The organism is Azospirillum sp. B506 (genome assembly GCF_000333595.1).
Taxonomy (GTDB): Bacteria; Pseudomonadota; Alphaproteobacteria; order Azospirillales; family Azospirillaceae; genus Azospirillum.
In genome coordinates this window covers 1-57,671 of the sequence record NZ_BADK01000748.1, presented here as the reverse complement: position 1 = coordinate 57,671, position 57,671 = coordinate 1, and the positions used below count along the sequence as shown (strand labels likewise).

Here is a 57,671-nt window from a genome sequence, read left to right as displayed (position 1 = left end):
GGCGGTCTCCAGCACGCGGCGGATGTTGGCGCGGACCAGCGCGGCGCAGTGGGCCGGATCGCCGTGGATGACGGCGCGGCCGTCCTTCCAGGCGCCATAGAGCGTCAACGACCGGTCGACATGCGCCTCGATGTCCTCGGTGCCGGCCATCCCCGGCCGGGTCAGCTCGGGCACGTCGGCGGTCAGCACTGTCACAGCATGGCCGCGGCGGATCAGCTCGGCCGAGAATTCCCACAGCTTGCGGCCATAGCCGCCGAACTCCTGGGGCGGGAACAGGTTGGTGACCACCAGGATGCGGAGCGGACGCCCGGTCGACGGGGCGGACGCCTGCCGGAACAGGCTGCGGTAGCGCTCCAGCCCCGGACTGCCGCCGGTGGCGGCAAGGGCGTCGGCGGAGACGGCGTCGGCGTCGGCGTCCAAATCCGGGGCCGGGTCCGCGCGTCCGGCAAGACGGGCGGCACGCCGGGCCTCGCCGAGATAGACGAAAGCCTCCGCCGCGCGTCCCGACGCCGCGCACAGGCGGGCCAGCCCGGCGAGCGCGTCCGGCTGCTGGCGGTCCAGCCCGACGGCACTCAGCAGGAAGCGCTCCGCCAGGGCGGTCTCGCCGCAGCGGGCGGCCAGCCGGGCGACGCCGGTCAGCTGGTCGACTGTCCGCAGCATCGGCTCCAGCGCCGCGAGACGGGCCTGCCGCAGCTCCGGCGTCAATGCGGCAGCCAGAGCCGGATCGGACAGCGAGCGCACGGCATAGCGCAGGACATCGGCGCACTGGAACAGGATGCCGCCGGCTTCGGTGGGCGCGAAGCCCCAGCCGGCCAGATGGGCGGCCGCCGCGTCCTGGTCACGCGCCGAGGCGGTGGGGCAGAGGACGAAGGCGCCGGGCAGCCGGGCCATCCGGCGGTCGGCGTCGGCCCTGTCGGGCCAGGGCAGCAGCGTCACCGCATCGTCCCGCACCCGGTCGGGGGATGGCGGCAGCGGCAGGGGAACCGGAATGGCCGCATCGCCCGCCCCGGCGCCCGCCCCGGCGCCCGGCGCAGCGAAAGCCACCCGCGTCAGGTCGCGGGCCATCAGGCGCAGGTCGGCGGCGAAACCGTCCGCGCCGGCCGCATGGACGGTCAGCCGCGACGCGGTCAGCTGCAGCCGCTGCAGCGCCTCGTAGGCGGCGAGCCGCTGGCGGAAGCCCCTCCCCTGCACCGGCAGGGCCGACAGCCCGCGCCGCTCCCCGCGCACCTCCAGCGCCGGATCGACGCGGTCGTCGAACACCGCGGCGAACAGCTGGGCGCGCTTGACCTGCGGGCTGTGGAACTCCAGCAGATGCGCCTGCCCCGCCCGGCGGATCGCCATCGCCTGATCGGGATGGTCGAGGTAATGGCGGGCCATCTCCACCAGCTCCCCGGGCGAACGGTAGGTCGCGAGATGGCGGCCGGGGGTGAAGCAGCGCTCCAGCCCGGCGTCGGGCGACAGGGCGTCGGTCAGCAGGAAGCCGCCGGCCCCCAGCGCCTCGAAGACGCGCAGGTTGAGGTCGCCGTTCAGCGAGACGTTCAGCGTGACCTGCGAGCCGGCATAGATGTCGGCCGCCATCTCCGGCGGCGCCCGCATCCCGGTCAGCGGCAGCCCGGCCTCGACCAGCCGGTCCAGCATATGGCGCCGCCAGGGGTGGAAGGCGCCGATCTGGCCGACGAAGGTGAGGGGACAGTCGGGGGCGGCGGGAATGTCGCGCCGGCGCAGCGCATAATCCACCGCCGGGATCCAATAGACGCGGTCGAACCCCGCCTCCAGGAAAGCATGGGCATGCTGGCGGGTGTGGTCGAGCACCACCGCGTCGAAGCTTTCCATCGCGCCATAGGCCAGCAGCGTGCGCAGCGGGCCGGCGAAATGGTGGGTGTCGCCGACCAGCAGAAGCTTGGTGCCCGGCAGCCGGTCCAGCCCGCGGGCGAAGTTGCGGCGGGTGGCGTCGGCCTTGACGACGATCAGCTCCGGACGCTGGTGCGCCGGCAGGCGGGCGACGACGGACGGCAGATCGAACTCGCCGGGCGGGGTGTTGAGCGAGGCGAAGCCGTCGCCCGTCTCCACCGTCGGGCAGTCGGGGCCGCAGAACACCTCGCGCTCCGAGAACAGCGGCCGGCGGTAATGGTCGGGCGTGGCCAGGCAGCAGAACAGCGTGCGGGGAGCATCGGCCGCCGGCTGCGGGAGGATGGAAGAAGCGTGCGTGTGCGGTGGCATGCGGACATCTCGGGCACGAGTTGGGGACTGGCGGGCCCGATGCCCGCCGCGCCATGGACCGGGCTCAGGGAACCGGCGGCTCCACCCAGCCGGGGACGGTGCCCGCGCCGACCAGCGGACGGCGGAAGCCGCCGGCGGCGATCTCCGCCCGGATCCGCTCGGGGGTCATCGACACCACCCGCTCATACTCGGCGGTGTTGTGGGCGTACCAGGGGTTTTCCGTGACCGAATTGGCCGACCGCGCATGGCTGAGATGGAGCAGCGGCCCCAGCGTGCGTTCCACCCGCTCGCCCAGCAGCTCCAGGCGGCGGTAGATCTCGAAATCCTCCCAGCCCCAGGAGACGAATCTCTCGTTGAAGCCGCCGAGCCGGTCGAACACCCGGCTGGCGAAGAAGACCGAGCCGCCATAGGAGTTCTTGTAGAGCATCTCGTTGCGCGGATCGAACAGGTCGATCTGGGCCACCGCCAGCGTCCGCTCCACGCCGGTGACGAAATCGGCGGCGACGTCGAAGAACAGGCCGTTGAACGGGCAGGCGAGCGCCGCGCCGTCCTGCACGGCCTGGCGGGCCAGCACATACTGGGTCGGCTCCACCAGCACGTCGGTGTCCTGGACGACCAGGATCGGCGTGGCCGCCGCCGCCGCCATGACGTTGATCTGCTTGGCCTTGTGCGTGTAGGGGCTGTCGTTGCCGGTCAGGTGGATGTAGCCGTAGTCGGCGGGGGACAGCCCCAGCTCCGCCATGATGCCGGGCACATCCTGACGCTCCGGATTGTCCTCGCAGATCAGGATGTTGGTGTCCAGGTAGCGCCGCAGGTAGGTGACCAGGATGCGCAGGTTGCGCCTGCGGTCCGCGGATTCGATCCGGCAGGGCACCAGGAAGGTGACGTCGCGCAGATCCAGCCTTTCGCCGCGGCGCAGCGGCTCTCGCAGGGCCTGGTGGCGCGAGGCGAGTGCCACGGCATGGTCGAGCTTGGCCGCCAGCCCCTCGTCCTGCGGCAGCAGCGACGCCGCGGCTTCATAGCAATCGACCGCGGTCCCCCAGCGGCCGGTCCACTGCATCATCTCGCCCATCCGGGCATGGGGCTGCGGACGGTCGGGCCATCTGGCCAGAGCCTTGCGGTAGGTGGCCGCCGCCGCCGCCAGCTTGCCCTGCATCTGCTGGGCGTAGCCGAGATTCGACATCGCCTCCGGCTGGTCGGGCACCACCGCGAGGATGCTGTCATAGACGGCCTCGGCTTCGGCCAGCCGTCCGGCATGATGGTGCTCGACGGCGATGCGGAAGGCTTCTTCGAGGGTCGGCATGAAAGCTCCGTCGGGGGCGCGATCCAAGGGCCGGGCCGGTCTTGGGCACGGACAGGACGGCCGCTTACTTACCGCACCGGCATTCGCGATGCACGGGATCCGTTGCCGGCCGCTGGTGTTACAGGCCGTAGGCCCGCAGGATTTCGTCCCGCTTCGCGCTGTAGGGGCTGTTGCCGTGCTTCCCGGCGAGCGCGCCGGTCAGGACGAGCGGCAGCGCATCGGAGGCACGCGGCGGCAGGACGCTGTCCGGCCAGGCGGCATGCGCCATCTCGCTGCCCAGCAGCTGCGCCGCGCGCTCGACGCAGGCGAACAGGGCGACCTGGTCGATCATCCAGATGTAGCAGCGCTCGAAGTTGGTCCGCAGGAAGTCCGCCATCATCAGCAGCGTCAGATAGCCGCTGCGGCTGTGGCGGAAATAGACGAAGGAGGCGTTGTAGCGGCTGCACAGCGGCTCGCCGCGATAGTCGGTGTGGGCGACGTCGGCGGCCCCGGCCAGTTGGACGATGTCCTCCGGCTTCTCGCGGAACAGCACGTCGGCATCGCAGACGATCACGTCGGCCCTGTGCCGCAGCATCGCCTCCGCCGCGATGAGGAAACGGGAGGAGGCGTAATAGGGCTTGTCGATGGCTTCCCCCCGCAGCGCCCAGCTCTCGTGCGAGAAGGTGACCGGCATGGCGCCGACGATGCCGCGCAGCCGCTCGATCAGCCGGGCGACCTCCGCGTCGGCGTTGACGATGTGGTAATGGACGGCCACCGCCGACCCCAGCGCGTGGAGGTTCAGGATCTGCGCTGCGGCGTAGCGCTTGAAATAGGCACCGTCCACCGACACCAGCACCACCTGCCGGCCGGTCGGCCCGAAAGGCGGTGCGGCGTCCGCCCTGGCCAGGGTCTGGGCCGCCCGGCGGAAGGACAGCGATGACAGGTCGATGACGCAAAGCCCGTCGCTTGCATATTTGCCCTGCCGGAACAGGGCCTCGCCGAGCCAGAGATGGAAGATGGCGTTCGGGCAGCCGGCGGCGGCGCGGCCATGGGCCTCCGCCAGATCGGGACGGCCGGCCTCGTTGAGCAGGAAGGACAGGTTGGCGTGGATCTGCGGCCGCAGCGGGGACGGCGCCGCCCGCTCCAGCGCCCGGCCGAGCAGGGCGATGCCCTGTCGGGGGATGGCTGGATCGCGGTCGAGGACCCCCATGCCGGCATAGGCCAGCCGGTGCGCCAGGGCGAGATACAGGGCCTCGTCATCGGGCCGGCATTCGATCAGCGCGTCGGCGAGCCGCCCCTTCTCCGCCCCGTCGCCGATCCGGGAAACCAGCAGCGCCAGGATGTCGTAGAGACGCTGGCGGTCGCCGGCGGCCTCGATGGCGCAAAGCTCGCGGTCGAGGGCGGCGGGGTCGATTGCGCAGGCCACGGCGATGGCGCCGATCACCTGCCGGAACTTCTGCTGATCCATGCGCAAACCCGCCTGCGTTGAGTGTAGGGTTCAAGACTTCGGTCCAAGGGAGGCTCTTTGCCCTGGTCCCCCGGACGATGCAAGCGCGCTGCCCGTCACAGGGCGTCCAGATCGCGCAGAAGACCGATCAGCCGGTGGGCGGCGGAGCGCCAGCTGAACTGCTCCAGCAGATGCCCGCGGGCGGAACGTCGGGTGCCGTCGGGATCGTCGATGACCGCGCGCAGCAGCCGGGCGGCCTCCTCCTCGTCGGGGGTCCACCAGTCCCGGCCGCGGTAGCCGTCCAGGGCGGGGGTGACGCGGCTGGGAATCATATGGGCCACCCGGCCGTTCAGATAGGCGCGATAGGCGCTGTGGTCGGGAGCCAGCAGGGTCAGCCCCATGGCGCCGGCCTGCGCCATCGGCAGGTCCCAGCCCTCGCCATGCGACATGCTCCAATAGTGGGTGGCGGCGGCGTGGAGCGACATCATGTCCGTCTCCGACAGCATGCCCCCGACCAGGAACAGCGGTGCCGCCTGTTCCATTGTCCGGCCGGTCTCCGCCGTCAGCCGGACCAGGAGATTGCGGATGCTGCCGGACACCCCCTCCCCCTTGCCGGCCTTCAGCAGCAGGGCGGCGGCGTCCTCCGCCCGTGTCGTGCGCAGCCACACCCGCAGCAGCCCCTCCAGGTTCTTGCGGCTGTTGAGGTCGGAGACGTTGAGGATGCGCACCGGATAATCGGCCAGCCGGCGCCCCGTCGAGTCCAGGATGGCGGCGGGCGTCACGCGGCCGGGATCCAGCGGCTCCACCCCCTCCGGGCAGATGTGGACGCGGTCGGCCGGGTGGCCGGCCTTCAGCCAGGCCTGGCGGGAGGAGGCGGTGGCGACGACGACATGGTCGTGACGCCGGCTGTGCGCCGCCCACAGGGGCGGAATGTCGAGCGCCTCGAACACGGTGTAGTTGATCGTCTTCAGGCCCGGAACCGCCTCCACCAGCAGGGGCGTGGTGAAGCTCAGCACCGCCTTGGCCCGCACCGGCCGGTCGAGCGTGCCCAGGAGCGGATCGATCTGGCCGTCGGGCAGATTGTCGACGTCGCCATGGTTCAGGTCGACCAGCCGGATGCGCACCCCGGCATCGACCAGATGGCGGACGAACTGGCGGACCTTTTGGGCATAGCCGCTGTTGTCGCGGAAGGCGCCGCGGACCACCAGCCCCGGCGGCAGCGACGGGTCGGCGGCATCGCGGGCGATCGCCTGGCTGGTGGCGACGCGTTCCAGCGACCGCCGCAGCCGGGAGGCGAACTCGTTGTCCGCCTCCAGGGCGGCGGCGCGGCGCAGCAAGCGCCCGGCCTCGTCCAGCCGCCCGCAGGCAAGCGCCTCGCTTGCCAGACGCATCACCGTCACGCCGCAGTTCGGGTCCAGCTCCAGCTTGCGGCGGAAATGCGCGACCGCCTCGTCGAGCCGCCCCAGATCCTGCAGGGCGCGCCCCTGGTTGAAGAGGGCGGGCGCAAGGGTGGGAGCCAGCAGGAGCGACCGCGCCATCAGCGCCGCCCCCTCCGCCTCGCGGCCGGCACGGCGCATCTGCAGCCCCAGAAGATGCAGCGAATGCGGCTCGGCCGGCAGCACGGCCAGAATGTCCCGGTAGAGCGCCGCCGCGCGCTCCGGCTGGCCGCCGTTGTGCAGGGCGACGGCCTCGGTCAGGATGTCGTGGATGGAGGGCATCGCCTGTCTGGAAAAACCGGTGTTGGGGCGCCGTTGCCGTCGCCGGCATGATGGGGGGAACAGGCGAGAGGCGGCGGGGAGCTGGTGTCGATCGCCGCCGTTGATCGCCGCCGTTGATCGCCAGCGTCAATCGAGGGACTGTTCCGGCGTCCTGCCCGGATCCCGCACCGGGCTGCGCATCGGGTTCTTGGGATCGAACAGGCCGAGGCGCTGCAGGGTCTGGGCGAAGCCTTCGGTCAGCATGGTGATGCGGTCGCTGATCTCCGCGATCTCGCGGGCGGAGATGACGGGAGCGTCGGTGGAGATGCGGCCATGGGCGCGGTAGTTCAGACGGATGGCGACATCGTCGGTCTCGCCCTGGATCCAGGAGCCGTGAAGGATCTTGTTGCGCTCCCGCCCCAGTTCCAGCGCCTCGTCGCAGCGGGCGATCAGGGCCTTGGCCTCGTCCGCGGGCAGGCGACGGCCGGCGACGGCCTTCAGGGCGTCGAAGCGCGCCTTGACCTGCATGTTGGAGGCGATCGGCAGGAAATCGGTATGATCCGTGCCGAGAAGGCGCGAGATGCACAGCGAGACCATGTCCTCCAACTGCGCCCAGGACACGGCGATCATGCCGATCGCACAGTACATCTTCACGCTGAGGGGGCCCAGCCGGACCGTCCGCGTCGTCATAGGCCACCCCTGGCATCCTAAGCCCCGCCGCCGGGGCACAGGACCGAAAATAAGCGTTCCAGGCGGTATGGGAAAGCCGTCATTGCGCGGCTTGCAGTTGACAGGCCCCCGCGATCCATAGGATGCACTGGCCGCTGCCCCGGGGCACGCGCGCAAGGGGCCGCCCCGTCCCATCGCCGCCGGCGCGCATCATCGGTCACGCAAAGGTATTCCGCCCATGGACTCCCAGACCCCTTCCGCCCCCTCGCTGCACGGCTGCCTCACCGCCGCCATCGACGTCCTGCGGCGCACCATGGACAGCCTGGATCCGGCGCGGGTCGAGGCGGCGGTCGATGCGGTCGCCGCCGCGCTGGGCGCCAACCGGGCGCTGCTGGTCTGCGGCAACGGCGGTTCGGCGTCGGATGCCCAGCACATCACCGGCGAACTGGTCGGCCGTTTCCTGAAGGAGCGCCGCGGGCTGAAGGCGATCTGCCTCAGCTCCAACGCGGCCGTCCTGACCGCCTGGAGCAACGACTATTCCTACGACAGCGTCTTCGCCCGCCAGACCGAAGCCTATGGCGAGCCGGGCGGCGTGCTGCTGGGCATCTCCACCAGCGGCAACTCCCGCAACGTGATCGCCGCCTTCGAGGTGGCCAAGCGGCTGGGCATGACCACCATCGCCATGACCGGCGAGGGCGGCGGCCGGATGGCGGGCCTGAGCGACATCCTGCTGGACGTGCCGTCGCGCTCCACCCCGCTGATCCAGCAGGTCCACATCTGCCTGTACCATTACCTGTGCGAACAGGTCGAAGCCCGGCTCGCCTGAGCATATCCCCCGCCCGCCCCCAGAACACGTCCCCTGCCGAGCACGTCCATGACCGCCCCTGTTCCGGAAGCGTCGAAGCGCCAGGCGTTGGAGGCTTTCAGCGCCGGGCGCCTGGAGGAGGCGGCGACGCTCTATCGCCACATGCTGGCGCAGGACCGCACGGCCGCCGACCTGTGGAACAACCTGGGCGTCATCCTGGCCGACCTCGGACAGCCGGAGGCGTCGGTGGCCGCCCTGAAGACCGCCGCAGCCCTGCACCCGGGCTACGACAAGCCCCTGGTCGGGCTGGGCAGCAACGCCTATGGCGCCAACCGGCTGGACGAGGCGGTGCGCCACTGGGGCCGGGCCATCTCCCTCAACCCGCAGCAGGCCGCCGGGATGTGGTTCAACCTGGGCGTCGCCCGCCAGCTGCGCGGCGAGGCCGAGGCCGCCACCCCCTGCTTCGACCAGGCGGAGCGTCTGTCTCCCACCGATCCGCTGATCGCCAGCCAGCGGCTGCTGTGCCTGAACTACCTGGATCTGTCCGGCGAGCGTCTGCTGGCCGAACACCGGCGCTTCGACGAGCGGTTCGGCCGGAAGGACGGCCGGCCGGCGGCGGCGGCTCCGCACGCCAACCGCCCCGATCCGGAGAAGCGGCTGCGCATCGGCTATCTGTCGGTCGAGTTCCGCGAGCATCTGGGCGCCTATTTCCTGACGCCCCTGTTCGAGGCGGCCGACCGCAGCCGCTTCGAGATCGTCTGCTATTCGATCCTGCCGGACAGCCATGCCGATGCCTACACCGCCCGTTTCAAGGCCCAGGCCAACGGCTGGCGCACCGTCGGCCAGCTGGACGACGAGGCGTTGGAGGCGCAGATCCGTGCCGACGGCATCGACATCCTGGTCGACCTCGCCGGCCATTCGGGGCTGAACCGGTTGCCGATGCTGGCCCGGCGTCCGGCGCCGGTGCAGGTGACGTGGCTCGGCTATCCCAACGGCACCGGCATGGCATCGGTCGACTACCGCATCGTCGATGCGATCAGCGACCCGGTCGGGCCGACCGATGCGCATGCGGTGGAAACGCTGGTCCGGCTGCCCGCCCCCTTCCTGTGCTTCCGGCCGCCCTCCGCCGCCCCGCCGGTGGTGCCGCTGCCGGCGGGCGCCACCGGGGCCGTCACCTTCGGATCCTTCAACAAGCTGTCCAAGATCACCGACGGCACCGTCGCGCTGTGGGCCGAGGTGCTGCGCCGGGTGCCGGACGCGCGCCTGCTGCTGAAGGACCGGCCGCTGTCCGACCCCGGCACCGCCGCCGCGATGCGGGCGCGCTTCGCCGCCGCCGGCATCGACCCGGCGCGGCTCGACCTCGTCGGCTTCATCAAGGATGCGGCAGGGCATCTCGCCGCTTACAACCGCATCGACATCGCGCTCGACCCGCACCCCTACAACGGCACCATCACGACCTGCGACACGCTGTGGATGGGAGCGCCGCTGGTGACGCTGGCGGGCAGCCGCCATGCCGCCCGCGTCGGCGCCAGCCTGATGGCCGCCATCGGCCTGCCGGAGCTGGTCGCCGCCACCCCCGACCGCTACGCCGCCATCGCCGCCGGCCTGGCCGACGACCTGACCCGGCTGATGCGGCTGCGCCTTGGCATGCGCGCGCGGCTGCGGGCATCGGCGCTGTGCGACGAGGCGCGCTTCATGCGCAATCTGGAGACCGCCTACCGGTTGATGTGGCGGCGCTGGTGCGACGCTGCCGCAACCGGGCGCCCGGCTTGACAAGCCCGCCCTCCGGCTTCTACCGATAGCGCCGTCTTCCCCCGCCACCACACCGGACCGCCGCGATGAGCGAAGCGCCGTCTTCTTCCTCCGCCCCCGACACCGCGTCCGCGGTGCACAGCGGGTCGGCCGACCGGTTCGGCTACGAATGGGGCCGCTACGCCGAGCTGAAGGACATCTACGAGGAGCAGTTCCGCCGCTGGACGCCCTTCCTGAAACCCGAGGACTGGCGCGGCCTGACCTTCGTCGACGTCGGCTGCGGCATGGGGCGGAACAGCCACTGGCCGATGAGCTACGGTGCGGCCGGCGGGCTGGCCATCGACATCGACGAGCGCAGCCTGGCGTCCGCCCGCGCGACGCTGGCGCCGCATCCGGCGATGGAGGTGCGCCGCCAGAGCGCCTATGAGCTGAGCGAGGTCGAGCGCTTCGACCTCGCCTTCTCCATCGGCGTCATCCACCATCTGGCCCATCCGGAAACGGCGCTCGCCAACATGGTGCGCGCGGTGAAGCCCGGCGGGCGGGTGATGGTCTGGGTCTATGGCCGCGAGAACAACGGCTGGATCGTCCGCTTCGCCGATCCGCTGCGCAAGGCGCTGTTCAGCCGCCTGCCGATCGGGCTGGTGCATGCGCTGTCCCTGCCGCCGACCGCGCTCCTGTGGCTGGCCCTGCGGCTGGGGCTGGACCGGCTGGAATATTTCCGCCTGATCCGCCGCTTCGACTTCGCGCATCTGCGCTCCATCGTCTTCGACCAGATGCTGCCGAAGATCGCCAACTACTGGCGCCGCAACGAGGTGGAGGCGCTGATGACGGGCGCCGGCCTGGAAGACGTGCAGCTCGCCTGGGTCAACGAGATTTCCTGGGCGGCCATCGGCCGGAGGCCGAACGAATGATAAGGTTCCGGAGGCCGAAGGGATAAGGGGCCGGAGGCCGGGGGAAGGGTCCGGAAGCCACAGGGACAGGATCAAAGAAGCGAGAAAGGCAGCCCTTTATTGCTGACGGCCAGGGTCTTGGGTTAAGAAGCCGCGGTTCCGTGCGACAGTGATCGATCCGCACCGCGGGTCATCTGCGCGATTGAGCGTTGGGGCCAGGCGTTGGGGCCCAAGCCTTGGGGGTTGCCATTTCCGAGTTCTCGCCGGCCTTCATCCAGGCCTACAACACCGGTGCGGCGCTGTTCCAGGCCAACCGCTTCGACGAGGCGGCCACCGTCTACCGCCGCCTGATCGACGAAAACCCGGACATCGCGACACCGCATGCCGCCAGCCTGCATGGCGCCCTGGGCCTGTGCCTGCGCGCCGCCGGTCGGCCGGACGAGGCGATGGAGCCGCTGCGCCGGGCGCTGCGGCTGAAACCCGACCATCTGGACGCGCTGAACGCGCTGGGCGGCATCCTGCTCGACCACCGCCACATCGAGCATGCGTTGATCGCGTTCCGCGAACTGGCGAAGCTGAAGCCCGACTATCCGGGAGCGCTGCTGACCCTGGGCAACCTGTTCATGTTCAGCGGCGACGGCGGGCGGGCGCGCGCCGTTTACCGGCTGGCCCTGGCCGTCGAGCCGGATGTGGCCGTCAACCACAACAATTTGGGCGCGGTCAGCCTCAGCCTCGGCCATCTGCAGGACGCGGCGCTGAACTACCGCCGCGCGCTCGCCATCGATGTCGGCAAGCCGGAATACCGCAAGAATCTCGGCACCTGCCTGCTGATGGCCGGAGACTACGCCAACGGCACCGTCGCCTATGAGGGCCGGCTGGAGCAGGGGGTCTGGCGCAAGCGCAACATGCCGGGCGTCCTGTGGCGGGACCAGCCGCTGGCAGGCAAGACCCTGCTGGTGCATTTCGAGCAGGGGCTGGGCGATTCCTTCCAGTATATCCGTTATGCCGGGGTGCTGAAGGGCATGGGCGCGCGGGTGCTCTACGAATGCCAGCCGGCGCTGAAGCGCGTGCTGTCGACCGCTCCGGATCTGGACGGGTTGTTCGCCCTCGGCGAGCCGCTGCCGCCTTACGACTACCACATCTCGCTGATGAGCCTGATGCACCGGCTGGGCACCACCCCCGACACCGTCCCCGGCGGCGTTCCCTATCTGCGGGCGGAACCGCAGTTGCAGGCCGGCTGGGCGGAGCGGCTGGACCGGCTGGAGGGCGGCAAGCGCCCGGACTTGCGCATCGGCATCAACTGGCACGGCAACGAGACCGGCAAGTCGATCCCGCTGGAGTGTTTCGAGGCGATGGGAGCGCTGCCCGGCGTCCGGCTCTACAGCCTGCAGAAGGTGTCGGGCCTGGACCATCTGGAGCGCTTGCGCGACCGGGTGGCGCTGACCGAGCTGGGGGCGGATTTCGACGCCGGGCCGGACGCCTTCCTCGACACCGCCGCGGTGATGGCCAACCTGGACCTGATCGTCACCTGCGACACCTCGGTCTGCCATCTGGCCGGCGCCATGGGGCGGCCGACCTGGGTGGTGCTGAAATGGTTCGCCGACTGGCGCTGGATGCGCGACCGGCTCGACAGCCCCTGGTACCCGACGATGCGCCTGTTCCGCCAGGCCAGGCCCGACGACTGGGCCGAGGCGATGGCCAGGGTGACGGCGGAGGTGGCGGCTGAAATCCAAATCCGGAACGGCGCTCTCGCCGGGGAGGCGCGGCGATGACGCTGAACGAGGCATTCCGGCTGGCGCTGGACCATTTCCGGGCCGGCCGCGCGGCCGAGGCGGAGCAGGTGTGCCGGGCGATCCTGAACGCCGTTCCCGGCCAGGGCGAGGTCACCCAGCTGCTGGGCACGGTGGTGATGATGCAGAACCGCCCGCAGGAGGCGGAGACCATCCTGCGCCAGTCGATCGCCGCCAAACCCGACCTGCCCGACAGCCACGGCAATCTCGGCACCGTGCTGCAGTCCCTGGGCCGCATGGGCGAGTCCCTGGCCGCGCACGACCGCTGCGTCCAGCTGACACCCGGCACGCCGGAAGGCTATGTCAACCGCGGTTCGACACGGCTGGCGCTCGGCGACCGCAACGGGGCGGCGACCGATTTCGCCCGCGCGCTGACGCTGCGGCCGATCGACGCGCTCGCCGCCACCAATCTCGGCGTGGCTCTGCGCGAGGGGCAGCGGATGGCCGAGGGACTCCGCGCCCTGGCACGGGCGCTGGTCGTCGAACCCGGCAGTGGCGAGGCGATGCTCGCCTATGCCCATGCCCTGCGCGAACTCGGCCGCCTGGACGAGGCTGAGACCGCCTATGCCAGGGCGGTGAGGCTGACGCCGGCCAAGACCGACGCGCTGTGCTACCACCTCTATCTCAAGCAGACCCTGTGCGCCTGGGACGAGTACGACCGGCTGTGCGCCCGGGTGACGGCGACCATCGACTGCGACGGCGGTGTCGTCATTCCGCTGGCCACCCTGTCGATCGACACCACGCCGGCCCAGCAGGACCGCTCCGCCCGGCTGTTCTACGACCGGCTGGTCAAGCGTCCCGCCGCCCCGCCGATGCCGGCCCGGCCCGACAGCCGGCCCGACAGCCGCTTGCGCATCGCCTATGTCTCGGCCGATTTCCACGAGCACGCCACCGCCTATCTGGCGGCCGAGCTGTTCGAGCTGCATGACCGCGCCCGCTTCGAGGTGCTGGCCTACTCCTACGGACCCGACGACGGCAGCGCCATGCGCCAGCGGCTGGTGAAGGCCTTCGACCGCTTCCGCGACATCCGCAGCGTGCCGCTGGACGCGGTCGCCCGCTGCATGGCCGACGACGGCGTCGACATCATGATCGACCTGAAGGGCTATACCAAGCAGACCAGGCTGGACCTGCTGTCGCGCCGGCTGGCGCCGGTCGAGGTCAGTTATTTGGGCTATCCCGGCACCATCGGCTGCCCCTACATGGACTATGTGATCGGCGACCGCTTCGTCACCCCGCCGGAGCATCAGCCCTTCTACGCCGAGCGGCTGGCGATCCTGCCCGACGCCTATCAGATCAACGACCGCCGCCGCCCGCTGCCCGATCAGGATCCCGGCCGCGTGCCCTCGCGCAGCCAGTGCGGCCTGCCGGAGGACGGCGTCGTCTTCGCCGCCTTCAACACCGCCTACAAGATCAGCCCCACCATGTTCGCCCTGTGGATGCGCATCCTGAAGCGCGTGCCGGGATCGGTGCTGTGGCTGTTCGAGGCCAATCCGCGCGCCGCCGCCAACCTGAAGGCGACGGCAGCCACCCAGGGCGTCGACCCGGCCCGGCTGGTCTTCGCCCCGCCCCGCCCGCTGGCCGACCACATCGCCCGTTACCGCGTCGCCGATCTGGCGCTCGACACCCTGCCCTACACCGGCCACACCACCACCAGCGATGCGCTGTGGGCGGGCTGCCCGGTGGTGACCTGCCTGGGCGGGACCTTCGCCTCCAGGGTGGCGGCGAGCCTGCTGAATGCAGCCGGTCTGCCCGACACCGTCACCCGCTCGCTGGACGGGTACGAGGATCTGGCGGTGGCGCTCGCCGGCGATCCGGACCGGCGCGCGGGCTTGCGCAAGCGGCTGGAGGACGGACGCATGACGGCGCCGCTGTTCGACAGCAACCGCTTCACCCGGAACCTGGAGCGCGCCTATCAGGTCATGTGGTCGCTGCACAAGGCCGGCAAGCCGCCGCAGGGATTCATCCTGCCCGCCGGCTGAGAACGGACGAGCGGGAAGAGCCTCTTCCCGTTCCGCCCTACCGGCAATTTTCAGCGCGGATGCAGACAGAATCTGTTTCAAGGTTGTAATATACCACAAAAGACCTAACCCGCTTGATGTTATTTTGTTAGCATACCCCTTCAGAGATGTCTGTTTGTTGGTATGGCTGAGAAAATGGCGGTCGTTTCTTCGAGATCTAAGCTTTCTTCGGGTGCTTCGATCCTTCCCCTTTCTTGGGGGTTGCCTCCCCATGCGCCCTCATCAGCCCTGGGTCGTCATGCCGCCGCCGCGACTGTCGTGCCGGAGGGTGCCCGATGAACGCGATCAGCCCGGTCAAGGCCGACCCTGGCAAGACCGCCACCTATCAGGGGCGGTTGGAGTTCGTGACGACCAACAAGATCTATGGCTGGCTGCACAACCAGAGCAACCCGATGGAGGAATGCCTGGTCGACCTCCATGTCGATGGGCGTTTCCTTGGCACCTATGCCTGCAACGAGCACCACAAGGCGCTGAGCGGACTGCCGGGACGCAACGGCTTCCTCGCCTTCAACATCCCCCTGCCCGCCGGCCTGCTGTCGATCGACGGCTGCTGTGTCGACCTCAAGATCCACGGCACCCGGATGTCGATCCCGGGCGCGCCCGTCGTCACCGGCCTTCACCGGGCGGTGATCGACACGGCCCTGTCCGGGATGACGCCGGAGCGCCAGGCCCTGTGCGTCAGCGCGCTCTGCGAGACGACGAACCAGACCAAGCGCGGGCGCGACCGGATCGAGAGCGCGCGGCTGCTCCGGCCAGCAGACGGGTTCGAGGGAAGCGAACTGACGGTCGGCGCCTTCCTTGCGCACCAGCTTTACCGCTTGCAGGAGCAGCATAATTTCCATCTGCGCAGTGCCGCCGACCTGACCCGCTTCCTGGTGCAGCACGCTGAGCGCTTCACGCTGGCCGACCATGCCTGGTGCCCTCTGCCGGCCGATGTGAAGGCTTATCTGGCCTCGGGCGAAGAGGACGCCGCCGGCTTCTTCCGCTCGCGCCTGCTGTCGGCCTACCAGACGGGCGACACTGTCGATGGCGGGGGCGCCGGCGGGAGCGGGGGCGATGCGCTGTGCAACCTTGTCCATTGGATGTTCGGCAAGGCGCGCCTGCCCAAGGAGGCCCTGTCCTCCCGCCATGTGGAGGATCTGAATGCGCCGTCCCGGATCGACCGCCACGGCCTGATCTCGCGCTTCTATGCCGGGATGCACGGCCGCGACCCCGAACTGGCCGCCGCGTTCGACCCGCGCGACGAGCGGGGACTGTTCCCCCTGCTGCTGGCGATCTCGCTGTGGCTGATCCGCTGGAACCTCGACGATCTGTTCCTGCCGCCGGAGGTGAGCGCGCTCCTCGATGCGCCGATCCAGCATGACGGAGAGGTCATGACCGGGCTCGGCTATTTCTGCAGCCGCCTGGGCGTGCCGGGCTCGCAAACGCTCAGCCTGGCGTCGCTGCGCCAGCGGCAATCCGCACCGGTGGCCCGCCACCTGCCGCGCGCGCCGCAGGCGAAGGGCGTCAACCTGTTCGGCTACTTCGACGGCGGCACCGGGATCAGCCGCAATGCCCTGTTCTCCCGCGATATCCTGCAGGATGCCGGCTTCGGCGTGACGATGCCGGTCATGGCCGTGCCCGGCCGTCATGCCGGCGAGGAGCTCTACCCGGTCAACCTGATCCATTTCGGCCTGCTCGGCGCCCCGGGCGACATGATCAATCATGGGCTGGCGCGCTTTGCCGGTGCGTACAACATCGGCTTTTTCCTGTGGGAAACCAGCGCGTTGCCCCGCTCGGCCCATCTGGCGCTGGAGATGATGGACGAGGTGTGGACGATGTCGGCCTTCTGCGCCGACGCATTGGCCCAGCATTTCACCGGTCCCATCCACATCGTGCCCAACTGTGTCGACGAGCGCGTGTTGAAAGCCCGGGCCGTCGATCGGCCGAAGACCGAGCCCTTCACCTTCTATTTCTGCTTCGACGCCCGCAGCTGGTACACGCGCAAGAACCCGTTGGCGGTGGCCCGCGCCTTCCAGAAAGCCTTCCCCACCGAAAAGGGGGTTCGGCTTGTGCTGCGCATCCGCTACCGCCAGACCAGCCGGAGCGTCGCCGACCTGGCCCACAAGCTGGACCTCGACCGTCTGGTCGGCCGCGATCCCCGCATCGTCGTGCGCGACCGCGAGCTGTCCTACGCCGACTCGCTGGCCGAGATGCGCTCTTGCGACGCCTATGTTTCGCTCCACCGGGCCGAGGGCTTCGGCTACACCATGGTGGAGGCGATGATGATGGGCAAGCCGGTGATCGCGTCGCGCTATTCGGCCAACCTCGACTATATGAGCGACGAGACCGGCTTTCTGGTCGGCGGCCGGGAGCGTTATCTGGACAGCGACGAGTATCTCGGCGTCACCCCCGGTGCCCGCTGGTTCGAGCCCGATGTCGGCCTGGCAGCCGAAGCGATGCGGCAGGTCTGGGAAGACCGGGAGGAGGCCGCACGGCGGGCAGAGGCTGGCTCCGCCCTGGTCCGCAAGCGCTTCTCCCGTCCGGCGCTGCAGGAGCTCTATGCCGCACGCCTTCACGCCGTGCTGGCAGGCGGTATCTCAGCCATGGCAGAGGTGTGACCGATCAAAGACCGCATGTGGCACGCTTGCCCCACAGGTATTGCTTTGCTTCAATCATATCCCTCGACTTGGCCTAAAAATTTCCTGGACTTTGCCGATATTCCTCCACGTCTCCCACACTCCACAGCACGCCCTCCATCATTCGCCAGTATTAAGGTGGTGCCGATTTTCACCTAAGATTGATCAATCAATACTGAGAGTGCCCTTTGATGTGACATCGTTTCTTAGGAACACAATAAAGTTGATTTTGTTTGCGTGCTTTGGGTATGGATCAATCGGGGATTGCTCTGACATTTCGGCTATTGCTTTCGCCCAGAGTGGAGGCATCGCAACAGGGTAGGCAAAGCGGCATCTCACCCTTTTAGATAGTCAATGCATGCGGAGCGTCGCAATCCAGGGTGATAAATCCGCAGAGATGGGGCCAAGCCGAAGGGGATATGGTGGGGAAGACGGGGATGGATGGCGGTCTGAACCTGGGGGGAAACACAGCGGCGCCGACACATGGGCGGGATGCCGCAGTCCCCTCCAGTCTTGAAGATGCGTTCAACGGCTATCGTCTTTTCCTCGGCCGCCATCCGGCCAACGTCGAGGAAATCACGGTTGCCATCAACTGCACGCTTGGCGAATTCCTCAGCCACTACCTGATGCGCGGCGAGTTTCTCACCGGCATCGTCGCCAGCCTCACCGGCACTGCCGCGCTGCCACACATCACCCTGGCGCCGGCGCCGGACGAGGGCTTGAGACACTGGGCGCTGGAGCGCCTGCCCCTGTCGGGCACCGCGCGTGAGCATCTTGCCACCAGCTGCTCCTGGCGCTTCTGGCTGCTGACCATCCTGCGCGACGAGGGTTTCCGCGCCGGCCTGCCGACCGCGGTGGCCGAGTGGCTGGCGGGCTCCGGTCTGCAGGGCAAGCTGGCAGCGCTTGATCTCGCTCCCACCCGCCGCCTGATCGGGGAAGCCTCGCACAACGGGGCCGGCACCATCATGGGGTGGTGCGCCAATGCCAGCGATGTTTCCGAGCGCGTCGTGCTGGAATTGCATCTGGGCGAACGCTTCATCGGGGCGGTGCGCTGCGAGCGCTTCGTCCCCGGTTTGGGCGAGCGCATCGGCGGCAGCGGCGATCATGGCTTTGCCTTCGACATCCCCGCCGCCCATGCCGATCTGACCGCCCGCGGTGCGATGCTGCGCATCCGCGACGCCCATTCCAAGCTGCCCTTCGGCGCGGACCTCTACCTCAAGACCAACCTGCCGGCCGCACTCGACGATCTCGGCCGCATGCTCGGTGCGATCCAGTCGATGAAGGAGATGCTCGCCAGCCTGGAACAGCAGTTTCCTCAGCTTCTTCGCTCTGTCAGCCCGCCGCTGTCCGCCTATGGTGCCTTGAAGGCGCAGCGGCTTCTTCCCTGCCATCGTCCGAAGGATCTGCAGATTCAGAAGGACCTGCAGACTCCGAAGGAGCGGCAGGCCGCCGCCGGTCCTGCTGCGGGGGTGGCATCAGAGCCGGCGATAAACGTGATCCTGCTGGAAACGGCGCTCGAAGCGGCAGCGCTGCGCCGCCTGCTGGCTTCGCTGGACAGCCAGGGCCATGGTCGCTGGACACTGAGCGTGCTGGGCGACGACGACAGGCTCGGCGACGATGTCCGCACACTGATCCGTCCGCTGGCGAGCGACGGCCGTGCGACCTTCGTCACAGCGGCAGCCCTGCCGCGACTGCTGGCCAGCCCCTCCGGTTTGGGCGCCGCTGCGGCCCATCTTGTGGTCGGCCGTCCTGGTACCCTGCGGCCGGACGCGCTGACCGCCTTCCTGGCGGGGCTGGAGCTGGCATCGGCCAATCCGGGATCTGTCTCCTACAGCGACCATGACGTCCTGCTCGGCACCCGCAACGGGATGCCGGTGCAGGTCACGCCGGTCTTCAAGCCCGGTTTCGACCCGGTGATGCTGATGGCCTGCGATTATGCCGGCCCGATCGTCATGGTGACTCCGGACGCCCTGCTGAAGGCCCTTGCCATCGCCGACGGCGTTCCGCCGTCGGCGATGCATGACCTGATGCTGCGCCTGAGCGATTGCGTGGCCGCAGACGCGATCCGTCACATCCCATCTATGCTCTATAGTCTGGAGCAACCGGTCGATCTGCGCAGCCCCGATGGCCTGCCCCGCCTGCTGACGGGCGACCCCTCGGCGCTGGAGGCTTGGGCGGCACGCCGTGGGCTGACGGCGGAGATCCGGCGGACCCTGGTGGTCAGCCAGGACGAGGAGGCCCGGCAGACGCTGGCCGAGCCTTGCGACATCACGCTTCGTCCAGCAACCTATCCCTCCGTCAGCGTCATCGTGCCGACCAGGAACTCGCCGGTCCTGCTGCGCAACTGTCTGGACTCGCTCCTGCGCACGCGCCAGGCCTATCCAGGCCCGATGCAGATCCTGGTGATCGACCATCAGAACGAGGATCCCGAAAGCGTCTCCCTGATCGCCGCCATGAAGGCCCAGCGCAACGTCGACGTCATGCCCTACCGCGGGACCTTCAATTGGGCGGTGATGAACAACCTCGCCGCGGAACAGGCCAGAGGTGAAGTCCTGGCCTTCCTGAACGACGACACCATGGCCACCGACCTCGGATGGCTGGCCCGCGCAGTGGCGACGCTCGGATTGCCCGAGGCGGGGGTGGTGGGGGGACGACTGCTCTACGGCGACGGCAGCATCCAGCATGCCGGTGTCGTCACCAGCCACGAGCAGGGAGCGATTCACGAAGGGATCGGCATGCCCGGCGACGAGGGGGGCTATCTGGGCCGCAACCTTGTTCTGCGCTCCGCCGCCGCCGTGACCGGCGCCTGCCTGATCACCCCGAGGACCGTGTTTGAAGCGGTCGGTGGTTTCGATGCCGGATGGCCGATGAACTGGAACGACATCACCTATTGCCTGGCGGTCCGCAAGGCCGGGTGGCGGGTGATCTACGATCCCCGGGTCAGCCTGTATCACCATGAATCGAAGACACGTGGCTATCTGCTCGGCCAAGCCGCCCGTGACCTTCACCAGGACGATCTGCGCCGGCTGCGGAGCGGATGGGGAGGGCTGCTTGCGGATCCCTTCCACAATCCTGCTTTCAACCGCCAGGGCATGCCCTTCACGAGGATCGCGCTGTGAGCAGGCCGCATGCCCCGTCGCCGGGCATGGATGCCGCCCAGCCCCCAGCCTCCGGGGACCAAGTCCCGACGGATGTCCCGGCAAACGACCGCTGGCTGGACGCCGTGAAGGAGACCATCTGGCTGACCCGTGAGGATTTGCGCCTTCTGTTCAAGGAGGACCGGGCGAGCTTCGATTGCTGGCTGCTCCTTCACGGCACACGGGAGTATCGCGCGCTCCGCGAGGTTGGGATCGAGCAGCCCCTGTTGACCGAGCCTGCTCCGGAGGCTTTTCCGGCGGTGCGCCCGGTGCTGACCCGCTTTCTGAAGCAGATCTGGACAATGCGCGCCGACCTGCAGGCGAACTTCGATCTTCGAACGGTGCCCGGGCAGCAGGAATTCGTCTGGTGGTGCTTCACCCATGGCATGGCCGAACTGGAACTCGGGCGCTTCGTCACCGACGAACAGAAGCGTTACCTGAACGAACCGGTCGACACCCTGTCGGCCGGCGGGCTGCAGCCCGTCACCCGGCTGATGCAACGCCTGTGGGAACAAAGACCGGAGCTTCAGGCCGCTTTTCCTCTCGACAGCAAGCGGGGACGTGCGGCCCTGATCATCTGGTATTTCACCACAGGGTTGGCCGAACTGCGGCTCGATGCCCTGCTGGACGACGGGCAGATACGGATCCTGAAATCCCCCGTCAGCGACAGGGCTCCCGCCGTAAGCATAGCTTCGGCGATGATCTGGTCGAACGCCCCGGCATTGCAAAGGCGCTTTCCCGACCCTGGCGATCCCGTCTTTGCGCAGTGGGCCGAAAGCGATGGACGCCGGGCGCATCCGCTGCTGGAACGGCTTGCCGCAGCCTCCGTACAGTCGGATGTGGCGGCGCCGGCGATCCGGCATGGGGCCGTTGAGATGGCGAAGGGGGTCAATCTCATCGGCTATGCCCGCGGGCAGCTAGGCATCGGCGAGGATGTCCGCCAGGCTGCTTTCGCCCTCCAGGCCGCGGGGGTGCCGTTCAGCATTTATAACATAGAGCCGGGGCGGGAGGTTTCCCAGGACGATCACAGCGTCCAGTCCCTGATCGGCGACCGGCTGCCCTATGCGGTCAATTTGCTCTGCACCACCGGGATAGAGACCGCAAGGCTGGCGGCGACAGACGGAAAAAGCCTGTTCGAGGGACGCCATACGATCGGCTATTGGCCGTGGGAACTGCCGGAATGGCCGTCGGCTTGGCGCCATGCCTATGACTTCGTCGACGAGATCTGGGCATCGAGCCGCTACAGCTTCGATGCCTATCGGAAGAGCAGCCCCAAGCCGGTGCGTCACCTGCCGCCGGCAGTCTCCACCGATGACACCGCCAATCTGCAACGGCCCGATTTCGGGCTCCCGGACGACCGCTTCCTGTTCGTGTTCGCCTTCGACGCGCTGTCCAGCTTCTCCCGGAAGAATCCGCAGGCCTGCGTGCGCGCTTTCCAGCAGGCTTTCCCGCTTGGTCGTGAACCGGTCGGGCTGGTGATAAAGGCGATGCGGGCCGTTGCCGAACACCCCGTATGGCGGGAAATCCTGGACGCGGCGGCCGCCGACCCGCGGATCTTCATTGTCGACCGCACGTTCGACAAGGCGGCCGTGCTCGACCTGTACCGGTCCTGCGACGCTTTCCTGTCCCTGCACCGGGCGGAAGGGTTCGGACGCGGCATCGCCGAGGCGATGATGCTGGGCAAGCCGGCGATCGTCACCGGTTTTTCGGGAAACATGGATTTCACCACGCCCGGTACCGCCGCGCTGGTAGACCACGGGATGCGGGCCGTAGCGCCCGGGGAATATCCCTTCGCCGACGGCTTGTCCTGGGCCGATCCCGATGTCGACCACGCCGCCTGGTGGATGCGCCGGCTGGTCGAAGACCCGTGTCTGCGATGCCGGCTTGCGGACCAGGGACGCGCACTGACGCGAGCGACCTATGCGCCGATCGCCGTCGGACAGGGCTATGCCGCCCTGCTCGGCCATGCGGCGGTCTGAGGGCGCGCCCATGCATCTGGATAGGCATCTGGACAGCGTTTCCCCAATCGGGGCGCAGAACCGATCAGGCAATCGAAGAAAGCAGGTGGACGGAAGGCTGGCGAGCGCCTGGGAGCATTCCGGATAGAGCCATTCCGAATCGGCAGGGTGCATGTGCCAGAACTTCTTACGGCAGAATATTTCCCTGAAAAGGGATAAGTGAAGGAGATGAGTAGTATGGAGAAGCAGCAAATCCTTATTACGGGAGGCTGTGGCTTTGTCGGCAGGCACCTTACGGCAGCTCTGTTGGCGGAAAACAACAATGAGATCTGGATCGTCGATGACCTGAGCATCGGCCGCCACCCGAGCAAGTGGGAGACGCCGGCCCTCGTTGCCGCCGGAACCGACGACGGCGTGGAGCATTTCCGCACCGCCGACGGCCAGACCATTCATTTCCTCAACAGCGACTTCGCCGTTCTCGCCTATGCCGAACTCAAGCGGGGGCCGGCTCTGCACTTCCCCATGCTGCCCAAGTTCGACGAGATTTACCATCTGGCCTCGGTGGTCGGCGGGCGCATGATCATCGACGGCGATCCGCTTGCCGTCGGCATCGACCTGTCGATCGACGCCGCCTTCTTCCTCTGGGCTGCCAAGGTCAATCGCCCGGAGCGCATCCTGTATGCTTCCTCCAGCGCCTCCTACCCGATCTCGCTGCAGCGCGATGGCGAGGCGATGGCACTGGAGGAGGCGATGATCGACTTCGGCGATACGCTGGGGAAGCCGGACTTCACCTACGGATGGAGCAAGCTGACCGGCGAGTATCTGGGCCGCATCGCAGCCAAGCAGTACGGGCTGAATGTCGGCGTCGTCCGCCCCTTCTCCGGCTATGGCGAAGACCAGGATCCCTCCTATCCGGTTCCGGCGATCGCCCTGCGCGTCGCAGCGCGCCAGAAACCGGTGCGCGTCTGGGGCAGCGGCCTGCAGGGACGCGACTTCGTCCACATCGACGACTGCTGCCAGGCCTGCATCCGTACGGCCCGCAAGATCACTGACGGGTCGGCGGTCAATATCGGATCGGGCGTTCTCACCTCCTTCCGCGATCTGGCGCGGCTGATGATCGACATCGAGGGGTACGACGCCGATGTGCAGGGGACGGACAACCGCCCGGTCGGCGTTGCTCAGCGCTACTGCAATCCGGAACACATGGAACGGACGCTCGGCTGGAAACCGGAAATCTCGCTGCGTGATGGCATGTCGCGTGTCGTCGCCATGGCCCACCGCCGCCTGGAAATGGGATTCAAGCCGGAACTTTAGGATGTGATCGGCTCAAGCGGACTCGCTTGAAGCACGAAGCACACGGCAAAAGCCAAAAAGCCTGGATGGGGAACGGCCGGCCTTCGGGCCGGCCAGGCTGCAAAGTCAGGGGAACGTCATGAAGTCCAAAGGCGTCGAGGGAACGATCACACCCGTCATCCTGTCCGGCGGTTCGGGAAGCCGGCTGTGGCCGCTGTCGCGGTCGCTGTATCCGAAGCAGTTCCTGCCTTTGGCAAGCGAATTGACGATGATGCAGGAAACCGTTCTTCGCATCGTCGACAAACGCTTCGCAAGGCCCTTCGTCATCTGCAACGAGGAGCACCGTTTCATCGTGGCGGAGCAGCTGCGTGCGCGGGCCTGCCAGCCGGCCGAGATCATCCTGGAGCCGGTCGGCCGTAACACCGCCCCGGCCGCCTGCGTCGCAGCCCTCAAGCTTCTGGAAACGGACAAGGATGCGCTGATGCTGGTGATGCCGTCCGATCACGTCATCGTCTATCCGGAGCGCTTTCTTGAGGCAGTGAGCCGGGCGGCCGGCGCCGCCGCGGATGGAGCACTGGTGACCTTCGGCATCACACCGGAACACGCAGAAACCGGATATGGCTATATCAAGGCCGGCGCAGCACTGGAGGGGCATGACGGTGTCTGTGCCGTCGAGCGTTTCGTCGAGAAGCCCGACCAACCGACCGCAACCTCCTATCTTGAGGACGGATCCTATCTCTGGAACAGTGGCATCTTCCTGTTTTCCGCCGCCGCCTATCTGGCGGAGCTGGAACGCCACACCCCCGCCATGGTCGCAGCCTGTCGCGCCGCCCTGTCCCAGGCGGAACGCGACCTGATGTTCTGCCGGCTTGCTTCCGCAGCCTTTGACGCCTCCCCGTCGGATTCCATCGATTACGCGGTGATGGAAAAGACCGGGCGGGCTGCGGTCGTCCCGGTCAGCATGGGCTGGAACGACGTCGGCGCATGGTCCGCTCTGTGGGACATCGGCAATCGGGATGCGTCGGGCAATGTGACCCAAGGCGACGTCATCCTGCACAATACACGCGACACTTATGTACGGTCAGACCACCGCTTGGTTGCCGTGGCTGGCCTGGATAACATCGTCGTGATTGAGACCGACGACGCCGTTCTCGTCACCGACCGCGCCCATGCGCAGGATGTGAAGCAGATCGCCGAACGTCTCAAGGTCGAAGAACGGCCCGAACACGCTTGTCACACCACGGTCCACCGGCCGTGGGGCTCCTATCGCGGCGTCGACCGGGGCAAGCGGTTCCAGGTCAAGCGGATCGTCGTCAATCCGGGCGAGCGATTGTCGCTGCAACTGCACCATCACCGGGCGGAACACTGGATCGTCGTACAGGGAACCGCCCTGGTGACCCGGGGAGAAGAGCGTCTCTTCTTCTACGAGGATCAATCCGTCTATATCCCGATGGGGACCCCTCACAGGCTGGAAAACCCCGGCAAAGTGCCGCTGCATCTGATCGAAATTCAGACTGGCGGATATCTCGGCGAAGACGATATAATACGATTGGATGATGCATACGGACGGACAGCATTAACCCATCACCAAACGACAGAGGAAGCCCTCTAGAGTTTTGTGTTTAGGGTTTGTGTAATTCTTGACACAAAGCATCACACAGTCCCGCTCTGCAATCAATCATTAGTCAAAAGTCGTCCTTGGGAAGACAGGAAAATGCGCAAAGAAACTGCTTCAGTAGCGAACTTCGAGAAAGAAGTATCTGACGCATACACCAACATTCTCGGACGGCATGTTGACCCGACTGGATTGAGAGACTACTCCGTTGCAATGGCGAATGGTCTTTCAAGTGAAAATCTTATACTCCTGCTGGCAAGTTCAGAAGAGTTTTTTCTGAAACGTCGCAAGCATTGCGAAGTTGTAGCAATACTTTTGAATGGCAGCAGAGGGACAATAACCAAATCACCCCGTTGGAATAAGTTTCTCGAAAATATGCTCTCGGGGGCAGATATCTCCGAATGCTTAAATTATCTTGCTCATAAGGCGGATAATATTCGAGTGCGTGGGAATAGCGGTTTTTCTATTTTGCGATCTCCTGAGCAGTCATTCGCAATTTCCTTGAGTGGATATTATCAGGGAAAGCTGTCCGGATGGGCCATCAATCTTGACAACCCGATGAAAACTGTGCATGTAAGAGGTTCGGTCTGCAAAAGAAGCGCATTCACAAATACAGAACACAAGAAGCACTCAAATGGAATCATGCAAATTGATTCCAATTTCGGTGAATTTAATCTCTCAATTTCTTCTAACTCGCTCGATGGTGATTTTTTCCCGTTTGATGTTTCATCGGAAAAAGAAAACGTTATGAATATCAGATTCCCAATTTCTGGTATTCGCGATATCAACAAAATCAAAGACTATGTTGAAAAGCCAGTTCCTGTGAGCATTGTCGGGAAACTGACGATGAGCAACGGCATTGGAATGCATTCTTTTGCATTTTATCGCTGTCTCAAAGATAGAATTGAACTTCAGGTAATTGACACTCGCAAAAATGAGAGCGACGTATATCAGACAGATGACAGCATGCTTGCTGATATCGTGCAGGACGGAGCGGAACCACGGCCATCTGATGTATCCGTGTTTACAGACGTCCTCTGGAATGGGAAAGGCGACACCAACTTTAAGCGTGTCCCGCCGAGCACCGTTCGTTATGCGTACGTTGTTTTTGATTCAAGCTATATCCCGGTAAAGTGGGTCAATATTCTTAACGAAAATTTTGACGCCGCTCTTGTCCCCAGTGAAAACCTCGTTGAAGTCCTTCAAAATTCCGGTGTGGCTGTTCCGGTCTTTACACTCCCGCTTGCGCTGGATCTACGGGAGTTCCAACATCTTCGTCGCTTCCGCACCGCCAATCGTGCCCGCAGCGGGCAGTTTCTGTTTGGCTGTATCGCGGGATATGGACAGCGCAAGAACATAAAGCTCTTGATCGACGCATTCCACAGTGAATTCAAAACTGCGGAGGATGTGCAGCTGATCATCCATAGCAACGTTAATTTCAACAATCACTATGAGGAGCTCTCCAAGTACATCAGTACTCTGGGAGTGGAAAACATCATACTTAGCTGTGGGAACCTGTCTGATTTCGAGTTCCTGCGCCTTTTCGCGTCTTTTGACTGCTTTGTGCAGATTTCAAAAGGCGAAGGATATTCGATTCCACCACGCCAGGCACTGGCGGCTGGGATGCCGGTCATACTCTCAAACAACAGCGCGCATAAAGCCATATGCGAAAGCGGCATGGCGATCAGCATCCCATCAGACATTCCTGAGCCAGCGCTGTACGAGTCCATCGATGGACAAAATATTGGACTCCAATATGATTGCAATATTTTGGATGTTCAGAAGGCTCTTTCTGATGTCTACACCAATTTCCAAAAGTATTATTTGAAGTCTACGGAGCGTAAAAAGTGGGCATCTCAATTCTCAATAGAGAATCTTAAGGAAAATTATTCGACGGCAGTTCAGCCCAAAGATGTCTTTTTTGGGAAAAGGAACTCCATTGAGAAAAATTACCTGGAAACAAATTCTTTGAGCTTGTACAGGAAATTTTCCGATCTGAAGAAGATGAGGCGTTCCAGTGTACAGGATCGTCAAAGAATTGTTGTGCCTGGGCATGATGGTGGCTTTCTTTCAGTTTTCAATACTTTCATATCTCATCTGGTTTGGAATATCGGCCGAGATGAAGTGGAGTACCTGATCCCTGACTGGCGAATTGATCGAATTCAGGAATACAGAAAGTCCTCCAAGTTTCAAAGCTTCTGCTATGGACGACCTGAGGATGGGAATTTGTGGCTGAAGCTATTCAATCCCCTCCATGAGATAGATCTGCCTGAAGAAGCCTACAATGATCGGGATTTTCTGGAAAATGACGTTATATACTATGATGATTACAATGAGAAAAATGAGCCTCTTCTGACGTATGTGCATGCATATAAGCTTTATAAGAAAGATGATTTCAAGAAGTGGCGGAAATGGTACAATAACTTTCTCAGGAAACACGTTTCTCTTAGGGAAAATCTTAGGACAGAAATTGAATTTTTCAGAAGAACAAAAATGAATGGTAAATATTGTATCGGCGCTCATGTCCGACATCCATCTCACGGCATTGAGCAGCCAGGAGCTCGTATGCCGACTGTGGATCTTTATATTCATCATATATTGATGAAAATATCTAAACTTGGGCATGAAAACTATGTTGTCTTCCTTGCGACAGACCAGGAGTCCATCACTCATCGCTTCAAGGAAATCTTTGGGGATCGAGTTTGCTTCCGTAACGACGTAAAGCGCACAACTCTTAAAGATGATGAGCGTTTTAACAAGCTATCCCTGACAGAGCAAATGGCTGAAGGGCACCAGATTCAGCACTTGACAGCCGCCGATTCCAAGAGTTGGTCGATCCGCATGGCAGAGGAAGTAATCATAGATACATTCCTTTTGGCATCATGTGATACTGTCATCCATACTACGAGTAACATTGCCACGGCTGTCAGCTACATCAACCCAGAGCTGGAGATGATATACTGTGAATAATAACGCAGAAGACAAAAAGAGGGCTGAGTACTTGTACCAGCAAGGACTATTCATCAACCGTCTCAAAGATATATATGGGATGCACATAGATTATGAGTACATTCTTGAAAAAAGCTATCGTAGATTCTTAAAAAGAGGCGACATAATAATAGATGTCGGCGCGCACAGCGGCAGGCATTCGCAGCATTTCGTGGATATTGTTGGGGAATCCGGCCGCGTAATCGCTTTCGAGCCTCTTGACTATTTTTGGAGGATCACGAGCGAAAAGCTGAAGCCTTACTCCTGGTTTGAATGTCACAATGTTGCTTTGTCAAACTACAACGGTGTTTCAGAATTTACTGTTGCGCGTGGCACGCCTGAGGAGAGCGGGCTGAAAAGGAAAGAGTATATTTATCCAGAGCGAGCCGACCCTGAGCAAGTGCAAGTCGATGTCAGATGTCTTGATAATTATACAACAAATCTTGAGGGAGTTTCTTATATAAAGATAGATATAGAAGGAGGGGAGATTGATTGTATCAAAGGAGGGATCGATTCTATAAAAAAATTTAGACCAATATTAAGTATAGAATATGGATGGAATGGTTATAGTAGATATGGTTATAAAAAATCTGATATATTTAATATATCAAAATCAATTGGATACAGCATAACTGATATATTTTCTATTCATATTCCGAATATAGATGAGTGGGAATCTATCTGCGACCATGTTGCGTACTGGGATTTCTTCATGGTTCCGAATGAAAAGCTGAAGGAATTCTGTCAGAAACTGGAATCTCCCTTTCCATGCGACACAGAGAGCACTAAGGGCGTCTAGCCGCAATACCGTGTCGTTAAGCCTGCCCGCTGCCGGACACGGCCGAGATCGACACGCGCTTCGGTCGACCGGCGGCGTCACGCGGCCAAAGCGCCTTCCCCAGCTGCGGCCTGCTGGCCCTGGCGGAGACCGGCACCCACGCGATCTTTGCCGCCGCGTTCGACGCCTACACCGTGGCGGAGACGACGCTGGCCGGGCGTCTGCTCGATCGGCTCCAGCCAGGCATGCTGTGCCTGGCCGACCGCGGCTTCGTCGGTTTCGGGCTGTGGCGGGCGGCCTGTGCCACCAACGCCGATCTGCTGTGGCGTCTGCGAGCCAATCAGGTGTTCGCGTGCGAGACGGTGCTGCCGGACGGCTCCTGCTTGAGCCACCTGTATGTCTCGCCCGCGCATCGCCGCCGCCGGGAAGGAGGCGTGCTGGTTCGGGTCATCGACTACCGGCTCGACGGTGTGCCGGCGGCTGAGCCCGTGTATCGGCTGATCGCCGCATTGCTTGATCCCACCACCGCACCCGCCGGCGGGTTGGCCGCGCTGTACCAAGAGCGCTGGGAGGCGGAAGTCCTCTTCGCCGAGATCAAGGTGACGCTGCCCGGCCGCCGGTTGATGCTGCGCTCGCGCCGAGCCGATCTGGTTGAGCAGGAGGTCTATGGGCTGCTGCTTGTCCACTTCGCATTGCGCCACCTGATGATCCGGGCTAGGCAAGCCCTCGAGGCAACGCCGACACTGTCCGCGCCATGACACCGCCCTCCGCAGACCATGATCTGCGACCTTCAACGGGCGGGCAGGCTTAACGACACGGTATTGGGGCTAACGCCCGTCAGGCGCTCCACTCCTCGCGAGCTCAGCGCAGAAATCCAGGAAGGCACGAACTTTGGCCGCCGGGTGGCGGCGGGACGGTTGGATAGCGTGAAGCGGAAAGGTCTCGTCGGGCCAGTCTGGAAAGAGATCGATCAGCGCACCGCTTGCGATCCAGTGCCGGCTGCCCAGGGACATGACCTGTGCCACGCCGGCTCCTGCAAGACAGGCCTGCAGCATTGTGTTGACATCGGTCAGCAGGAGCGGCCCTGTCGTCGGGACAGGCAGGATCTGTTCGCCGCGCCGGAATTCCCACTCGAATGGCCGTCCCGTCAGGGGATTGCGGAACTGGATGCAGGCGTGATCACAGAGATCCTCCGGCCTTTTCGGCTTGCCGTGGGCCGCGAGATAAGAAGGCGCCGCCACCGTCAGGATGCGCGTCTCCAGCAGGAGCCGTGAAATCAGCGACGACGGAGGCTGCGGCCCGAAGCGGACGGCGATGTCCATGCCTTCCGAGACCAGATCGCCGACATCGTCGCGGGTGTGAATTTCGATCTGAAGCTCGGGATAACGCTCTGTGAAACCGGGCAGATGCGGTGCCAGCACCAGCCCGGAAAAGAACGGATCGACATTGACCCGCAAACGGCCGCGCACCGAACTGGCAGCCCCCGATGCAGCGCCAGCAGCTTCTTCGATGCCTTCCAGATGCATAACCACGGCTTCATAGAAGCGCGCGCCTTCATCGGTCAGGTGCAGCGATCGGGTCGTCCTGTCGAAAAGCCGGATACCCAGCCGGGTCTCCAGCCGCGAAATCGAGCGACTGACCCCGGACGGGGTGAGACCGAGCATCTCGCTTGCAGCCGCGAACGTTCCTCTTTCGACGACAGCGGCCAGCACGCCGACGCCGGACAGGATACGACCATCGAAATTCATCCCCGACACTCCGGACGTCCCGCTTTGCCTCATCGGGCAATATATGATTTGCAGTCATGATTTAAACGACAAATCGATGTTATGCGCATCAATCGATCTCCGGCATCGTCGTCGAACCCCAAAGCTGGAGATTTGGCATGACTGAAAACGTCATTCATCAGCATCATGGAGGCTCCGCCCCGGCGGCTGCCTTCATCGAAGAAACCAAACGGCGCTCGCCACTGGCCGAAGAACTCGCGGTCGTTGCCCTGTCGCTCGGAACATTCGCCTTCGTCAGCACTGAACTGATGCCCATCGGCATCCTGCCTCAGATGGCGGATGGCGTCGGCGTGTCGCTCGGTCAGGCCGGGTTCCTGGTCACGGGGTTTGCCTTGCTCGTGGCGATTGCGGCAACTCCGCTCACGGCGGCGACACGCCGCTGGAACCGCAAGTGGCTGATGCTCAGCCTTCTCCTGGCCTGCACGTTCGGCAATGTGCTGACCTGTTTCGCGCAGACCTATGCCGTGCTGCTGGCAAGCCGGCTGACCGTTGCCGCCGCCATCGGAATTTTCTGGTCGACGGCGGCCAGCATGGCGGTGCGGATCGTTCCCGGGAAGCACGCCGTTCGGGCCACGTCAGCGGTCTATGGCGGCTTGGCGCTCGCCTCCGTGCTCGGCATTCCCGCAGGAACCTTCCTTGGCAATTACGCCGGCTGGCGCATCGTCTTCGTCGCGCTCGCGATCCTTTCCCTCGCCGTCTTCATCACGATGTGGTTGACCCTGCCCAATCTCGCCGCGAGCCATGACGGCAAGCACAGCACGGTCGCACAGGCATGGCGGGAACCGCCCCTACGCGCGGCGGTCTATGTGACCGCACTCATCATGATGACGAATTTCCTTGCCTTCACCTATATCGCGCCGTTCCTTGAGCAGGTCACGGGCTTCGAGACGTCATGGATCGGCGGCCTGCTGCTGGCCTATGGCGCCGCGGGCCTGGTGGGCAATTTCGGCATCGCGCCGATCATGGCGCGCGGATACCGGCCGACGCTCTTGGTCACGATGATCGTCCTGACCGCCAGCATCGCCGCACTGGGCTTTGCCGGCACGAACCGCGGGCTTGTCATTGCCCTTCTCCTGGTCTGGGGTGCCGCCTATACCGCCCTGCCGGTTCTTATGCAGACCTGGGTATTCAAGGCGGCGGCCCATCTGAACGGCCCCGAGGCGCCGTCCTCGCTTTACGTGTCCGCCTATAACGGCGCCATTGCGGCCGGCGCCTTCGTCGGAGGGGTGATCGTCGATCATGCCGGACCGTGGTCGGTCATGCCGGTCTCGGCGGTCATCGGCATTCCCGCATTGCTGATCGCACTGAAACATGCACCGAACTGAGAGGGCATTGCCGAAGAATTCCCAACACAAGGGGAGGATCGTTGGCACGCATGTTCATCACCAGGCTCCTCGACCGGCCTTGGGCCCATGACAGCCTTCTTGCCGGCGGAGAGCCGCTGCGCAAGCGCCAGGCCGATGCCCTCGCTCGCGCCGGTGATCAGGAAACTGCGGTGCATCGTCGATCTCCAGCCCCCCGCCCCGGTTCGGGAGCGGAGGCGTTGTCGCACAGGCGGGTGGATCGACAGGGATCAGGCGACCGCCGTCCGTCCGGCGCCGCGCAGGGCCGGCAGCATGTCCTCGGGTTCGGGGCGGCGGGTGTAGTCCGGGTTGACCTCGGCGTAGAGGATCGTTCCGTCCTGCCCGATGACGAAGCGGGCCGGCATCGGCAGGGTCCAGCTCGCATCGCCGTTGAACGCCGGCAGGTCGTTCTTCAGCCCCTTGTACAGCTCGATCAGATAATCGGGCAGCTCGAAGCGCAGGCCGAAAGCGGCGGCGACGTCGTTGTGCGGGTCCGACAGGATCGGGAAGCCGAGCGCATTCTGACGCATCGACTTGCGGCTGTTCGGGGCCGTTTGCGGCGAGATGGCCACCAAGCTTGCACCGAGAGACTGGAAGGTCGCAAGCGCCGTCTGCAAGGCCTGCAGTTCCATGTTGCAGTAAGGGCACCAGACGCCGCGATAGAAGCTGACCACCAGCGGCCCCTCCGCCAGCAGGGCGGTGGACGACACGGCCTTGCCGTCGGGGTCGTTGAGCGTGAAGGTGGGGGCCTTGTCCCCGGCCTTGAGCGCACGGCCGGCGGCGCCCGAGGCGATCAGTTCGGCGGTGGCGCGGTGCATCGTCTCGATCACCGGGCGGGGGACGCTGTAGGGCGGCTTGCCCGCCTGGAAATCGGCCTTGAAGGCGTCGAGCTTGTCCTGGAGCGACATGGCGAAATCCTTCGTCGTATGGAGTGAAGGGAAAATGCGGATCAGCCGTTCGCTGCGGCGGAGCGGGCGACCTCGGCCGCGCTGATGCCTTCCAGCGCCAGGCCGTAGCCGGCGCCTTCGTCGACGATCCGGCGCAGCTTCTGCGTCAGCGCGATGCGCGTGTAGCGGCTGGTGAGCGGCGGCAGGGCGGCCAGTCCTTCGGCGATCTCATGCGCCCGGGCGAGCAGCTGGCCGGCCGGCACGATCTCGTTGACGGCGCCCCAGTCCTTGGCGGTTTGGGCGTCGAGAACCTGGCGGGTCAGGATGAAATGGCGGCCGCGGATGCTGCCGATCACCTCCGGCCAGAGCAGGTTGACGCCGTCGCCGGGAACGATGCCGAAGTCGAAGTGCGGCTTGTCCTGAAAGACCGTTTCCGGCGTGGCCAGCACGATGTCCGCGAGCAGCGCATATTCGGAATGCAGCAGAACCGGTCCGTTAAGGGCGGCGATCACCGGTACCTCGATGTCGAGGATGTTCATCAGCACTTTCTTGCCTTCGCGGAAGATCTTGTCGTAACCGCGCGGGCTGAAGAAATCGAACCCCTCGGGGCTGATGGCGTCCATGAAGGCATCGCCCGACCCGGTGAGGATCACCACCCGGTTCTCGGAGTCCGACCCGATCCGATGGAACAGGTCGACGAACTGCTCGTGGGTATGGCCGTTGAAGACGAGCTTGCCGCCGTCTGTGTGCAGCGTCACTTCCAGAACGCCGCTGTCCGAACGGGTCAGGCGCGCATTGGCGAAGGCGGTCCGGTAACTCTCGAAACGGGCCATCGGGGTCACTCCTTGCATTGGATTTGGTTCGGATCGGCGGTGTCAGGCGGCCTGGGGAACCAGAGCCTCGATGCGGGCGATTGCGCGTCGAACGGCGGGCCGGGCGGCGACGGCGTCGAGCCAGCGGACGAGGTTGGGGCGGCCGTCGAGCGTCATGCCGGGGAACTCGCGGCGCCACAGCCAGCCGAAATGGGCGATGTCGGCGATGGTGAGGTCGCCGCCGGCGACGAAGCGGCGCTCGCCGAGCAGCGCGTCGAGCCGGTCGAGCACGCGGTTGGCCTCGGCGGTGAAGCGCGCTTGGGCGAGCGGCTGCGGCTCGGCGGCGAGGCGCTTGAAGAACCCCGCGTTGCCGAAGGCCGGGCTGAGCGCGGAGGCGTGGAAGAACAGTTGCTCGAACACCCGCGCGCGGTCCGCACCGTCGGGCGGCAGCAGCCTGCCGGTCTTCTCGGCGAGATGGACGAGGATGGCGGCGCTTTCCGTCAGCACCAGCGCCCCGTCCACCAGCACCGGAACCTTGGCGTTCGGGTTCAGCGCGAGGAAGTCCGGGGCTTTCTGTTCGCCCTGGCGGATGTTGACGGGCTTCAGGACATAGGAGAGGCCCATCTCCTCCAAGGCGATCGGAACCTTGACGCTGTTCGGCGTCGCAAATGCATAAAGTTCGATCATGGTTCGCTTCTCCCTTGCAGCGTCGTCGCCGATGGGAGAGGTATCGCCATTCCAGACTTCGGGTGGCAGTCCGACTGGAGCGATAACGGAAATTCCTGTCAGGAATAATGATGGACCGATTGCAGGCGATGGCCAGCTTCGTGCGGGTGGTGGAGACCGGCTCCTTCTCGGGCGCGGCGCGGCAGCTCGGGGTGGGTCAGCCGGCCATCTCCAAGACGATCGCACAGTTGGAGGAACGGCTGCAGGTGCGCCTGCTGCTGCGGTCGACGCATGGCCTGACGCCCACCGAAGCGGGACTGCGCTTCTATGAGCGCGCCCGGCTCGCCATCCGGGAGGCCGATGAAGCGGAGCTGGAGGCGCGGGGCGCCGGGGCCGGCCTGTCGGGCCGGCTGCGCATCTCCGCCGCGACCACCTTCGCCCGGCTGCTGATCGTGCCGCGCCTGCCCGAGTTCCTGAGCCGCCATCCGGAGCTGGACATGGAGGTGATCCTGGACGACCGGGTGATCGATCTGGTGTCCGAAGGGATCGACGTCGCCCTGCGCATGGGCACGCTGTCGGATTCGACTGCGGTGGCGCGGCGGATCGCCAGCGGTGGCCGCTCGGTCGTGGCGACCCCCGCCTATCTGGCTCGCGCGGGCGTGCCGCGGACCCCGGCCGACCTCGCCGACCACGACGCGGTGGTCTACAGCCAGCTCAGCAACAGCTGGGCGTTCCGGCAGGGCGGGACCGAAGCGTCGGTGGTGGTGCGCGGCCGGCTGCGGGTCAGCGCGGCGGAAGGGATCCGGGCGGCGGTGCTGGCCGATCTGGGGCTGGCGGTCGCGTCCGACTGGATGTTCGGTCCCGAGCTTGCCGACGGGGCGGTGCGGCGCGTGCTGGAGGACTGGACGCTGCCGCCGATCGATTTGTGGGCGGTGTTTCCCACCGGCCGGCTGGCCAGCACCAAGGCGCGCGCCTTCGCGGAATTCGTCGCCACCATCGTGAACGGCGACGGTGCGGCGGCAGCAGCAGCGGCGGAGGAGGTGGTGGGGTTGGGTGGGCGCCCTTCCCAGCGGGATCATTCCCAGAAGGCATAAACGTTAGTCGGGCAGCCCGCCTACGCGGCAATTTGGGACTGGGGCATGGTCCGATCCATCGAACGCAACCGATGGAACAAGGACTCGCCTCCATGACCCAGTTCATCAGCCACACCCTCGACACCGCCCCGGATGCCGCAAAGCCGATTTTCGAGGGCGTGAAGGCCGCTTTCGGCTTCGTGCCCAACCTGCAGTCCTATATGGCGGAATCGCCGGAACTGCTGGCCGGCTACACGGCGCTGTGGGATCTGTTCGCCAAGACCACGCTTACCGCCCATGAGCAGCAGGTCGTCTATCTGACCGCCAATTTCGAGAACGAGTGCCACTACTGCATGGCCGGCCACACCACGCTCGCCCGGATGCAGAAGATGGGCGAGGACGTGATCGCCGCCCTGCGCGCCGGCAGCGAAGTGCCCGACGCCCGGCTGGAGGCGCTGCACCGCTTCGCCACGCTGGTGGTGCGCAACCGCGGCTGGGTCGCCGACGCGGATGTCGATGCCTTCCTGGCGGCCGGCTTCACCCGCCGCAACGTCCTGGAGGTGGTGCTCGGCGTCGCCACCAAGGTGATGAGCAACTACACCAACCACATCACCCACACGCCGCTCGACGCCTTCATGACGGGCAACGAGTGGAGCAAGCCCGCCGGCGCCTGACATGAGGGCAGGGCGCCATTCTCGCCACGCACCCGACAGGCCTCGTCACTGAATCGATCCATGTGGAGTTGAGATGAGTCTCTCTGGAAAACGCACGCTGATCACCGGCGGCTCCAGCGGCATCGGCTTTGCCGCCGCCCAGGCGCTGGGCGAGAAGGGAGTGGCCCTTGCCATCACCGGCCGGCAGCCCGACCGGCTGGCCGCGGCGGTCGAGGCCTTGCGGAAGGCTGGAGCGTCGGTGACCGGCATCGTGGCCGATGTCGCCACCACCGAGGGGCGTCGGCAGACGCTCGAGCGGGCGCTCGGCGCATTGGGCGGGCTCGACATCCTGGTCAACAATGCCGGCGGTGTTCGCGCCGGGCGGCTGGAGCAGATCACGGAGGAGGACATCCTCGCGATGGTCGCCGTCGACCTGACCGCGCCCATCCTGTTGACGCGCGCCGCCCTCCCGGCGCTGCGCGCCAGCGGCGAAGGGCTGGTGGTGAATGTTTCGTCGGGCCTGGGGCTGGTCGGCGCACCATTCTACGCCACCTATGCCGGTGCCAAGGCCGGTCTGGCACGGTTCGGCGAAGCCTTGCGCCGCGAGCTGAAGGGTGAGGGCGTCCATGTGCTGACCGTCTATCCCGGCGCCACCGACACCCCGATGATGGCGTCGAACAACGCCGGTCCGGAGTTGGGCTTCACCCGCGAGAGCGCGGAAGCCGTTGCCGCGGCCATCCTGGCGGGGATCGAAGCGGAAGCGCTGGAGGTGATCCGCGGCGGCGAAGCGCGGGCGGCGATGATCGCGCTCAACCGGGACGACCCGCTGGCCATCGATGCGCGGTTCCTCGATCTCAAGGCCCGCCTTGAGGTGGCGGTCAGGGAGCATGCCGCCTTGTGAGCAGGGATCGGCGGCGGGCTTGAGCGCTACGCCTGCGGACGGGCGCGCAGCCTGACCGACGCCCCCGATCCCATGACGCGGCTCCCCCGGAAAAGCCGGCCCGGTTCAACCATAGGCTCCGGAGGTGCCGACCGGGTCGGCCGGTTCCGCTCTGCCCAACCCGGCGAGGAGGTGCTCGATAAAGCTGCGCACCTTCGAGGAGACATGGCGGGTTGCCGGATAGACGGCATGGATGGCCTCGTCCGTCACCTCCAGTTCGGACAGGACCGGGACGAGGCGGCCGGCGCGGATGTCCTCCCCGACGATGAAGTCGGCCAACCGCGCCAGCCCCAGCCCGCCCACCGCCGCATGGCGCAGCAGCCACAGGCTGTCGGTCTGGAAGCTGCCGGCCGGACGCAGGATCTCGCGCCGGTCGCCGGTCAGGAACTCCCACTCCGCCCGGCCGGAGCCCGACAGCAGCGTCAGGCAGTCGTGGCGGGCGAGATCGGCCGGCGACCGCGGCACGCCACGCCGCTCCAGATAGTCGGGGCTGGCCACCACATGCCGGCGCAACGGCCGCAGGCGGCGGGCGATCAAGGTGGAATCGACCAGCCGCCCGGCCCGGATCGCCAGATCGAACCCCTCGTCGACCAGCCGCTGCATGCGGTCGCTCAGGCTCGCTTCCAGCGTTACGCCGGGGTAGCGGCGCAGATAGGAGGGCAGCAGCGGCGCCACCAGCATCTGGCCGAACATCACCGGCATGGTGACGCGCAGCGTGCCGCGCGGCTCTTCACCCATCTCGGTCAGCGACTGTTCCGCCTCGTCCAGGGCTGCCAGTATGGCGCGCGCCCGCAGGCAGAAAGTGGCACCGGCATCGGTCAGCGCGATCCTCCGCGTCGTGCGCGCCAGCAACCGGGTGCCCAGACGGTTCTCCATCTGGGCGATGCGCCGGCTGATCGCCGACGCGGACAGCCCGAGCCGCTCCGCCGCCGCCGAGAGGCTGCCGCTGTCCACCACCTCGACCAGCACCGTCAGATCATCCAGCCGATCCATCCCGTCCTCCGCGTCCCGTCCCATCTGCCCGAAGCGTATTCTTGCATTCTGTGCAAAGATATTGTGCGTGCCCCCCTATGTTTCGCAAATCCGGCTTTTGACAGGATCAGGGCACCGGACACGCCGACAGGGAATTGCCCGATGCGTCTTCAGCGCCAACTCCGCAACATCCGGGCGCAGGCCGGCAAGACCATGCCACCGGGGGTGATGGCGATGATGGACCGGGTCATCGCCGACCTGAAGGCGCGGGGGGTCGAGTTGGGGGCGCTGCGCCCGGGGCTTCAGGCTCCCGACTTCGCCCTGCCGAACCAGCTCGGCCGCACGGTCTCCCTTTACGAGACACTGGAACGGGGATCGGTCGTCCTGCTGTTCTATCGCGGCGATTGGTGTCCTTATTGTTGCGCCCAGCTCAGGGCCATGCAGCTGGCGCTGCCGCAACTGACCGCCGGTGGCGCCCGGCTGGTGGCGGTGTCGCCTGAACTGCCCGACCACAGCCTGACGCTGGCGGAGCGCAACGCGCTGGATTTCGACATCCTGTCCGACCGGGGGGCGATGGTGGCGCGCAGCTACGGCCTCGTCTACCGCGTGCCGGACGAGCTGCGCGATCTCTACCGCGACCGCGGCCTCGACCTCAACGCCCGCCAGGGCCGTCCACCGGGAGAACCCTGGCAGCTGCCGATCCCGGCAACCTACCTGCTGTCGCCCAGCGGCGTCGTGCGCTTCGCCGCCATCGACGCCGACTTCACCCAACGCCCGGAGCCGCAGGCGCTCGTCGACCTGCTGCACGACCGCGTACCGGCGCCCTGACCGGCGTCAACCATCCCGAAAGAGAGGACCATGACCATGACCGCCACCAAGACCCTGGCCCTGCTCCCCATCGCCGGCGCCCTGGCCGGTGCCCTGGCCCTGATGGCCGGCCCGGCCGCCGCGCAGTCCAACATGGAGAAATGCTATGGCATCTCCAAGCCGGGCGAAAATGGCTGTGCCCATGCCAAGGGCCTGCATTCCTGCGCCGGCAACAGCAACCTGACCTATGACGGCGGCGACTGGAAGCTGGTCAAGGCCGGCGGCTGCGCCGAAGAGATGGGATCGCTGAAGCCGTTCGACGGCGCCAACCCGAAGAAGAAGGGGTGACGCGATGGCCGCGGCGGCGTGCTCCCCCCTCCCCCGGCTGGTGCCGGTCGCCACCGGCATCGGCCTGCGCGAGCCGCATCGGGAGGCGTTCGTCGCGGCCGGCTCCCCGATCCCCTGGGTCGAGATCCATCCGGAAAACTACCTGGTTCCAGGCGGGCCGCGTCTGGCCGGCATCCTGCGGGTCCGCCGTGACCGGCCGGTCAGCTGCCACGGTGTCGGCCTGTCGCTGGGCAGCGCCGACGGTCTCGACCCCGACCATCTGATGCGGCTGCGCGCCCTCTACGACAGGCTGGATCCGGGGCTGATCTCCGAACATCTGTCCTGGAGCGTCACGGACGCCATCTACCTCAACGATCTGCTGCCGCTGCCCTATACCGAGGACAGCCTCGTCCGGGTCCGTCGCAACATCGACCACGCCCAGGACGCTTTCGGCCGGCGCATCCTGGTCGAGAACCCGGCCGCCTGCCTCGCCTTCGCCGACAGCACGATTCCCGAAGCCGAATTCCTGGCGGAACTGGCGGCCCGCACCGGCTGCGGCCTGCTGCTGGACGTCAACAACCTCTACGTCTCGTCGATCAATCTCGGCTTCGATCCGGCGGCGTGGCTCGATGCCATCCCGGCCGACGCGGTCGGCGAACTGCATCTGGCCGGTCACGCCCGCATGACCGTCGGTGGCGAGGAACTGCTGATCGACGACCATGGCAGCGTGGTCGGCGACGCTGTGATGGCGCTCTATGCCGATGTGCTGGACCGCATCGGCCCACGCCCGGTGCTGATCGAATGGGACAACGACCTGCCGCCGCTCGACGGCCTGCTGGCCGAAGCCGGCAAGGCGCAGCGGCTGCTCGATGCCCGGATGCGGCAAGCCGAAATGCCGGCCAAGATCCCGGAGGTCCATTGTGCCGGCTGACGCGAAACTTGCGAAACTCCAGAGCGGCTTCGCCGCCTATCTGCTGCGCGGCGATCCGGCGGTCGCCGGAGCCTTGCGCCCGGATTTGCCGGCCGGACGGCTGACGGTCTACCGCAACACGGTGATGGGGTCGCTGGCCACCGTCCTCGGCCATGCCCACCCCACCCTGCACCGCGTCCTGGGCGGGCAGCGCTTCACGATGCTCGCCTGCCGCTTCGCGGCGGAGGCCCCGCCCCGCCTGCCGATGCTGTGGAGCTACGGCGCCGGCTTCGCCGACTGGCTGGCCGCCGCTGATCTGGCCGCCTCTGAACTGACCATCGAAATCCCACCTTGGGCCCCCGACCTCGCCCGGCTCGATTGGGCGATGCACGAGGCGCTGTTCGCCGCCGACGCCGAACCGCTCGACCTCGCCCGGCTCGCCGCCATCCCACTGGAACAGGCGGGTTCCCTGCGGCTGGCCCCGCACCCATCGCTGCGGCTGGTGCGGTCCGGTTGGACCATCCATGCGCTGTGGAAGGATGGCGACACGGTGCCGGCGCCGCTGCCGGAAGCGGTCCTGATCGGCCGCAGCCCGGACGATGGAGGCGACGGCACCGTCGGAGGCGAGGTGCGCTGCATCCGGCTGACTGCGGCCGACGGCGCGCTCGCCGCCACGCTTCTGTCCGGCGCCACCCTGGACGAGGCCGTCGGGTCCCTGATCGCAGGGGACGAGACCGCAGGAGCCGAGACCGTCGCCGGGGCCGACCTCCAATCCCTGCTGGCTCTGCTGTTGCAGAACCGGTTGCTGGCCGGCTTTGCGTTGGACCGGCCCCCCTCCCTCACCGGACGCGAAGGGAACGACCCATGACGTCATCGCCTGCAAGCCCCCGGACGCAGCCTTGGACGCAGCACCCTGCCCGGCTGGCCCTGCTGTCGGATCTGCGCGACCAGGTCGCCGGATGGCTCGACCGGTCTGCGGTCCCTCTGTTCGACCTTGCCGTCCGGCTGACGATGGCGCCGATCTTCTTCCGCTCCGGCCTGCAGAAGATCGGCGACTGGCCGGCCACCCTTTTCCTGTTCCAGGAGGAATACCGGGTGCCGCTGCTGCCGGCGGATGTCGCCGCTCTGCTGGCCGCCGCCACCGAGCTGACCATGCCGGTCCTGCTGGTGCTGGGTCTGGCGACGCGGCTGGCGGCGCTGCCGCTGCTGGCGATGGCGCTGGTGATCCAGTTCGTGCTGGGCGCCGCGGACCCGGCCTTCAGCAATCCGCAGCATTATTTCTGGATGCTGCTGCTCACCGGCCTGATCCTTCGCGGTGGCGGACGGCTGTCGGTCGACCATTGGCTTCTTCACGCCAGCCGCCGCCGGATGGGAGACCGTCAATGAGCGCCGCCCAGAACAGTTTCCAGAACGGTCTTCCCCTCTCCGCCCACCGGCAGATCGCCCGACTCGGCTGGCTGCTGTCGTCCGGGCTGGTCGCCGTGCTGGCGCTGGTGCTGGCGGTCAGCCTCGTCACCGTGCAGGGCATCCGGCAGGTCGACGAGCGCTGGAATGCCTACGACCTGGGGGCCGCGGCCAAGGCCGACGCCCTGTCCGACCTGCGCGGGGCGCTGGGGTTCGGCGGGGTGATCCACCGCTTCGGCGACTATCTGCTGACCGGCGATCCGGCCCGCGCCGCGGACATGCGTCAGAGCCTGAAATCCGCCGCCGCCAACCTGGAGGTCTACCGCTATGCCGGCGAGCTGAGCGCCGCCGAAGGCACGGCGCTCGACAGCATCGCCGCGGCGATGGCGCAGCTGGACGCCAAACTGACGGAGGCGGAAGCCGCGGTGGCGGCGCACACCCCGCTCGACCGGCTGGCCCGCACCGCCGCCCTCGACACCGCGCCGGCGGTGGCGGCGATGCGGACGCTGAACGGCGAGCTGACGCGGGCGCGCGCCGCTCTCGGCGAGGCCAACCGCCAGGGCATCGCCAGCCTGACCGGCACGGTGCTGACCGGTGGCAGCGTGGCGCTGGTGTTGCTGGTCGCCATCGCCGGCCTGTTCCTGTGGTTCACCCATCGCCGCATCGTCCGCCCGCTGGCCCGGCTGGCCGCCCATATGCAGCGGCTGGCCAGCGGCGATCTGGACAGCGCCGTGCCGCTGGTCGGTCGCCGCGACGAGATCGGCGCCATGGCCGGCACCGTCGAGGTGTTCCGCGACGGGCTGGTCCGGCTGCGCGCCGCCGGGGATCGCGAACGCACCGAAGCCGAAGAGGCCCGACGGCGGCAGGAGACGCTGGAACGCAACCTCCGCTCCTTCGAGGCGGAGATCGGCACGCTGGCCACGGCATTGGCCGGACGGGCCGGCACGCTTCACCGCACCGGGCAGGATCTCGCCTCCTCCTCCAGCCGGACCATCGGCAGCACGCAGGAGGTCTCGGCCGCCGCCGCCCGCACCGCCGGAACCGTCCAGGCGGTCGCCGCCGCCACCGAGGAGCTGTCGGCCTCCATCGCCGGGATCGGCCAGCGGGTGCAGGGCTCGGTCGCCATGACCACGGCGGCGGTCGAACAGGCCGACCGCTCCTCCGCCACCGTTGCCAGTCTGGCCGAGGCGGTGCAGCACATCGGCGAGGTGGTCGGGCTGATCAACGCCATCGCCAGCCAGACCAACCTGCTGGCGCTCAACGCCACCATCGAGGCCGCCCGCGCCGGTGAGGCCGGCAAGGGTTTCGCCGTGGTGGCGCAGGAGGTGAAGAACCTCGCCAACCAGACCGCGCGGGCGACCGAGGACATCACCCGGCAGATCGCAACGATCCGCAGCGCCACCGACGGCGCGGTCGGTGCCATCCAGGGCATCGGCGGCAGCCTGGAGCAGGTCTGCCGCATGGCGCAGGAGATCGCCGACGCCGTCACCCAGCAGGACGAGGCGACGCGCGAGATCGCCCGCAACATCCAGGAGACCGCCGGTGCGGCCGGCGCGGTCAGCGCCGCGATTTCCGAGGTTGCGCAGGCCGCCGAGCAGGCTGGAATGGTTGCGGAAAGCATGTTTTCCTCCGCCCAATCGCTTGGGAGCGAGACCAGGCGGCTGAAGGGGGCAGCGCACAGCTTCTTCCAGGCGCTGCGCGCGTGATGTCCAGAGGCTCCGAGGAAAGGAGAAGGCGGTCGTGCCCCACGGTGTGGCGGGGCCGGCCAACCTGGGCGGTTGTCGTCGCCAGCCGCCCAGGTCTGAATATGGAACCGCACGACACCTAAGGAGCTGTGGGGAACCGGCCCACCGCAGTGCCCTGATCTGGCTGTCGTAGGCGGTCTGGTGGTCCACGGCGGGGCGGTCGTCGTGGTTCTTCGGTACAGTCTGGTCACCACAACACGACCTCGACCGAGGATGACCATGATGGCCGACGAGGTGATGGCGCTTCGCGCGCTGCTTGAGAAGGGCGCGGATGCCTTGCCTGCGGTTAGGGAATGACGCGCTCCGCAATCTCGATGAAGCCCCTGAGGTAGTCGGTCTCGGTCTCGGCGGCGCGCAAACCGAGGCTGATGCTCTTGGGCAGTCCCGTCGGCCCGATCCGTCACGCGGCGATCGGCATGCTTGCGCCCTTCTCCCGCAGCAGCCGGTCGGGCAGCACGCCAGGACGCGCGCCGCCAGCAGGAAACAGAGGAATGGCGCCGTCGCTACGCGGTACGGGCCAGGATCGAGGGAACGCTGGCCCAGGCGCTGCAACTCCGCGGACTGAGGAGATGTCGGTACATCGGATTGGCCAAGGCCCACCTGCAGCACATCCTGGGCGCCGTTGCCCTCAACATCGTCCGCCTGGACGCGTGGTGGACCGGCCAGCCCTTGGCGCAGGCGTCAATCGGTTTGGGCTTCCACATTCCAGGCCGCATCCTCGGCCATAATGCACAGGCGGGCCTGCTGGGCGGCTTGGATATGCGCGCGGGCGGCGCGTTCCGCCCGCTCTGGGTCCCGTGCCCGTATCGCCTCGACGATGGCAACATGTTCGGGGTGGGCGGCGGTACGGCGTTCGGTCAGGCTGAACGTGGTCTTGCTGAGCAGCGACAACGGATCCTGAAGCGCGTTCAGCGTCTTCAGGAGATAGCGGTTGTGTGCGGAGCGGTAAATCGCTTCGTGGAAGCGGCGGTTGTGCTCGGCCATGCCGGCGGCATCGTCGGCGAAGCGGTCCTCAAGCGACAACAGGTGCTCCAGGTTGGCGATCTCCGCGTCCGAGGCGTGGCGGGCGGCCATCGCCGCGGCCGTCCCCTCCAGCACGTCGCGCATCGAGTACAACTCCATGATCATCTGGTAGTCGAGGCGCGCGACGACCATTCCCAACCGTGCCTCGTACACCAGAAGCCCCTCGGCCTCTAGCCGGTGCAGGGCTTCACGGACTGGGGTCCGGCTCATCTCCAGCTGGCGCGATATCTCATCCTCAAGAACACGGTCACCGGGGGAATAGCGTCCCTTGCGGATCGCCTCGCGGATCTTGCGGTAGGCGATGACGCTGAGCGGCGCCTTGGCCGTCACCTCTTGCAAGGAAGCGTCCTGTGGGCCTGATCCCTGCGATTTGGATGCGCGTGCCAACGCTGAATGCTCCTGCCTGTAATACGGACGGCGAGAATAGACGATTTTCGCCGCAAGGCGATGGAAAGCGCTGCGTGCCCCCGGACGATTGACTCTGCAAATACATCGGAATACAAGCATATACGAGATTTGTGTATACACAGGTATACGGTCGGCGACGAAAGGCGAAAGAGGGTCCATGGCAGATTTGACGAAAACCTATGACGTGCTGGTGATCGGGGGCGGCAATGCGGCGCTGTGCGCGGCGATCTCGGCACGGAGGGCGGGTGCGAGCGTGCTCGTGCTGGAGCATGCGCCGCGGGAGTTCCGCGGCGGCAACAGTCGGCACACGCGCAACCTGCGGGCCATGCACACGGCCCCCACCTCGGTGCTCACCGAAGCCTATCGGGAGGACGAGTACTGGGAGGATCTGCTGCGCGTCACCGGCGGCAACACCGACGAGACGCTGGCGCGCATGACCATCCGGGCGACCGCCGAGGTGCTGCCGTGGATGGAGGAGTGCGGCGTGCGCTTCCAGCCGTCGCTGAGCGGCACGCTGAGCCTGTCGCGTACCAACGCCTTCTTCCTCGGCGGCGGCAAGGCGCTGGTGAACGCCTACTACGTCACCGCCGAGCGGCTTGGCGTCGATGTCCTGTACGACAGCGAGGTGACCGCACTGGAGCTTGCCGACGGCGTCGTCCGCTCGGCGACGGTCACCTGCCGCGGCTTCCCCGCGACGGTCCGCGCCAAGGCGGTGGTCGCCTCGTCCGGCGGCTTCCAGGCCAACATTGGCTGGTTGAAGCGCTATTGGGGCGAGGCGGCGGACAATTTTATCATCCGCGGCACGCCCTATGCGAAGGGCCGGATCCTGGACTCCCTGCTGGCGCAGGGCGTCCAGCAGGCAGGCGATCCCACGCAATGCCATGCGGTCGCCATCGACGCGCGCTCGCCGAAGTTCGACGGCGGCATCGTCACCCGCCTGGACTGCGTGCCTTTCAGCATCGTGGTGAACCGCAATGCCCAACGCTTCTACGACGAGGGCGAGGATTTCTGGCCGAAGCGCTACGCCATCTGGGGACGGCTGGTTGCCCAGCAGCCCGGCCAGATCGCCTATTCGATCATCGATTCCAAGGCGGTGGAACTGTTCATGCCGTCGGTGTTCCCGCCGGTCAAGGCGGGCAGCATCGAGGAACTGGCGGGCAAGCTGACCCTCGATCCGGCGGCGCTGGAGCGCACGGTGAACGAGTACAACGCGGCGGTCCGGTCCGGCACGTTCGACACCACGACGCTCGACGATTGCCGGACCGACGGCATCACGCCGCCCAAGACGCATTGGGCGCGTCCGATCGACATCGCCCCGTTCTACGCCTACCCGCTGCGGCCGGGCATCACCTTCACCTATCTCGGCGTGAAGATCGACGAACGGGCGCGGGTGCTGATGCAGGACGGGAGACCGGCGAAGAACCTCTTCGCCGCCGGCGAGATCATGGCCGGCAACATTCTCGGACGCGGATATCTCGCGGGATTCGGCATGGCGATCGGCACGGTGTTCGGCCGGATCGCCGGAAAGGAGGCGGCGACCTATGCGTACCACTGAGGCTTTGGAAGACGCCCGCCGGGCGCTGGAGATCTGCAACGCCTGCCGCTATTGCGAAGGGTTCTGCGCGGTGTTCCCGGCGATGGAGAAGAGGCGGGCGTTCTCCAACGGCGACCTGAGCTACCTCGCTAATCTTTGCCACAACTGCCGGGGCTGCTATCACGCCTGCCAGTACGCGCCGCCGCACGAGTTCGGCATCAACCTGCCGAAAAGCTTCGCCGAGCTGCGCGTCGAGACCTACGAGGAATATGCGTGGCCGCGGCCGATGGCCCGGTTGCTGCGCCGCAATGGCCTTGTCGTTTCCATCGTCACCGCGCTCGCGCTGGCCGGCGTGCTGCTCGGTGCGATGCTGCTGCAAGCCCCCGACCTGCTGTATGGCACGCATACCGGCCCCGGCGCGTTTTACGCTGTCGTTCCGCATTCCGTCATGGTGGCACTGGGGAGCGTCACGTTCCTGTTCGTCCTGTTCGCCCTCGGCATGGGGTTCGCCAATTTCTGGCGGGATACCGGCGGACGGGCGGCGGAGCTGACGCGGGGCCGTCCACTGCGGCAGGCGCTGTCCGACGTGCTGACGCTCCGCCACCTCGGCGGGCAGCACGGCTGCAACGACCGCGACGAAACATTCTCGACGGCGCGGCGGCGCTTCCACCATGCGCTGTTCTACGGCTTTTTCGCCTGCTTCGCGTCCACGGGTGTGGCGACGCTGTACCATGTCCTGTTCGGCTGGGAGGCTCCCTACGGCCTGTTCAGCCTGCCCGTGCTGCTCGGAACGTTCGGAGGCCTCGGCATTGCGGTCGGCACGGCAGGGATGCTGTGGCTGAAGCTGACCGGCGATCAGGTGCCGACCGCCAAGCGTCTGATGGGTACCGAGGTGGCGTTCCTGGCGCTGCTGGCCCTGACGGCGGTCTCCGGCCTGCTCCTTCTGGCGCTGCGTTCGACAGGCGCCATGGGGATCGCCCTTGCCGTCCATCTCGGCTTCGTGCTGTCGCTGTTCCTGCTGATGCCCTACAGCAAGTTCGTCCACGGCGTGTACCGCGCCGCGGCGCTGCTGCGCTATGCGCTGGAAAGGGAACCGGCCCCGACCCCGGCCCCGGTGGCCGTGCCGGCCGCTGCCGAGCCGCCCATTGATATCGTCCGGTTGGCCCGCGCGCGGAGCGCGGAGGAAAACACGCAGCCGCTCGGCCGGAGCACGCCGAATCCGGCCGCCGGCGACTGACTGTCCAACAAATACAGCATGGGAGAAACGCAGTGCTGACTGCCGAACAACGCCGCGCCAAGATCGGCGCCGTATTCCGTGTCTCGAGCGGCAACTTCCTCGAGATGTACGACTTCATGGTTTATGGATATTACGCCAGCTACATCGGCAAGACCTTCTTTCCGGCCGAAAGCGAGTTCGCGTCGCTGATGCTGTCGCTGGCGACCTTTGGGGCCGGCTATCTGATGCGTCCGCTGGGCGCACTCCTCCTTGGGTCGTACATTGACCGGAAGGGGCGGCGCGCCGGGCTGATCCTGACGCTTGCCCTGATGGCTGTCGGCACCCTGACCATCGCCCTGACTCCGGGTTACGCCGTCCTGGGGCCGGTGGCGCCGTTGCTGGTGGTGATCGGCCGCCTGTTGCAGGGACTGTCGGCCGGCGTCGAGCTGGGGGGCGTCTCGATCTATCTGTCGGAGATCTCCACCCCTGGCAACCGGGGCTTCTACTGCTCCTGGCAATCGGCCAGCCAGCAGGTGGCCGTGATGTTCGCCGCGTTGATCGGCGTCGCCCTGACCATGCTGCTGCCGCCGGAAGAGATGACGCGGTGGGGGTGGCGCGTTCCGCTGCTGATCGGATGCCTGATCATTCCGCTCATCCTGTTTCTGCGCCGGTCCTTGCAGGAGACGGAGGAGTTCCAGCATCGCAAGCACCGGCCGAGCGGCCGTGAGGTGCTGAGCATCATCGCCGCCAATTGGCGTCTGGTGGTGGTCGGCATGATGCTGTCGATCATGACGACCACCACTTTCTACCTGATCACCGCCTACACGCCGACCTTCGGCCGGCAGGCACTTCATTTGGCGGTTCAGGACAATCTGCTGGTGACGCTTTGCGTCGGCTTCTCGAACTTCCTCTGGCTGCCGATCGGCGGTGCGCTGTCCGACCGCATCGGCCGGCGGCCGTTGCTGCTGCTGATTCCGACGCTGGCCCTGGTCACTGCCTATCCGGCCATGTCCTGGCTGGTGGCGGAGCCCACCTTTGGCAAGCTGCTGATGGTGGAGCTCTGGTTTTCGTTCTTCTTCGGTATCTATAACGGCGCGATGATCCCGTTGCTGGCGGAGATGATGCCGGCTGAAGTCCGCACCGCAGGCTTCTCTTTAGCGTTCAGCCTGGCGACGGCGATCTTCGGTGGTTTCACGCCGGCGGTCTGCACCTACCTCATCGAAATGACCGGAAACCGGGCGTCGCCGGGGCTGTGGCTGAGCTTGGCTGCCGCAATCAGCCTTACAGCCGCCATTGCTGTTCGCCGCGTGACCAAAGCGGACAAGCAGCAAGCGTCCGTCGCGGCTGACGCCGTTCCTGCCGCCGTCGGGAAGTAAATCGCGGTAGGGACGCTCATTGCCGCCCGCCCGCCCCGCACGGGCCCGCACGCGCTGCCAGGCGGTCCGGTCATGCTGATTGCGGTGGCGGAGCGCCCGCCACCAGAGCCGGATGACCTGCCGGCGAAAGGCGGCCAGGGTGGCGAAGTTGGTGGGCACCACGCGATAGACGAAGTAGCCCATCAACACGGCGCGCAACCACGCCCCCTTGGAAGGTGCCGCGTCGAGAGGTTCCGCTGATGTGGGCGACCCCCAGGAAGCGGAACGTCTCCGGCTTTAGCAGGGTGCGGAAAAACCATTTTGCTGTTGCGGTCGGGTTCTTTCCAGCAATCTCGTGTCAAGACCTTGCAAGATACCACCAGTATCTTGCTTCGGCCTTTCCTAATCGTCGCTTTCTCTCATAAGACCATGAAAGACCATGATACAGCGACCAGAGGAAGATTTTGATCGCAATCTCTGCCGATGTCACTCTCTCTCTTTCGTCCCGCTCGTGGACTTGAGCCGAACGCTGTTTCAATTCGTCCTCTTCGCGCCATAGCTTACCGCATCACGCTTACGCTTCCTTGCCAGTACGGTCGTCTTCGATTGGTATCCTGCACCCGCCTGCTGAAAGCGATTATCACCGTTTCAAGCGGGTATGGCTGCTCGCCATCATAACGGGCGACATGGAATTTATATGCGAGGGTGGACAATTCTCGTGGCGGTCTTCACAACGGAGAAACCGTCATGTCTTCAGTGTCGCACCTTCTGCAGGCCCCATTGGCGACCAGGAAAGGCCGATCGCCGAGCGCCACCTTCACCGAGCGGCTGATCCGGCAATCGAAAGCGCAGCCGGAGGATCGCATCCTGATCGTCGGACTGTGCAAGGCCGAGGTGCTGCTGGATCTCTACCGGCGTGGTTTCCACCATGTCTGTCACGAAACGGGGCACCGGTTGCCGGTTCATGACGACTTCGATGTCGTCTGGCTGCTGCATCATGAGTCGATGGGGGCACTGAAGCGGATGATGAGCGGCCTTGGCCGTATCCTGAGGCCTGGTGCCATGGTGGTCGTTCTCGCCCGACACCCGGATCCGTCCGACATGGAGACGCCGCGTGTCGCAGAGGTGCGCCGGCAGTTCATGGACTGCGGATTTCTTCCTTTGACCCAGGTTTCGGACGGCGCATCCGGCTATCTGTTGAGCGCGCACCGTCCGCCGGTCATGTCCATCCCTCTGTCGGCAACCGCGTGAGCGGAGGGGAACCTTATGATTTGCGACGAGCGATCGACGGAGATCCGCAAGCTGAGCGGCTATCTGACCGCCGTGCCGACGCCGTTCACCGCGGATGGCGGGATCGACGAAGCCGCTTTTTCCTCCTTCTGCGACCATCAGGTGGCACAAGGAATTTCCGGACTGGTGGTTTGCGGCACGACCGGGGAGGCGCCCGCCCTGTCCGCCCGCGAACATGAGCGCCTCGTGCGCCTGGCGGTCGAGGCGGCGGCCGGACGGGTGCCGATCATCGCCGGTGCGGGATCGAACGTGACTGCCCACTCCGTCGAACTGGCGCGGCAGGCGCAGCGGGCCGGCGCCGACGGGCTGCTGGTGGTCGTGCCCTACTACAACCGGCCGTCCCAGGAAGGACTGTTCCGGCATTTCCAGGCCGTCGCGGCAGCAGTGGACATCCCCACGATCCTCTATGACGTTCCGGCACGCACCGGCTGTGGGCTTTCCATTCCGACCATCGCCCGTCTCGCCGACCTTCCCGGCATCGTCGGCCTCAAGGACGCGAGCGGCGACATGACGCGGCCGGCGGCCCTCCGGCGTCTGCTCGGCAACAAGTTCCGGTTGTTCACCGGGGACGATGCGACCGTGCCCGGCTTCCTGGCGCAGGGCGGCGACGGATGCGTGTCGGTGACATCGAACGTCGTTCCCGCCCTGTGCGTGCGGATGCACGCCGCTTTCCAGAACGGCGATCCGGCGGAGGCGCAGGCCATAGCCCTGACGACCACGCCGCTGACCAGCGCCTTGTTCATCGAAAGCAACCCCGTGCCGGTGAAGCACGCCCTGGCCGTCATGGGAGTGATGCCGGAGGCCGTCCGTCCGCCGTTGTGCGAGGCCAGCCGGGAAACCCGCGGTGCCATCGTCCATGCATTGGCCCGCCTCGGTCTCGCAGACCTTTGAGGCGCGCATGGGATCGACGGCTATGGGTTCGGTTGCGCAGCCATTGAGCCGAACGGACCACGGGCAGCCGGATGATGGGCTGTCATCCCCCTGTGGCACGCTTTGGCATGACGCGCTCGAAGCATGGCTGGGGGGACAGCGAATGCCTCTCCGCGCCCCATCGCTTTTATACGCCCAACCGGTCTTTCCTGAGGCCGGCGAAAGCGCGCAGGCGCCGTTCGGACGACCCGACCTGGGCTGAACGCCAAGGAGCCTGAGCGGAGGAGACAACGAGATGCACACTGCGACCAATGTGGTCGACCGCCTACGAGGGTGTCCTTGGCCGATGATCGACGGCCACCGTGTCGTCACCATGGACGACTACGCGACCGACGCGAGGGTCGTGCCGCCGGGCAGCCGGGTCGTCAACCTGTGCCGCAGCGGAGCCTATCTTATTCTGCTCCCTGCTTGCCGAGGCGCGTGGACACAGCGTTCTGCCCAGCGTGGCGACCCTGGCGAGCCTGAATTGCCGCAGCCTTCACGGACCGGCACTCGTCCGCCTCACTCGGGCGCTGACGGATCTTCTGGATGAGGGGACGTTCGGTCTCGATCTGCGCCGCTCGCGTGCGCGCAGCGTCTGGCGCCCCTGGCGTTCGAGCTGTTTTCCCTGTCCGCTGCCGACCATCGATTTCGATTCGAAAGCCCGGCGGGTGAAAGGCGTCAGGCCGATGACCGGCAAGACCACCGCCGCCGCTGTCGCCGAATTGTTCCGCAATGCCATCGACGGCTGGCCGGTCACGACGGCGGTGGTCGGGCCCAACCGATCGGACGCTGCGAGGCCACGCCTGGCCGTGCTGCACGATCCCGATGAGCCGTTGCCCCATCGACACTCGGTACGCTCGAACGCTTCCGTCAGGTCGGCGACGGGATGGGGATGGATGTAGACTTGATTCGTCACCGCGACCTGGACCGCTTGGCCCGGTTCGACGCGCTGTTCATCCGCGAGACCACCGGCGTCCGCCATCCCTCGTTCCGATTTGCTGCGGCGGCCGAGGCTTTGGGCCTGCCGGTCATCGACGATCCATCCTCCACCCTGCATTGCGGGAACAAGGTGTTTCTTGCCGAACTGCGGCGCCGCCATAACATCCCCACTCCGGGAACGCTGGTCTTGGCCGGACGGACGCTGAAGGAACTTTTCCAGCACTTCGCCCGGGTTCCGGGCTTGGCGGAGGACGTCGCCACCCACCGGCTGGCGGTTTCCGGCATCGACCGCATGTTCCTGCCGATCCCGCGCCGGGACTTCGACCGTATGGCGCGGTACGGCAAGGCGCAGCTTCGCGCCTCCCTCCTGGCACCCCTCCAGTTCGGGGCGGGGGAGGCATCTGTCAGTTTCGGCATGACCTGCCGCCTTCCGGCCGATGACGTATAGGGCTCGTATATTTTCGGACCTTCCGTCCCCCATCGCATTTATATGCGGGACAGCCTTCTTCTCGTGACAATACCGGCAACCGGCCGGCCTCTGGATCGCGAGGCTATCATGCGGGGAAAATCGCTTCACGCGCTGCTCGATCGAACCGGACTGCCCCCGGTGGGGAGGGAGATCGACCATCCGCAGACACCGTCCGGCAGCTCACATGAGGCGTTTCCTTCTGCCCGCGCGGTGCTGGGCGAGGCGGCGTTCACCATCGCCGTCTTCCTGCTGATCGCATTGGCGCTGCAAGCGCTGGTCGTCTGGGTCGGTGCCTGACTCCGGCGATGACGCCCTTGAGCATGGCAGAGGCGATGCTCCCGACTAACGGGGCAATTTTGATGTGTTCCATGATCGTCGACGACGCCTTGGCGGCAATCCTGCTTCTGTTGACGTGCGCTTATTTCGGCCACCGCGTGAGGATGGCACGGCGGCGACGCAACCGCCAAAACCGCCGGTCGGTGCATCGCCCGCCGGGCTGAGCGGCAGGCGGCGGCATATATGGGTTTTATATTTTTCGGCACCGCTGGCACCATCGAATTTATACGCGGCCCCGGTGCACCCTCGCAGGGTCGGACCTCTTCCGCCGTCATGATGGCGAGGGGAGGGTCCGGCCCTGTTCCGCTTGACCCAGGTTGTTCGGCTGGCGCCCAGCCGGCACGATGATCGGGGCAAGAGGACGCGCAATCCCGGAGACGCGAACCATGCTCGACCTTCTGTTCCTGGCGCTCACCGTCGGCTTCTTCGCCGCGTCGGTCGCCTATGTCCATGCCTGCGACCGGCTGTGAGGGGGGCTGCGCCATGACCCTCGACTACGCCTTGGCCGGCCTCGTGACCGCTGGGCTGCTGGCCTATCTGGTCTATGCCCTGATCCGTCCCGAGCGGTTCTGAGGAGGCCCGTCCCATGACCGTCAACGGCTGGATCCAGATCCTGGTCTTCCTCGCCCTGGTCGCCGCGGTGACGCGGCCGCTGGGTGGCTTCATGACGCGCGTCTTCACCGGCGAGCGCACGCTGCTCTCCCCCATCCTCGGCCCCGTCGAGCGCGGGCTCTACCGGCTGGCCGGCGTCGACGAGCGGACCGAGCAGCATTGGGTGACCTACGCCGTGTCGATGCTGCTGTTCAGCGCCGCCGGCATGCTGCTGCTCTATGCAATGCAGCGGCTGCAGGATGTCCTGCCGCTGAATCCGCTGGGCATGGCGGCGGTGCCGGCCGACCTCGCCTTCAACACCGCCGCCAGCTTCACCACCAACACCAACTGGCAGAATTACGGCGGCGAGACCACCATGGGTCATCTGGTCCAGATGGCCGGGCTGACCTTCCACAACTACGTTTCAGCCGCCACCGGTGTCGCGCTGGCGGTGGCTCTGGTCCGTGGCTTCTCCCGCGCGTCGGCCCGCACGGTCGGCAATTTCTGGGTCGACCTGACCCGCTGCACCCTCTACGTCCTGCTGCCGCTGTGCATCGTCTATGCGCTGTTCCTGGTCTGGCAGGGCGTGCCGCAGACGCTGGCGGGCGCCGTCGACGCCACCACGCTGGAGGGAGCCAGGCAGACCATCTCCCTTGGCCCCGTCGCCTCGCAGGAGGCGATCAAGATGTTGGGCACCAACGGCGGCGGCTTCTTCAACGCCAACTCCGCCCATCCCTTCGAGAATCCCAACGCGCTGACCAACTTCGTCCAGATGCTGTCGATCTTCGCGCTGGGCGCCGGGCTGACAAACCTGTTCGGCCGGATGGTCGGCGACGAGCGCCAGGGCTGGGCGATCCTCGCCGCCATGGGGCTGCTCTTCGTCGCCGGGGTCTGCGTCGCCTATTGGGCCGAGGCCCAGGGCAACCCGGCCTTCACCGCCTTCGGCGTCGATGGGCTGGCCGGCAACATGGAGGGCAAGGAGACCCGCTTCGGCATCGCCGCGACGGCGCTGTTCGCCACCGTCACCACCGCCGCCTCCTGCGGCGCGGTCAACGCCATGCACGACAGCTTCATGCCGCTGGGCGGCATGGTGCCGATGATCAACATGATGCTGGGCGAGATCATCGTCGGCGGCGTCGGCGCCGGCCTCTACGGCATGCTGCTGTTCGCCATCGTCGCGCTGTTCGTCGCCGGCCTGATGGTCGGCCGCACGCCGGAATATCTCGGCAAGAAGCTGGAGGCGAAGGAGGTCAAGATGACCATGCTCGCCATCCTCTGCCTGCCTCTGATGATGCTGGGCTTCACCGCCGTCGCGGTGGTGCTGGACACCGGCACCGCGTCGATGGCCAATGCCGGGCCGCACGGCTTCTCCGAGGCGCTCTACGCCTATGTCTCGGGGGCCGCCAACAATGGCAGCGCCTTCGGCGGGCTGACCGGCAACACGCCCTGGTACAACGTCACGCTGGCCGTCGCCATGCTGGTCGGCCGCTTCCTGGTCATCGTGCCGATGATGGCGATCGCCGGCTCGCTGGCGGCCAAGGCCCGCGCCCCGGTCTCGGCCGGCACCTTCCCCACCCATGACGGGCTGTTCGTCGGGCTGCTGGTCGGCGTCATCCTGATCGTCGGCGGCCTCACCTTCTTCCCGGCTCTCGCCCTCGGCCCGGTGGTCGAGCATCTGGCGATGACCGCCGGCACCCTCTTCTGATCGGGAACGCTCCCATGAACGCCAAAAGCAAACGGTCCGGCCGGTCGTCGGCCAGCACCCTGCTGGACACCGCCATCCTGGTGCCGGCCGTCGGCGGCTCGATCGCCAAGCTCGACCCGCGCCAGATGATCCGCAACCCGGTGATGTTCTGCGTCGAGGTGGTGGCGGCGCTCACCACCCTGCTGGTCCTGCGCGATGCGGTGACCGGTGCCGGGGTGAGCGGCTTCGCGGTCCAGATCGTCGTCTGGCTGTGGTTCACGCTGATCTTCGCCAACTTCGCCGAGGCGGTGGCGGAGGGGCGCGGCAAGGCCCAGGCCGCCAGCCTGCGCAAGACCCGCACCGAGACCAGCGCCAAAAAGCTTGAGAACGGCACCATCCGCACGGTGCCCGCCACTGCGCTGAAGCCCGGCGACCTCGTGCTGGTCGAGGCCGGCGACATCATCCCGTCCGACGGCGAGGTGGTGGAGGGCGTCGCCTCGGTCAACGAGGCCGCCATCACCGGCGAATCCGCCCCCGTCATCCGCGAGAGCGGCGGCGACCGCTCGGCGGTCACCGGCGGCACCCAGGTGCTGTCCGACCAGATCAAGGTGCGGATCACCGCCGCTCCCGGCTCGACCTTCCTCGACCGCATGATCGCGCTGGTGGAGGGCGCCCAGCGCCAGAAGACCCCCAACGAGATCGCGCTGAACATCCTGCTGGCCGGACTGACCATCGTCTTCGTCATCGCGGTGGCGACGATCCCCAGCTTCGCCGCCTATGCCGGCGGCTCGGTCGGCGTGCTGGTGCTGGTGGCGCTGTTCGTCACGCTGATCCCGACCACCATCGGCGCGCTCTTGTCGGCCATCGGCATCGCCGGCATGGACCGTCTGGTGCGCTTCAACGTGCTGGCTATGTCGGGCCGGGCGGTGGAGGCGGCCGGCGACGTCGACACGCTGCTGCTCGACAAGACCGGCACCATCACGCTGGGCAACCGTCAGGCCGCCGAGTTCCTGCCGGTCGCCGGTGTCGGCGAGGAGGAACTGGCCGACGCCGCCCAGCTCGCTTCGCTGGCCGACGAGACGCCGGAAGGCCGCTCCATCGTCGTGCTCGCCAAGGAGGAGTACGGCATCCGCGCCCGCAGGATGGAGGAGATGCACGCCCATTTCGTCCCCTTCACCGCACAGACCCGCATCAGCGGCATCGACACCGACGGCACGGTGATCCGCAAGGGTGCTGTGGACGCGGTGCTGGCCCATGTCAGCGGGGCGCAGCGCGTCGCGGTGGCCGGCGGGCGGGGCGTGACCGCCCTGCATCCGGCGGCCAGCCCGGCGGAGCGCGAGATCCTCGCGATATCCGAACGGGTGGCCAAGGCTGGTGGCACGCCGCTGGCGGTGGCGCGCGACGGCCGGCTGCTCGGCATCATCCACCTGAAGGACATCGTCAAGGGCGGCATCCGCGAACGCTTCGCCGCTCTGCGCCAGATGGGCATCCGCACGGTGATGATCACCGGCGACAACCCGATGACCGCCGCCGCCATCGCCGCCGAGGCCGGTGTGGACGATTTCCTCGCCCAGGCCACACCGGAGGCCAAGCTCCAGCTGATCCGCGACGAGCAGGCCAAGGGCAAGCTGGTCGCCATGTGCGGCGACGGCACCAACGACGCGCCGGCCCTGGCCCAGGCCGACGTCGGGGTGGCGATGAACACCGGCACGGTGGCGGCGCGCGAGGCCGGCAACATGGTCGACCTCGACAGCGACCCGACCAAGCTGATCGAGATCGTCGAGATCGGCAAGCAGCTGCTGATGACCCGCGGCGCGCTCACCACCTTCTCCATCGCCAACGACGTGGCGAAGTATTTCGCCATCATCCCGGCGATGTTCCTCGCCTTCTACCCGCAGCTCCAGGCGCTGAACGTGATGGGGCTGCACAGTCCGGAAAGCGCCATCCTGTCTGCGATCATCTTCAACGCGCTGATCATCGTGGCGTTGATCCCGCTGGCTCTGCGCGGCGTGCGCTACCGCGCGGTGGGAGCCGCCTCTCTGCTCCGCCGCAACCTGCTGATCTATGGGCTGGGCGGGCTGGTTGTGCCCTTCGTCGGCATCAAGGCGATCGACCTGATCGTCACCGCCGCCGGCCTGGTTTGAGGAGCCTGTCATGCTGAAGGACCTGCGTCCCGCCCTGGTGATGACCGTCGCACTGACGGCGATCACCGGACTCGCCTACCCGCTGGCCGTCACCGGTGCCGCGCAAATCCTGTTTCCGCATCAGGCCAACGGCAGCCTGATCGAGCGGAGCGGGACCATCGTCGGCTCCGCGCTGATCGGGCAGGATTTCGCCGGCGAGCGCTATTTCCACCCGCGTCCGTCGGCCACCACCGCCGCCGACCCGGCCGATCCGGCCAAGACCGTGCCCGCTCCCTACAACGCGGCGAACTCGATGGATCCAACCTCGGCCCGACCAGCAAGGCGCTGGTCGACCGGGTCCAGGCCGACGCCGAAAAGCTGAAGGCCGAGAATCCCAATGTTCCGGTTCCGGTGGAGCTGGTGACCACCTCGGGCAGCGGGCTCGAACCCCGACTGTCGCCGGCCGCCGCCGATTTCCAGTGCCGCGCGTCGCCAGGGCCGCGGCCTG

The 57,671-nt window shown here is 66.2% G+C and carries 46 protein-coding genes and 2 pseudogenes (1 of these 48 running past the window's edge); 37 read left to right on the top strand and 11 right to left on the bottom strand.

The features are described 5' to 3' along the window. The 5 genes from I71_RS23385 to I71_RS23365 form a co-directional block, all read right to left on the bottom strand. On the bottom strand, nt 1-2,220 hold the 5' portion of the coding sequence (locus I71_RS23385; protein WP_042699034.1) for a glycosyltransferase. Its footprint begins 867 nt before the window's first position; the window shows 2,220 of its 3,087 coding nt (coding positions 1-2,220); the start codon lies at nt 2,218-2,220; its stop codon lies off the left edge, out of view. A 64-nt stretch (nt 2,221-2,284) separates the two neighbouring features. Next, nucleotides 2,285-3,523, bottom strand: a complete 1,239-nt coding sequence (locus I71_RS23380; RefSeq protein WP_042699031.1) for a galactosyltransferase-related protein — start codon at nt 3,521-3,523, stop codon at nt 2,285-2,287. Nucleotides 3,524-3,641: 118 nt separating this feature from the next. Continuing rightward, entirely contained in the window at nt 3,642-4,970 is a 1,329-nt protein-coding gene (locus tag I71_RS23375; RefSeq protein ID WP_042699029.1) for a hypothetical protein, read from the bottom strand. A gap of 95 nt (nt 4,971-5,065) precedes the next feature. Beyond that, nucleotides 5,066-6,667, bottom strand: a complete 1,602-nt coding sequence (locus I71_RS23370; RefSeq protein WP_042699026.1) for a tetratricopeptide repeat protein — start codon at nt 6,665-6,667, stop codon at nt 5,066-5,068. Nucleotides 6,668-6,793: 126 nt separating this feature from the next. Next, entirely contained in the window at nt 6,794-7,336 is a 543-nt protein-coding gene (locus tag I71_RS23365) for a hypothetical protein (RefSeq protein ID WP_042699023.1), read from the bottom strand. A 217-nt stretch (nt 7,337-7,553) separates the two neighbouring features. On the opposite strand from I71_RS23365, the gene I71_RS23360 reads away from it, so the two are divergent. The 13 genes from I71_RS23360 to I71_RS23305 all read left to right on the top strand — a co-directional run bounded on the left by I71_RS23360 (nt 7,554) and on the right by I71_RS23305 (nt 29,715). Next, nucleotides 7,554-8,141, top strand: coding sequence for an SIS domain-containing protein (locus I71_RS23360; RefSeq protein WP_049976284.1), 588 nt, complete (start codon nt 7,554-7,556; stop codon nt 8,139-8,141). Nucleotides 8,142-8,189: 48 nt separating this feature from the next. Then, nucleotides 8,190-9,893 carry a tetratricopeptide repeat protein gene (locus tag I71_RS23355; RefSeq protein WP_049976283.1) on the top strand — a complete coding sequence of 568 codons (1,704 nt, stop codon included), beginning with the start codon at nt 8,190-8,192 and terminating at the stop codon, nt 9,891-9,893. A 65-nt stretch (nt 9,894-9,958) separates the two neighbouring features. Then, the gene (locus I71_RS23350; protein ID WP_042699019.1) at nt 9,959-10,783 is read left to right on the top strand and encodes a bifunctional 2-polyprenyl-6-hydroxyphenol methylase/3-demethylubiquinol 3-O-methyltransferase UbiG; all 825 of its coding nucleotides are present in this window, start codon (nt 9,959-9,961) and stop codon (nt 10,781-10,783) included. 215 nt (nt 10,784-10,998) lie between these two features. After that, entirely contained in the window at nt 10,999-12,534 is a 1,536-nt protein-coding gene (locus I71_RS23345; protein WP_042699016.1) for a tetratricopeptide repeat protein, read from the top strand. Further along, the gene (locus tag I71_RS23340; protein ID WP_042699013.1) at nt 12,531-14,531 is read left to right on the top strand and encodes a glycosyltransferase family 41 protein; all 2,001 of its coding nucleotides are present in this window, start codon (nt 12,531-12,533) and stop codon (nt 14,529-14,531) included. Before I71_RS23345 ends, I71_RS23340 begins: the two co-directional genes overlap by 4 nt. 314 nt (nt 14,532-14,845) lie before the next feature. After that, nucleotides 14,846-17,170, top strand: coding sequence for a glycosyltransferase family 4 protein (locus I71_RS23335; protein WP_042699010.1), 2,325 nt, complete (start codon nt 14,846-14,848; stop codon nt 17,168-17,170). A 455-nt stretch (nt 17,171-17,625) separates the two neighbouring features. Beyond that, on the top strand, nt 17,626-20,307 hold the full coding sequence (locus tag I71_RS23330) for a glycosyltransferase (RefSeq protein ID WP_042699007.1): 2,682 nt from the start codon (nt 17,626-17,628) through the stop codon (nt 20,305-20,307). Then, nucleotides 20,304-22,304, top strand: coding sequence for a glycosyltransferase family 4 protein (locus I71_RS35180; RefSeq protein ID WP_049976282.1), 2,001 nt, complete (start codon nt 20,304-20,306; stop codon nt 22,302-22,304). Before I71_RS23330 ends, I71_RS35180 begins: the two co-directional genes overlap by 4 nt. Before the next feature lie 207 nt (nt 22,305-22,511). After that, nucleotides 22,512-23,597 carry an NAD(P)-dependent oxidoreductase gene (locus tag I71_RS23320; protein ID WP_307189024.1) on the top strand — a complete coding sequence of 362 codons (1,086 nt, stop codon included), beginning with the start codon at nt 22,512-22,514 and terminating at the stop codon, nt 23,595-23,597. 118 nt (nt 23,598-23,715) lie between these two features. Beyond that, entirely contained in the window at nt 23,716-25,188 is a 1,473-nt protein-coding gene (locus I71_RS23315) for a mannose-1-phosphate guanylyltransferase/mannose-6-phosphate isomerase (RefSeq protein WP_042699001.1), read from the top strand. A gap of 102 nt (nt 25,189-25,290) precedes the next feature. Beyond that, nucleotides 25,291-28,161 (top strand): glycosyltransferase, encoded by a 2,871-nt coding sequence (locus I71_RS36325; protein ID WP_083897348.1) that lies wholly within the window; start codon nt 25,291-25,293, stop codon nt 28,159-28,161. Continuing rightward, nucleotides 28,154-28,978, top strand: a complete 825-nt coding sequence (locus I71_RS36320; protein WP_148294339.1) for an FkbM family methyltransferase — start codon at nt 28,154-28,156, stop codon at nt 28,976-28,978. The genes I71_RS36325 and I71_RS36320 overlap by 8 nt, the downstream gene beginning before the upstream one ends. A gap of 29 nt (nt 28,979-29,007) precedes the next feature. After that, complete coding sequence (locus I71_RS23305) at nt 29,008-29,715, top strand: IS4 family transposase (RefSeq protein ID WP_083897346.1); 708 nt, start codon at nt 29,008-29,010, stop codon at nt 29,713-29,715. A 69-nt stretch (nt 29,716-29,784) separates the two neighbouring features. On the opposite strand, the gene I71_RS23300 is transcribed toward I71_RS23305, so the two are convergent. Then, nucleotides 29,785-30,705: a LysR family transcriptional regulator gene (locus I71_RS23300; protein WP_042698995.1), complete on the bottom strand. Its 921-nt coding sequence runs from the start codon at nt 30,703-30,705 to the stop codon at nt 29,785-29,787. A 137-nt stretch (nt 30,706-30,842) separates the two neighbouring features. Between I71_RS23300 and I71_RS23295 the strand changes: the two genes are divergently transcribed. Beyond that, on the top strand, nt 30,843-32,069 hold the full coding sequence (locus I71_RS23295) for an MFS transporter (protein ID WP_049976280.1): 1,227 nt from the start codon (nt 30,843-30,845) through the stop codon (nt 32,067-32,069). A gap of 248 nt (nt 32,070-32,317) precedes the next feature. Here the strand turns inward: I71_RS23295 and I71_RS23290 are convergent, their stop codons facing one another. From I71_RS23290 to I71_RS23280, 3 genes are read right to left on the bottom strand one after another with little or no spacing between them, the layout of a single operon-like run. Continuing rightward, nucleotides 32,318-32,995: a peroxiredoxin-like family protein gene (locus tag I71_RS23290; protein WP_042698992.1), complete on the bottom strand. Its 678-nt coding sequence runs from the start codon at nt 32,993-32,995 to the stop codon at nt 32,318-32,320. 41 nt (nt 32,996-33,036) lie between these two features. Further along, entirely contained in the window at nt 33,037-33,807 is a 771-nt protein-coding gene (locus I71_RS23285; RefSeq protein ID WP_042698989.1) for an enoyl-CoA hydratase/isomerase family protein, read from the bottom strand. A gap of 42 nt (nt 33,808-33,849) precedes the next feature. Then, a complete protein-coding gene (locus I71_RS23280) occupies nt 33,850-34,473 on the bottom strand; it encodes a glutathione S-transferase family protein (protein WP_042698987.1) in 624 nt (207 codons plus the stop codon). 110 nt (nt 34,474-34,583) lie between these two features. Here I71_RS23280 and I71_RS23275 point away from each other — a divergent pair, with 110 nt between their 5' ends. The 3 genes from I71_RS23275 (at nt 34,584) to I71_RS23265 (ending at nt 37,079) form a co-directional block, all read left to right on the top strand. Continuing rightward, nucleotides 34,584-35,546: a LysR family transcriptional regulator gene (locus I71_RS23275; protein ID WP_244434001.1), complete on the top strand. Its 963-nt coding sequence runs from the start codon at nt 34,584-34,586 to the stop codon at nt 35,544-35,546. 92 nt (nt 35,547-35,638) lie between these two features. Beyond that, on the top strand, nt 35,639-36,199 hold the full coding sequence (locus I71_RS23270; RefSeq protein WP_042698984.1) for a carboxymuconolactone decarboxylase family protein: 561 nt from the start codon (nt 35,639-35,641) through the stop codon (nt 36,197-36,199). 73 nt (nt 36,200-36,272) lie between these two features. Then, entirely contained in the window at nt 36,273-37,079 is an 807-nt protein-coding gene (locus I71_RS23265) for an SDR family oxidoreductase (protein WP_042698981.1), read from the top strand. A 105-nt stretch (nt 37,080-37,184) separates the two neighbouring features. Here I71_RS23265 and I71_RS23260 read toward each other — a convergent pair whose 3' ends face one another. Continuing rightward, the gene (locus I71_RS23260) at nt 37,185-38,111 is read right to left on the bottom strand and encodes a LysR family transcriptional regulator (protein ID WP_042698978.1); all 927 of its coding nucleotides are present in this window, start codon (nt 38,109-38,111) and stop codon (nt 37,185-37,187) included. 141 nt (nt 38,112-38,252) lie between these two features. Between I71_RS23260 and I71_RS23255 the strand changes: the two genes are divergently transcribed. The 7 genes and pseudogenes from I71_RS23255 to I71_RS41095 form a co-directional block, all read left to right on the top strand. Next, a complete protein-coding gene (locus I71_RS23255; RefSeq protein ID WP_042698975.1) occupies nt 38,253-38,918 on the top strand; it encodes a peroxiredoxin-like family protein in 666 nt (221 codons plus the stop codon). A gap of 36 nt (nt 38,919-38,954) precedes the next feature. After that, entirely contained in the window at nt 38,955-39,245 is a 291-nt protein-coding gene (locus I71_RS23250; RefSeq protein WP_042699051.1) for a DUF2282 domain-containing protein, read from the top strand. Between the two features lie 4 nt (nt 39,246-39,249). Continuing rightward, the gene (locus tag I71_RS23245; RefSeq protein ID WP_042698971.1) at nt 39,250-40,155 is read left to right on the top strand and encodes a DUF692 domain-containing protein; all 906 of its coding nucleotides are present in this window, start codon (nt 39,250-39,252) and stop codon (nt 40,153-40,155) included. After that, entirely contained in the window at nt 40,145-41,002 is an 858-nt protein-coding gene (locus tag I71_RS35175; RefSeq protein WP_049976279.1) for a DNA-binding domain-containing protein, read from the top strand. The genes I71_RS23245 and I71_RS35175 overlap by 11 nt, the downstream gene beginning before the upstream one ends. Further along, complete coding sequence (locus I71_RS23235) at nt 40,999-41,520, top strand: DoxX family protein (protein ID WP_083897344.1); 522 nt, start codon at nt 40,999-41,001, stop codon at nt 41,518-41,520. Before I71_RS35175 ends, I71_RS23235 begins: the two co-directional genes overlap by 4 nt. Then, nucleotides 41,517-43,244: a methyl-accepting chemotaxis protein gene (locus I71_RS40055; protein WP_049976278.1), complete on the top strand. Its 1,728-nt coding sequence runs from the start codon at nt 41,517-41,519 to the stop codon at nt 43,242-43,244. The genes I71_RS23235 and I71_RS40055 overlap by 4 nt, the downstream gene beginning before the upstream one ends. A gap of 459 nt (nt 43,245-43,703) precedes the next feature. Beyond that, nucleotides 43,704-43,916, top strand: a pseudogene (locus I71_RS41095) (transposase); the annotation flags it as partial. Between the two features lie 48 nt (nt 43,917-43,964). On the opposite strand, the gene I71_RS23225 reads toward I71_RS41095, so the two are convergent. Beyond that, nucleotides 43,965-44,636: a GntR family transcriptional regulator gene (locus I71_RS23225; protein WP_244434003.1), complete on the bottom strand. Its 672-nt coding sequence runs from the start codon at nt 44,634-44,636 to the stop codon at nt 43,965-43,967. A gap of 235 nt (nt 44,637-44,871) precedes the next feature. Between I71_RS23225 and tcuA the strand changes: the two genes are divergently transcribed. The 13 genes and pseudogenes from tcuA to kdpC form a co-directional block, all read left to right on the top strand. Next, nucleotides 44,872-46,269, top strand: coding sequence for an FAD-dependent tricarballylate dehydrogenase TcuA (gene tcuA, locus I71_RS23220; protein ID WP_199902243.1), 1,398 nt, complete (start codon nt 44,872-44,874; stop codon nt 46,267-46,269). Beyond that, nucleotides 46,256-47,485: a tricarballylate utilization 4Fe-4S protein TcuB gene (gene tcuB, locus I71_RS23215; protein ID WP_083897343.1), complete on the top strand. Its 1,230-nt coding sequence runs from the start codon at nt 46,256-46,258 to the stop codon at nt 47,483-47,485. The genes tcuA and tcuB overlap by 14 nt, the downstream gene beginning before the upstream one ends. 32 nt (nt 47,486-47,517) lie before the next feature. Continuing rightward, on the top strand, nt 47,518-48,840 hold the full coding sequence (locus I71_RS23210; protein WP_042698966.1) for an MFS transporter: 1,323 nt from the start codon (nt 47,518-47,520) through the stop codon (nt 48,838-48,840). Between the two features lie 726 nt (nt 48,841-49,566). Beyond that, nucleotides 49,567-50,070, top strand: a complete 504-nt coding sequence (locus I71_RS23205) for a hypothetical protein (RefSeq protein WP_148294338.1) — start codon at nt 49,567-49,569, stop codon at nt 50,068-50,070. 15 nt (nt 50,071-50,085) lie between these two features. Then, the gene (dapA, locus tag I71_RS23200) at nt 50,086-51,000 is read left to right on the top strand and encodes a 4-hydroxy-tetrahydrodipicolinate synthase (protein ID WP_042698958.1); all 915 of its coding nucleotides are present in this window, start codon (nt 50,086-50,088) and stop codon (nt 50,998-51,000) included. A 341-nt stretch (nt 51,001-51,341) separates the two neighbouring features. Next, nucleotides 51,342-51,923, top strand: a complete 582-nt coding sequence (locus tag I71_RS35170) for a RimK-like ATPgrasp N-terminal domain-containing protein (protein ID WP_148294337.1) — start codon at nt 51,342-51,344, stop codon at nt 51,921-51,923. Continuing rightward, nucleotides 51,914-52,408 (top strand): hypothetical protein, encoded by a 495-nt coding sequence (locus I71_RS35165; protein ID WP_211098426.1) that lies wholly within the window; start codon nt 51,914-51,916, stop codon nt 52,406-52,408. Before I71_RS35170 ends, I71_RS35165 begins: the two co-directional genes overlap by 10 nt. Before the next feature lie 108 nt (nt 52,409-52,516). Continuing rightward, nucleotides 52,517-52,726, top strand: coding sequence for a hypothetical protein (locus I71_RS23190; RefSeq protein ID WP_042698955.1), 210 nt, complete (start codon nt 52,517-52,519; stop codon nt 52,724-52,726). 383 nt (nt 52,727-53,109) lie between these two features. Then, on the top strand, nt 53,110-53,235 hold the full coding sequence (locus tag I71_RS40665; protein WP_280109910.1) for a hypothetical protein: 126 nt from the start codon (nt 53,110-53,112) through the stop codon (nt 53,233-53,235). A 13-nt stretch (nt 53,236-53,248) separates the two neighbouring features. Continuing rightward, nucleotides 53,249-53,338 (top strand): K(+)-transporting ATPase subunit F, encoded by a 90-nt coding sequence (locus I71_RS23185; RefSeq protein ID WP_042698952.1) that lies wholly within the window; start codon nt 53,249-53,251, stop codon nt 53,336-53,338. A 13-nt stretch (nt 53,339-53,351) separates the two neighbouring features. Then, nucleotides 53,352-55,061 (top strand): potassium-transporting ATPase subunit KdpA, encoded by a 1,710-nt coding sequence (gene kdpA, locus I71_RS23180; protein ID WP_042698949.1) that lies wholly within the window; start codon nt 53,352-53,354, stop codon nt 55,059-55,061. A 14-nt stretch (nt 55,062-55,075) separates the two neighbouring features. Beyond that, nucleotides 55,076-57,184 (top strand): potassium-transporting ATPase subunit KdpB, encoded by a 2,109-nt coding sequence (gene kdpB, locus I71_RS23175; RefSeq protein WP_042698946.1) that lies wholly within the window; start codon nt 55,076-55,078, stop codon nt 57,182-57,184. Between the two features lie 10 nt (nt 57,185-57,194). Further along, nucleotides 57,195-57,671 (top strand): annotated as a pseudogene (gene kdpC / locus I71_RS23170) (potassium-transporting ATPase subunit KdpC); the annotation flags it as partial.

Excerpts from the sequence above, each read along its gene's own strand:
- I71_RS23290 (WP_042698992.1), bottom strand. The coding sequence starts at position 32,995 with ATGTCGCTCCAGGACAAGCTCGACGCCTTCAAGGCCGATTTCCAGGCG.
- tcuA (WP_199902243.1), top strand. The coding sequence starts at position 44,872 with ATGGCAGATTTGACGAAAACCTATGACGTGCTGGTGATCGGGGGCGGC.
- I71_RS23185 (WP_042698952.1), top strand. The coding sequence starts at position 53,249 with ATGACCCTCGACTACGCCTTGGCCGGCCTCGTGACCGCTGGGCTGCTG.
- I71_RS23335 (WP_042699010.1), top strand. The coding sequence starts at position 14,846 with ATGAACGCGATCAGCCCGGTCAAGGCCGACCCTGGCAAGACCGCCACC.
- I71_RS23235 (WP_083897344.1), top strand. The coding sequence starts at position 40,999 with ATGACGTCATCGCCTGCAAGCCCCCGGACGCAGCCTTGGACGCAGCAC.
- I71_RS35165 (WP_211098426.1), top strand. The coding sequence starts at position 51,914 with ATGGATGTAGACTTGATTCGTCACCGCGACCTGGACCGCTTGGCCCGG.
- I71_RS23265 (WP_042698981.1), top strand. The coding sequence starts at position 36,273 with ATGAGTCTCTCTGGAAAACGCACGCTGATCACCGGCGGCTCCAGCGGC.
- I71_RS23315 (WP_042699001.1), top strand. The coding sequence starts at position 23,716 with ATGAAGTCCAAAGGCGTCGAGGGAACGATCACACCCGTCATCCTGTCC.
- I71_RS23205 (WP_148294338.1), top strand. The coding sequence starts at position 49,567 with ATGTCTTCAGTGTCGCACCTTCTGCAGGCCCCATTGGCGACCAGGAAA.
- I71_RS23275 (WP_244434001.1), top strand. The coding sequence starts at position 34,584 with ATGGACCGATTGCAGGCGATGGCCAGCTTCGTGCGGGTGGTGGAGACC.
- I71_RS23190 (WP_042698955.1), top strand. The coding sequence starts at position 52,517 with ATGCGGGGAAAATCGCTTCACGCGCTGCTCGATCGAACCGGACTGCCC.
- I71_RS40055 (WP_049976278.1), top strand. The coding sequence starts at position 41,517 with ATGAGCGCCGCCCAGAACAGTTTCCAGAACGGTCTTCCCCTCTCCGCC.
- I71_RS23330 (WP_042699007.1), top strand. The coding sequence starts at position 17,626 with ATGGATGGCGGTCTGAACCTGGGGGGAAACACAGCGGCGCCGACACAT.
- I71_RS23245 (WP_042698971.1), top strand. The coding sequence starts at position 39,250 with ATGGCCGCGGCGGCGTGCTCCCCCCTCCCCCGGCTGGTGCCGGTCGCC.
- I71_RS23270 (WP_042698984.1), top strand. The coding sequence starts at position 35,639 with ATGACCCAGTTCATCAGCCACACCCTCGACACCGCCCCGGATGCCGCA.
- I71_RS23355 (WP_049976283.1), top strand. The coding sequence starts at position 8,190 with ATGACCGCCCCTGTTCCGGAAGCGTCGAAGCGCCAGGCGTTGGAGGCT.
- I71_RS23380 (WP_042699031.1), bottom strand. The coding sequence starts at position 3,523 with ATGCCGACCCTCGAAGAAGCCTTCCGCATCGCCGTCGAGCACCATCAT.
- I71_RS23295 (WP_049976280.1), top strand. The coding sequence starts at position 30,843 with ATGACTGAAAACGTCATTCATCAGCATCATGGAGGCTCCGCCCCGGCG.
- I71_RS23365 (WP_042699023.1), bottom strand. The coding sequence starts at position 7,336 with ATGACGACGCGGACGGTCCGGCTGGGCCCCCTCAGCGTGAAGATGTAC.
- I71_RS23360 (WP_049976284.1), top strand. The coding sequence starts at position 7,554 with ATGGACTCCCAGACCCCTTCCGCCCCCTCGCTGCACGGCTGCCTCACC.
- dapA (WP_042698958.1), top strand. The coding sequence starts at position 50,086 with ATGATTTGCGACGAGCGATCGACGGAGATCCGCAAGCTGAGCGGCTAT.
- I71_RS23255 (WP_042698975.1), top strand. The coding sequence starts at position 38,253 with ATGCGTCTTCAGCGCCAACTCCGCAACATCCGGGCGCAGGCCGGCAAG.
- I71_RS40665 (WP_280109910.1), top strand. The coding sequence starts at position 53,110 with ATGATCGGGGCAAGAGGACGCGCAATCCCGGAGACGCGAACCATGCTC.
- kdpA (WP_042698949.1), top strand. The coding sequence starts at position 53,352 with ATGACCGTCAACGGCTGGATCCAGATCCTGGTCTTCCTCGCCCTGGTC.
- I71_RS23375 (WP_042699029.1), bottom strand. The coding sequence starts at position 4,970 with ATGGATCAGCAGAAGTTCCGGCAGGTGATCGGCGCCATCGCCGTGGCC.
- I71_RS23370 (WP_042699026.1), bottom strand. The coding sequence starts at position 6,667 with ATGCCCTCCATCCACGACATCCTGACCGAGGCCGTCGCCCTGCACAAC.
- I71_RS23340 (WP_042699013.1), top strand. The coding sequence starts at position 12,531 with ATGACGCTGAACGAGGCATTCCGGCTGGCGCTGGACCATTTCCGGGCC.
- I71_RS23350 (WP_042699019.1), top strand. The coding sequence starts at position 9,959 with ATGAGCGAAGCGCCGTCTTCTTCCTCCGCCCCCGACACCGCGTCCGCG.
- I71_RS23300 (WP_042698995.1), bottom strand. The coding sequence starts at position 30,705 with ATGAATTTCGATGGTCGTATCCTGTCCGGCGTCGGCGTGCTGGCCGCT.
- I71_RS23285 (WP_042698989.1), bottom strand. The coding sequence starts at position 33,807 with ATGGCCCGTTTCGAGAGTTACCGGACCGCCTTCGCCAATGCGCGCCTG.
- I71_RS36325 (WP_083897348.1), top strand. The coding sequence starts at position 25,291 with ATGCGCAAAGAAACTGCTTCAGTAGCGAACTTCGAGAAAGAAGTATCT.
- I71_RS23260 (WP_042698978.1), bottom strand. The coding sequence starts at position 38,111 with ATGGATCGGCTGGATGATCTGACGGTGCTGGTCGAGGTGGTGGACAGC.
- kdpB (WP_042698946.1), top strand. The coding sequence starts at position 55,076 with ATGAACGCCAAAAGCAAACGGTCCGGCCGGTCGTCGGCCAGCACCCTG.
- I71_RS23280 (WP_042698987.1), bottom strand. The coding sequence starts at position 34,473 with ATGATCGAACTTTATGCATTTGCGACGCCGAACAGCGTCAAGGTTCCG.
- I71_RS23250 (WP_042699051.1), top strand. The coding sequence starts at position 38,955 with ATGACCGCCACCAAGACCCTGGCCCTGCTCCCCATCGCCGGCGCCCTG.
- I71_RS23320 (WP_307189024.1), top strand. The coding sequence starts at position 22,512 with ATGAGTAGTATGGAGAAGCAGCAAATCCTTATTACGGGAGGCTGTGGC.
- tcuB (WP_083897343.1), top strand. The coding sequence starts at position 46,256 with ATGCGTACCACTGAGGCTTTGGAAGACGCCCGCCGGGCGCTGGAGATC.